Origin of the sequence: Pseudolabrys sp. (assembly GCF_050250095.1) — a bacterium.
GTDB lineage: Bacteria > Pseudomonadota > Alphaproteobacteria > Rhizobiales > Xanthobacteraceae > Pseudolabrys.
Map to the genome: position 1 here is coordinate 1 of NZ_JBFWPH010000007.1, position 57,671 is coordinate 57,671.

Below are 57,671 nucleotides of genomic sequence, written 5' to 3' on the forward strand. Positions count from 1 at the left end.
TGCCTTCGGAGGGCAGCGCTCTATCCAGCTGAGCTACGGGCGCTTGTCCGCCTGAATAAACCAAGGCCTGCGCCGGGGCAACCGAGGCCGGCTGCGGCCCTAATGAATGCCGACGACCCGGATGAGCAGGAGGCTCATCGCAATCAGCGCGGCCAGCGAAACGGTCACGGCGACGGTGATTCTGGGCCCGGCGTCCGCGATGCTTTTAAGGTCGACGCCGAGGCCCAGGGCCGCCATCGAAACGGCGGTCAGCCATTTCGAGGCGATGGTGATCGGCGCGATCGTTCCGGCCGGCAGGGCGCCGGCGGACCGCACCATGGCCAGCGCGACGAAGGCGACAATGAACCACGGCACGAACTGGTGCACCGGCAGCGTGCGCCGCGTCGCGGCGGGTGTCGGCGTTTCGCCGCCCTTGGCGGGCATGCGCCCCGCAAACACCGACAGCACGATCACCAGCGGGCCGAGCATCAGCACCCGCACCAGCTTCACCAGCGTTCCGATCTGGTTGCTCAACGCGCCGATCGGCAGCGTTGCCGCCAGCACCTGCGGCACGGCATAGACGGTGAGACCGGCGACGACGCCGTATTGCGATTGCGAGAGTTGCAGCAGCGGAACCAGCAGCGGCAGCAGCAGCACGACGACGACGCCGAGAAACGCCGTGAAGGCGATCGAGGAGGCGATATCACGCCCGCTCGCGCCAATGACAGGCGCGACCGCCGCGATGGCCGAATTGCCGCAGATTGAGTTGCCGCAGGAGACAAGAATGGCGAGCTTGCGGCTCAGTCCTAGGGCGCGGCAGATCGCGTAGCTTGCGATCAATGCCGTGACGACGATCGCCGCGATGCCGGCGATCAGCGGCCAGCCGACCGTCGCGAGCGTCGCGAAACTGACGGTCGCGCCGAGCAGCGCGACGGCGATCTCCAGCGGGAACCTGGCGCAGAAGTCGATGCCGGCCTTCCAGTCGGGCCCGGGCGTCCATGCGGTGCGGATCGCGGTGCCGACGAGGATCGCCAGCACAAGCTCCTCGATATAGAGGTGCCCGATGACGTTTTCCTCGACCCGCTGCAGCACGATGGCCGCAAGCGTGATGACGCCGCACAGAGCGATGCCGGGAATGAGGCTGGCCACGCGCATCGGTGGAAATTGCGACCGGATTGGACGGTTGAAACAATGGCGGCGGAGCAAATCGGCTTATTCGAGGCCGGCCATCGTGACAACGCCGATTTGAGGCATGGCGCCTGTGCGCGACGGTACCCCGTGCCCGGCTCTTGCGCCGGCGCGGGCGTATCCGATGCCTGTCACCGGCCGGGGCTTGCTGCGGCCGTGTGATCGCTGCAAAAGAGAGCCTGAAACATGGCCCGGAAGCCCCGGTTTTGCCCGCCTTTGCGGCGGTCTATAATGGGGCCCGTTGCCGAAGGAGCATGATCGATGTCGCAACTGGCTGAGAAGACGACCGGCAAGCCGGCGGTCTCGCTGAAGGATTCCAACTTCGTCTGGGAAGACCCGCTCGATCTCGAGCACGATCTCTCGGAAGAGGAGCGCATGGTGCGCGATACCGCGCGCGGCTTTGCGCAGGACTATCTGATGCCGCGCATCCGCGAGGCCTATGCGACCGAAACCTATGACAAGACCATTCTCCCCGAGATGGGCAAGCTCGGCCTGCTCGGTCCGACGATCCCGGAGGAATACGGCGGCGCCGGCCTCGGCTATGTCGCCTATGGCCTGATCGCCCGCGAGATCGAGCGTGTCGACTCAGGCTACCGCTCGATGATGTCGGTGCAGTCTTCGCTGGTGATGTATCCGATCTATGCCTACGGCACCGAGGCGCAGCGGCGGAAATATCTGCCCAAGCTCGCGACCTCCGAGCTGATCGGTTGCTTCGGCCTGACCGAGCCGGACCACGGCTCCGATCCCGGCTCGATGGTGACGCGCGCCGAGAAGGTGGCGGGGGGCTACAAGCTCAACGGCGCCAAGACCTGGATTTCCAATTCGCCGGTCGCCGACATCGCGGTGGTTTGGGCGAAGCTCGACGGCAAGATCCGCGGCTTCGTGGTCGAGCGCGGCGCCAAGGGTTTCTCGACCCCGAAGATCGAGGGCAAGCTGTCGCTTCGCGCCTCGATCACCGGCGAAATCGTGCTGGAAGACTGCGTGGTGGGCGAGGATGCGCTGCTGCCGAACGTGCAGGGCCTCGCCGGTCCGTTCGGCTGCCTCAACAACGCGCGCTACGGCATCGCCTGGGGCGCGATGGGCGCCGCCGAGTTCTGCTGGCACGCGGCGCGGCAATACACCCTCGATCGCAAGCAGTTCAACCGGCCGCTGGCGGCGAACCAACTCGTCCAGAAGAAGCTCGCCGACATGCAGACCGAGATCGCGCTCGGCCTCGCCGGTGCGCTGCGGCTCGGCCGCATGCTGGAGGATCATCGCGCCGCGCCGCCGTCGATTTCGCTGATGAAGCGCAACAATTGCGGCAAGGCGCTCGACATCGCGCGGGTCGCCCGTGACATGCACGGCGGCAACGGCATCTCCGACGAGTATCACGTCATGCGCGTGCTCTCGAACCTCGAGACCGTGAATACCTACGAGGGCACGCACGACATTCACGCGCTCATCCTCGGGCGCGCGCAGACCGGCATTCAGGCGTTCTTCTAGGCTCGCCTCTCGCGACAGGCCCCGCGCCGCCCGGCGCGGGGTGTGACTTTGGAATTTCATTCCCATGGACCACACCGTCATCGCCATGCTGGCCGGAGTTGGCGTATTGGGTGGCATTATTGCGACGATTGTCGGTGGCGCGGCGATCGTCGTCTATCCGGTGCTGATCGCGTTGGGTTTTTCGCCGCAGATCGCTGCGGTCACCAATCTGATCGCGCTGACGCCGGCGACCATGCTGGCGGCGCTGGCCGACCGCAAGCAATTGCCGCCGCTCAACCGCGACTTCGCCGGCCTCGTGACCGCATCGATCGCCGGCGCCGGCATCGGCGCGGCGCTGCTGGTGCTGACGCCTGAGCGCCTGTTTTCGATGATCGTGCCGCTGCTACTTGGCTTCGCCACGGTGCTGTTTGCATTTTCGGAGCGTCTCGGCCGGTGGCTGCGCGCACGGGCGGCCGAACGCGGCCGCGAACTCGCCATCAACATCGCCAGCCTGAAATTCATCCTGCCGGTATCGCTCTATGGCGGCTATTTCGGCGCCGGGGTCGGCATCATGATGCTGGCGGTGTTCTCGGTCGCGACCGGCGGCGACTACCGCTCGGCCAATGTGACGAAGAATTTCGTCATGAGCCTGAACTCTACGGTGGCCACGCTGATTTTCTGGCGGCAGGGCGTCGTGCATTGGCCGCAGACCTTCGCGCTGATGGCGGGAACGCTGGTCGGAGGCCTCGCCGGCTCGTACCTCGCGCGCATCATCCCGCGCGAAGTGATGAGGGTGCTGATCGTCGCCGTGGGGGCGCTGCTGACGATCGCGTTCGCTCGCCGCTACTGGTTCTGAGGCTGCACAGCCGTCACAGCGGCAGGCCGGCCGAGCGCTGCGCCAGCTCCACAATCCGCGCCACCATCGCGCTGTCCGGGTCTTCGAGCGGGTCGATGGCCGAGAAGTGATTGGCGCCGGGAAGCTCTTCATAGCGCGTCCACACGCCGCGGCCGCCCCAGGCGTCCGCAATGGCCTTGCTCTGGCGCAGGAACTCGGCGGATTCATCGCCGCCGACCACGCAGTCGAGCACATGGCCGGTCGGTACCTGCCAGTAGATCGGCGAGAGCTTGTAGGCCTCGTCATGGTCGAGCTTGAGCGAGTCGTTGACCGGCGTGTGCAGGACCGGCTCAAGCTCGAACACGCCGGAAATGGCGTAGCCGATATGAGCGAGGTCGGCCGGCACATCGGCGTCCAGCGCCTTGAAGTCGGTCGCCACCATGCAGGCGGTGAGGTGGCCACCTGCCGAGTTTCCAACCACGGTGATGCGCTTGCCGTGCGCCTTCCACAGCGCGATGCAGGCCGCGCGCGTCTGGTCGATGATCGCAGCAAGCGTCACTTGCGGACAGAGATCGTAGCCGAGCAGCGCGACGTCGAGGCCGCGCTCGTTCATGCCGCGCGCGACGTGGCTGAAGCTCGCCGGCTCGAAGGCGCGCCAGAAGCCGCCGTGGATGAAGACCGCAAGCGGCGCATTGGAGTCGCGGGAATTGGCGGGGAAGAAATCGTAGATCTGGCGCGGCGAGGGACCATAGGCAACGTCGATTTTCGTGCCATCCGCCTTGCGGGCTTCGCGATAGGCGGCGGCGTTGCGCTTCCAGCGCGCGAAAATCTCCGGGTGTTCCTTCACCCGTGAACGGGTGTCGTACTCTGCCTTGTAGTCAATCGCCATGCAGCCAACCTCTCGTCCGTCAAATTCGGCCGGACATTGCTGCATTGTGCCAGCCGCGGCAAGCCTGAGTTTTTGGCAAGCGGGCCGCTCCGGTTTTGTTCGCCACGCCGAAACGCGATAAGTTCCCGCCATGAGCCGGATCATTCAGCGGCCGATCGAGATTCCGGTCGACGGCCGCCAGTCGGAAACAGCATTGCTGGTCGCGCGCGGGACCGCGCGGCTGCTGCTGTCGCACGGCTTTTCGTGCGTGCAGGAGCTGCCTCTCAATTCGGGCCGCCGCGCCGATCTTGTCGCGCTCGATGCCGGCGGTGAAATCTGGATCGTCGAGGTGAAGTCGTCGATCGCCGATTTTCGCGCCGATCAGAAGTGGCAGGACTATCGGTTGCACTGCGACCGCCTGTTTTTTGCGACCGCGGCGACCGTGCCGGCCGAGATCTTTCCGGAGGATGCCGGCCTCATCGTTGCGGATGCCTATGGCGCGACGGTGTTGCGCGAGGCGCCGCATCACCGGCTCGCCGCAGCGACGCGCAAGAGCATGATGCTGTGCTTTGCCCGCGCGGCGGCGCTGCGTCTGCAGGCGCTCGCCGACCCGAACGGGCCTTATGGGGATTTCACCTAGAGCCGGCTGTCTTCGCTAGCGCGGAGCGCGCTTCGCCAGGATACGCTGCAGCGTGCGGCGGTGCATGTTGAGCCGGCGCGCGGTTTCCGAAACGTTGCGGCCGCACAGCTCGTAAATGCGCTGGATGTGTTCCCACCGCACGCGGTCGGCCGACATCGGATTTTCCGGCGGGTCGATGTCCTTGCGGTCCTGCGCAAGCAGGGCGGCGACGACGTCGTCGGCGTCGACCGGCTTCGCCAGATAGTCGACGGCGCCGAGCTTCACGGCGGTCACCGCGGTCGCGATGTTGCCGTAGCCGGTCATGATGATGCCGCGCGCCTCGGGACGCCGGCGCTTCAACGCCGAAATGACATCGAGGCCGTTGCCGTCGCCGAGCCGCATGTCGACCACGGCGAAAGCCGGCGCGTCGCGTTCGACCTGGCGCAGACCTTCCGCGACCGACTCGGCGATCGTGACCTCGAAGCCGCGGCCTTCGATCGCCTTGGCGATGCGCTGCAAAAATGACTTGTCGTCGTCGACGATCAGCAGCGTCCGCTCCTCCGGGATTGCGTCGCGGTGAACCGTGGTGCTGCTTTCGGTCAGGACATCCATCATGATTGCGTGTTCCAACGCCCTTCAGTTGTTTGTGCGAGACTGTGTGATTGTGACAGCGAGCATAATGGCTTTGCCGCGCCAATCCTATCGAAAAAATCCCGCCATCACGACACCGTGACGCCCGGATTGCCGGCGGTTCGTTCGAAAACGTCGCGGTTCCATCGCAGCGTGATGACCGCGCCACGTTGCGGCGGCTGCCGGTTGCGGAACCGCAGCGTCGCGCCGGTCCGCTCCAGCAGCGTCTTGGCGATGAAGAAACCGAGGCCGAGGCCGGCATCCTCGCTGTCGTCGCTGTCGGCGCGGCGTGGCCGCGTCGTCACGTAAGGCTCACCGACGCGGTCGAGAATATCGGGATCGAAGCCAGGGCCGTCGTCGGCCACCGTGATGATGACGTCGTCGTCGGTCCAGGTGGCATCGACCGTGACGCGCTCATTTGCGAAATCGACGGCGTTTTCGAGAATGTTGCCGACCCCGTAGAGGATCGCCGGATTGCGGGCGCCGACCGGTTCGGTGTCGGCGCCGCGGTCGAGCGTCACCGCGATTTCGACGCCGAAGTCGCGGTGCGGCGCGACCAGTTCCTCGATCAGCGTCGACAGCTTCACGCGGTCGAACGGTTCGCCGCTCGACGACAGTTCCGTCAACTTGGCGATGATCTCGCGGCAGCGCGTTGCCTGCTCGCGCAGCAGCCGCACGTCCTCGGCATGGGGCGAGCCTTGCTCGATCGAGCGTTCCAGTTCGCGCGCGATCACGGAGATGGTCGAGAGCGGCGTCGCCAGTTCGTGCGCGGCGGCGGCGGCGAGGCCGTCGAGCTGCGACAGATGCTGCTCGTGCGTCAGCGCGAGTTCGGTGGCGGCGAGCGCATTGGCGAGTTGGCGCGACTCCTCGGTGATCTGCCAGGCGTAGACGCTGATGAAGCCGAGCGCGAGCAGGATCGAAAGCCACACCGCCATCATGTAGATCGGCGGCAGAACCAGCGGCTCGTCGGCGTCCCACGGCAGCGGGTAATGGACGAACACCAGCACGGTGGCGCAGACCACCGCGAAGGCGCCGAGCACCAGCGTGTAGCGCGGCGGCAGCGCGGTCGCGGAAATCAGGACCGGCGACAGGAACAGGAAGGCGAACGGGTTCTGCAACCCGCCGGTGAGATAGAGCAGCACCGCAAGTTCGGCGATGTCGAAGGCCAAGAGCCAGGCGACCCGGTCGGGGTCGAGCCGCTGGGTCTGATGGAAGCGCAGCCGCAGCGCGACATTGAGCCAGGCCGACAGCGCGATGACGGCGAGGCAGGCCCAGAACGGGAATTCGAATTCGAGGCCGTATTCGACAGCCAGCACCGCCGTGGTCTGGCCGACGATGGCGAGCCAGCGCAGCCGCACCAGCGTTTCGAGGCGCACGGTCCGGCGCGGGCGATGTTGGGCGACGCCAAAATCGAGCATGCGGGCACTTTATCGTGCCCTTGTCGGCACTCAAAATCGCGTCCATCCGCTATGCTGCGGCGGGGCTTGCGCGACACGGCGCGCCGCGTCACATCGAAGCCTGGAACCCGGACCGTTCATGGACGCCATCGCCATATCCGCCACTGTGAATTCCGCCATCGCGGTCGAGCGGTTGCGCAAGGTCTACAACGGGGTGGTGGCGGTCGACGATATCACATTTGCCCTGTCGCCGGGGTCGATCACCGGCCTGCTTGGCGGCAACGGCGCCGGCAAAACTACCACGATCGCGATGATCATGGGGCTGGTGACGCCGACCTCGGGCGCGGTCAACGTGCTTGGCGCCGCGATGCCGCGCGAGCGCTATCGCGTGCTGCACCGGATGAATTTCGAGAGCCCCTATGTCGACATGCCGATGCGGCTCACGGTGCGGCAGAATCTCACGGTGTTCGCCGAACTGTACGGCGTCGACGACGTGCCGGCGCGGATCGCGGCGCTTGCGGCCGACCTCGATCTCACCGAGTTCATCGACCGTCCCAACGGCAAGCTGTCGGCCGGGCAGAAAACCCGCGTTGCGCTGGCGAAATCGCTGCTGAACGAGCCGGAAGTCCTGCTGCTGGACGAGCCGACCGCCTCGCTCGATCCCGACACCGCGGACTGGGTGCGTGGACGGCTTGAGACATTCTGCCGCCGGCGCGGCGCGACCGTGCTGCTCGCTTCGCACAACATGAGCGAGGTGGAGCGGCTCTGCGCGCGCGTCATCATCATGAAGCGCGGCCGCATCGAGGACGACGACACGCCGGAAAAACTGCTGGCGCGCTACGGCCGGCGCAATCTCGAGGAGGTGTTCCTCGACGTCGCCCGCGGCCGCGAGCGGGAGGCCGCACAATGAGTCCCGCCAGCGCGACACAAGCCTTTTCGGTGCGCCGGGTCAGCGCCATGGTGCGGCGTTACTGGTATCTCCTGAGCTCGTCGTGGCCGCGCATCCTCGACCTGATCTACTGGCCGACGGTGCAGATGCTGATGTGGGGCTTCCTGCAGCTTTACGTCTCGCAGCACGGTGGCTACTTCGCGCAGGCGAGCGGCGTTTTCATCGGCGCGGTGCTGTTGTGGGACATTTTGTTTCGTGGCCAGCTTGGCTTTTCGATCTCGTTCCTCGAGGAAATGTACGCGCGCAACCTCGGCAACATCATGATGTCACCGCTGCGGCCCGTGGAGCTGATCGTCTCGCTGATGATCATGAGTATCGTGCGATTGTCGATCGGCATGATCCCGGTGTCGTTCCTCGCCATCGCGTTCTTCGGCTTCAACCTGTGGGCGCTCGGCCTCGCGCTGGCGGCGTTCTTCCTCAATCTGATCCTGACGAGCTGGGCGATCGGGATATTCGTCGCCGGACTGCTGCTGCGGAACGGTCTCGGCGCGGAGAGTCTCGCCTGGACCATCATGTTCCTGTTTCTGCCGCTGACCTGCGTCTATTACCCGGTCGCGGTGTTGCCGGTCTGGCTGCAATGGGTCGCCTGGGCGCTGCCGCCGACCTATGTGTTCGAGGGCATGCGCGCGCTCATCATCGACCACACCTTCCGCGCCGATCTGATGATCGAGGCGCTGGCCTTCAATATCGTGCTGTTCGCAGCTGCATCATGGGCCTTCCTCTGGCTGCTGGAGAGCGCCCGCGAGCACGGGTCGCTTATTCAGACCGGTGAATAACTCATAAGCTACTGAAATTATTTTGATTTTCTGCCATGCGCCGGCGTAAACGCGAAATCCACCGATGCGTCCTATATTGACCCTATGGGCAAATCGGGACACCCTGCTGCGCTGCAAAACGGGTTGGGGAAGACGTCATTGCCGATCGGTGAATTCGACGGGGCCGCAAGCCTCGAAGGCGGCGGAGGTTTGCACCTCGCGACGCCGCTCTACTGGATGTACGAACTGGGCCAGGCTGCGCTGAATCCCGCGCGCGCCGTCGCCGATGCGACCCGGCTCTATTTCAAGAACCCCGCCAATCCCTTCGCACACACGACCTACGGTAAATCGGTCGCCGCCGCCGCCGAGCTGTTCGAGCGCACGACGCGCCGCTACCGGCAGCCGGGGTGGGACATCGAGGAAACCACGGTCGGCGGCGAGCATATCCCGGTGCGCATCAACAGCGTCTGGGAGCGGCCGTTCTGCAAGCTCCTGCATTTCGAGCGTGTGTTCTCGCGTCCGCCCCGACGGCCGCAGCCGAAACTGCTGATCGTCGCGCCGATGTCGGGACATTACGCCACGCTGCTGCGCGGCACGGTCGAGACGTTCCTGCCCAACCATGACGTCTACATCACCGAGTGGGTCGATGCGCGCATGGTGCCCCTGTCTGCGGGCCGTTTCGATCTCGACGATTACGTCGACTATGTGGTTTCGATCCTGCACAGGCTGGAAGGCGACTGTCACGTCATCGCCGTGTGCCAGCCGTCGGTTCCGGTGCTTGCCGCTATCGCCTCGATGGAGGCGAAGAACGACCCTTACGTCCCGCATTCGATGGTGCTGATGGGCGGGCCGATCGACACCCGCATCAATTCCAACGCGGTCAACCAGCTCGCCGAAACGCGCGGTCTCGAGTGGTTCCGCTCCCACGTCATCACCAAGGTGCCGTTCCCGCATCCGGGTTTCATGCGCGACGTCTATCCGGGGTTCCTGCAGCTGCACGGCTTCGTCAGCATGAATCTCGATCGCCATCTCGAGGCGCATCGCGACCTGTTCCTGAATCTGGTGAAGGGTGACGGCGATTCCGCGCAGAAACACCGCGAATTTTACGACGAATACCTCGCGGTGATGGATTTGACCGCGGAATTCTATCTTCAGACCGTCGATGCCGTGTTCATTCGTCATTTGCTGCCGAAGGGTGAACTGACGCATCGCGGCACGCCGATCGATCCGGGCAAGATCACGCGGGTCGCGTTGATGACGGTCGAGGGCGAAAACGACGACATTTCGGCGGTGGGACAGACCGAAGCCGCGCAGCGGTTGTGCTCGAACATCCCCGCCGACCGCAAGACGCATTATGTTCAGCCCAGCGTCGGACACTACGGCGTGTTCAACGGTTCCCGGTTCCGCGCCGAAATTGCGCCACGCATTTCGGATTTCGTCCTGAGCAACGGCGCCGCGCGCGCCAAGCCGGCGGAACGCCCTGCGCCAAAGTTCTCCGTTGTCAAGAATTGACGGGTTCGCGCGCGTCACTACAAATCGGTTGCGTTGGCCGGCGGTTTAGCTGAAACCCATTCGGGTCGGCTTCATCCGCTGCTTTGCTTGCCGGCGCACTTTCCGCGATCGGGACCGTGTCATGACCTTGCGCGCTTTGCTCAGACGCAGCGATCCGCAGCCGGAGACCGTTACGGTTTTCTTCGAACAGTCGGCGTATTTGGTTCGACTTGCGCGTAATCCGCAGGCGCGGCGTTACACGCTGCGCATCAACGCCGCGACGCGCGAGGTGCTGCTGACGCTGCCGCCGCGCGGCAATCTGCGCGACGCAAAAGAATTCGCGCAGAAGCACGGCGCCTGGATTGCCTCGCGGCTCGAACGCATGCCTGAGCCGGTCGCTTTCGCCGACGGCACCGCGATTCCGCTGCGCGGCGCGCCGCACCGCATCGTGCATCGCCGCGGCGCGCGCGGCACAGTCTGGGCCGAGATTACGGGCGGCGAGCGGCTGCTCTGCGTCGCCGGCGACACGCCGCATGTCGCGCGGCGCGTGCAGGACTTCCTCAAGCGCGAGGCGCGGCGCGACCTCGCCGCAGCGAGCGAACGGGCGGCCGCCGCGCTCGGCGTCGGCATCGCACGCATCGCGATCCGCGATCAGGTCAGCCGCTGGGGCTCGTGCTCCGCGACCGGCGTTTTATCCTATTCCTGGCGTCTTATTCTCGCGCCGCCCGTCGTGCTCGATTATCTCGCCTGCCACGAAGTGGCTCACCTGATCGAGATGAATCATTCGCGCCGGTTCTGGCGGCTGGTCGAGCGCATCTGCCCGAACTTCTCGGAGGCCAAGCATTGGCTCGACGAGAACGGCTCGGACCTGCATCGCTACGGCGCCCGCGCGCAGACGGATGCGGCCTCCACAACCGCGGTGGATTAGAGCCCTTCGTGCTTCGCCCCGGAACCTTCGCGATGACGGCGCTGCTCGCGGCGCTGACCGGCATCGGGCCGCTCACCACCGACATGTATGTGCCGTCGCTGCCGGAGATCGCGACCAATCTCGATGCCACGACCGCGCAGACGCAGCTGACGATTTCCACCTATCTCGTCGGATTTGCCGTCGGGCAGATCATCTGGGGACCGTTCGCCGACCGCCACGGCCGCAGGCCGGTGCTGCTTGTCGCGCTCGGTCTCTATATCGCGGCGACGGTGGTGGCTGCGCTCGCGCCCACGATCGAGGTGCTGGTCGCCGCGCGCGTGGTGCAGGGCATTGGCGGTTCCGGCGGCATCGTGCTGGGCCGTGCCGTGGTGCGCGACCTCTATTCCGGCGCGCGCGCCGGGCGCGAAATGTCGGTGATCAGCGCGGTGATGGCGCTCGCGCCCGTCATTGCGCCGGCGCTCGGCGGCGTGCTGGAGACCGCCTTCGGGTGGCGCTCGACGTTCTACCTGCTGGTCGTTGCCGGCGTGTTGCTTGCCGCGATGGTTTTCGCGCTGCTCCCCGAGACGCTGAGGATTCGCGCCGACGAGCCGGTGTCGCCGGGGTCGATTCTGCGATCGTTCCGGGTTCTGGTGAAAAGCCCGTCTTATCTCGCTTATGCGGCCATCGCGGTGACGACCTATGCCGGTCTGTTCGCCTGGATTTCCGGCGCGTCATTCGTGCTGCAGGGCTTGTTCGGGCTCGATGCCTTCGTGTTCGGCCTTGCCTTTGCGGCCGCCTCGGCGGGTTACATGGTGGGCGCGATGATTGCCGCGCGGATCGTCGGGCGGCTTGGGCTCGACGGCACCATCGGCATCGGCGCCGCTGCCCAGGCCTTCGGCGGGCTTTGCATGGTGGCGGCGGTGGCGAGCGGCCATGCGTCGGCCTTCACGCTCGTCGCCACAGTCGCGATCTATCTCGGCGGCATGGGGCTGGTGCTGCCGCAGGCGGCGGCCGGCGCGTTGACGCGGTTTCCGGAACGGGCGGGGGCGGCATCATCGCTCGTCGGCTTCGTGCAGCAAAGCGGCGCAGCTATCGTTGGTGCGCTGGTCGGCCTTGCGCTCGGCGCGAGCGCCTGGCCGCTTGCGCTGACGATTGCGATTGTCGGCGTGCTGGTGCTGCTGGCGTGGGTCACGACACGCGGCGTGCGGGTGCGGGGAGTTTAATCGCGCGTTTTTTATGCGCGTTTTCTTCACGCGAACCGGTTCCCACTTCGCTTGAAAACGCTATCGCCGTCCAAACAGATTGTCGAGCAGCCAGCCGTCGAGGCCGCGATTCTGCTGTTGCGGCTCCGGCGTCTGTGAGGGCGCGACGGCCGGCGGCCGGTCGCCGCCGCTTGCCGCATTGGCGAGGCTCTTGAGCGCGGAGATCAATCCGCCGCCACCGTCATTGTTCGCGGGCGCGGGAAGCTGCGCGACCGGCACGCCCTGATGCGCCGCGCGCATGTAGCGGCTCCAGATTTCCACCGGCATGCCGCCGCCGGTGGTCTTCCTGGTCGGCGAGTTGTCGTCGTTGCCGAGCCAGACCCCGGTGACAAGATGCGGTGTGTAGCCGATGAACCAGGCGTCGCGGAAATCCTGGCTGGTGCCGGTCTTGCCGGCCGCCTGCCAGCCCGGCAGGCTCGCCTTGTGCGCGGTGCCGATCTTCAGCGTCTCCATCATCATCGCGTTCATCTCGGCGTCGATCGTCGGATCGATGATGCGGCCGAGCGGCTGATCGCGGTGTTGATAGAGGACTTTGCCCTCCGGCGTCGAAATGCGCTCGACCACATGCGGCATCACGGCGAGGCCGCCATTGGCGATCGGCGCATAGGCGCCGGTCAGCTCCAGCAGCGTGACCTCCGAGGTGCCGAGGGAGATCGAGGCGTTCGGTTCGAGCCGTGAGGCGATGCCGAGCCGGTGCGCGGTGCGGATCACCGCCATCGGCGAGAATTCCAGCGTCAGCCGCACCGAAACCGTATTGAGCGACATCGCCAGCGCCTGCGTCAGCGTGACGTCGCCCAAATATTCGTGGCTGTAGTTTTCCGGGCTCCAGCCCTTGATCTTGATCGGCTTGTCGGGGCGCACGGTGTCCGGCGTCAGGCCGTGTTCCAGCGCGGTCAGGTAAACGAACGGCTTGAACGACGAGCCGGGCTGCCGCCGCGCGGCGACCGCGCGGTTGAACTGGCTTTCGCCGTAGTCGCGCCCACCGACCAGCGCGCGCACCGCGCCGTCCGGCGTCATCGAGACGAGAGCGCCCTGGCTGACGCCGCCCTTCGCGCCCTTGGCGTTGAGTTCGTCGACCAGCGCCTGCTCGGCGACGGCCTGCATGCCGGCATCGATGGTGGTGACGACGACGAGATCCTGATCGATATGACCGACCAGGTCGTTGACGGCGTCCATCACCCAGTCGGCGACGTAGTTGACGCCGCCGCCGCTCGCCTGGGCGACGATCTTCGGCGGCTTGGCGAGCGCCGTGCGCTCGGTCGCCGCGGTGATGAAGCCGCAATCCTTCATGGCGTCGAGCACGATGCGAGCGCGCTTCTCCGCGCCGTCGAAATTGCGCGTCGGCGCGAGCCGCGACGGCGATTTGACAAGGCCGGCGAGCAGGGCGGCTTCGGCGACATTGACCTGCCGCGCCGGCTTGCCGAAATAGCGCTGCGCGGCCTGTTCGATGCCGGTCGCGCCGGAGCCGAAATAAATGCGGTTGAGATAGAGTTCGAGGATCTCCGCCTTGGTGAACTTCCATTCCAGCCACAGCGCGAGCATCGCCTCCTGCAGCTTGCGGTGAATGGTGCGGTCCTGCGTCAGGAACAGGTTCTTGGCGAGTTGTTGCGTGATCGTCGAGCCGCCCTGGCTGACGCCGCGATGCAGCACGTTTGCCATCAGCGCGCGGGCGATGCCGAACGGATCGATGCCGACATGCGAATAGAACCGCCGGTCCTCGATGGCGATGAAGGCATTCGGCAGATAGGGCGGCAGTTCTTTCAGCTTCAGGATCGCGCCGGCGGTGTCGCCGCGCACCGCAAGGGGCCGCGCACGGAGATCGACGATATGAATCGAGGGCGGGCGCTTCGGGATCTCGAGCGACTGGATCGGCGGCAGATGCGCGCCGACCCAGACGACGATGCCGGCGGTCGCGACGCCGCCCCAGATGGTGAGAACGACGCACCAATAAGCGAGCCGGCCGAGCAGCGAGCGGCGCTTGCCGCTGCCGCCACCACGGCGCTTGCGGCGTTTGCGCGAAGAGGATTTGCGTGACGTGCGCGGACCCGATGGCCGGTCGGCAGGGTCGGCGCGCAGGGCAGGCCCCGAGTCCGAATCGAACACCGGTTCGCGGCGTTCGCCTTTATTCTGCCGTCCCGCCATCGCTCGTCCCGAAAACTGCCGACGGCGGCTGGCCGTCCGGTCTCCCCGCAGGCAACGCTATGCGGCGCGATTTAAGGGGCCGTTACCGGCGGCAGCGTGGCGGTAACATGCTGAAATTCAGCCGTTTTTTGCCGTTTTGGTGGCCGCCTCGGCGCTCGGGAAAAGCCCAAGCAGCGCGCGCTTGATCGCGGCCTGACGGGTCGGCGACGTGATCTGCGCGCCCAGAAGATCGGTGACATAGAAGACGTCGACCACCCGCTCGCCGAAGGTCGCGACATGCGCCGAGGCGATGTTGAGATTGAGCTTCGACAGCGTGGCGGTGAGTTCGTAAAGGAGGCCGGTGCGGTCGAGGCCGGTGACCTCGACCATCGTGTAGCGGTGCGACCACTGGTTATTGATGGTGACCGCCGGCTCGACGGCGAAGGCGCGGATGCGCCCCTTCGATGCGGAGCGCTTCGCCACCACCTCGGGAAGCCGCATATCGCCATGCAGCGCCTTCTCGATCGCTTCGGCGATGCGGCGGGCGCGGCGCTCCTCGTCCTCGTCCTGGTCGAATTCGCGCGACACCGAGATGGTGTCGAGCGCGAGCCCGTCCGTCGTCGTATAGATCTGCGCGTCGACGATATTGGCGCCGGTGGCGGCGCAGGCGCCGGCGACGATCGACAGCAGCCGCGGATGATCGGGCGTCAGGATCGTCAGCTCGGTGATGCCGCGTTCGGCATTGAATCCGATTTTCGTCGCAAGCCGCTTGCCGGCCTTTTCGGCTTCGCGGACGAAGCGCGCGTGTTCGATCTTGTGCGCCAGATCGACCTTGAGCCAGTAGGCGGGATAGAGCCGGGCCATGTAAGCATCGAGTTCGCCGGCCGGCCAATCCGACAGCGCGCCACGCAGATCCTTCTGCGCGATGGCGACGCGCTGGGCGCGGTTGACCTCGGAGAAGCCGCCGGTCAGCACTGGCTCGGTCTCATAATAAAGCGTGCGGATGAGCTGCGCCTTCCAGCCGTTCCACACGCCGGGGCCGACGCCCTTGATGTCAGCGGTGGTCAGGATCGTCAGCAGCTTCAACTGCTCGAGCGATTGCATCACGCCGGCGAAATTCTCGATGGTCCGGCGGTCCGAGAGGTCGCGCGACTGCGCGATGGTGGACATGAGAAGATGGTGCTCGATCAGCCATGCCACCGTTTCGGTTTCGCGCGCCGACAGGCCGAAACGCGGGCACAGGCGCTTGGCGATCTTCATGCCGGCGATCGAGTGGTCCTCCGGCCGTCCCTTGGCGATGTCGTGCAGGAACAGCGCTACATAGAGCACCCGCCGGTTTTGCGGCTGGATGTTCTTCATCAGTTCGTTGGCGAGCGGCGTGTCCGCGCTGTTGTCGCGCTCCATGTCGGTCAGGAAGCCGATGCAGCGCAGCAGATGCTCGTCCACCGTATAGTGGTGGTACATGTTGAATTGCATCATCGCGACGATGCGGCCGAAATCCGGCACGAACTTGCCGAGCACGCCAGCCTCGTTCATACGCCGCAGCACGGTTTCGGGATCGTTTTTCGACGTCAGAATTTCGAGGAACAGCTCGTTGGCTTCCTCGTCGTTGCGCAGGTCGGCGTCGATCAGCTTCAGCGAACGGGTGATCGCGCGCTGGGTGTCCGGGTGCAGCGCCAGATTGTGCTTCTGCGCGAGATGGAAAATTCCGATCAGGTTGATCGGCCGCCGCTTGAACACCTGCGCGTTGGCGATGGTGATGCGGTTGTGGTCGACGATGAAGTCGTCGCTCTCGGCAAGCTGGCGGCGCTTGACCGGCCGCAGCTTCGCCATCATGCGGCTCAGTACCGGGCCGCTCTTGGCGTGGCTGTCCTCCAGTTCGGCGCAGAGGATCGCGGTCAGGTCGCCGACGTCTTTCGCGATCAGAAAGTAATGCTTCATGAAGCGCTCGACGTCCTTCAGGCCCGGATGCTCGGTGTAGCCGAGCCGCACCGCGATCTCGCGCTGGATGTCGAACGACAGCCGCTCCTCGGCGCGGCCGGTGATGAAATGCATGTGGCAGCGCACCGACCACAACAGGTCTTCGCAACGGCGGAACTGGTTGTACTCGGCACGATCGAACACTCCGCGCTTGATCAGCTCGTCCGGCTCGCGCACGCGGTAGACGTACTTCGCGATCCAGAACAGCGTGTGCAGGTCGCGCAAGCCGCCCTTGCCGTCCTTGACGTTGGGTTCGACCAGATAGCGCGACTGCCCGGCGCGGCGATGCCGCTCCTCGCGCTCGGCGAGCTTGGCGGCGACGAATTCGGCGGCGGTGTTCTGCACCACGTCCTCGTCGAAGCGCGTCGCCAGCTCGTCGAACAGCTTGCGGTCGCCGAACAGGAAGCGCGCCTCGAGGATCGCGGTGCGGATCGTCATGTCCGCCTTGGCCTGACGGATGCACTCGTTGATGGAACGGGTGGCGTGGCCGACCTTCAGGCCAGCGTCCCAGAGGCAATAGAGAATGGTCTCCGCGACCGACTCGCCCCAGGCCGTCTGCTTGTAAGGCAGCAGGAACAGCAGATCGATGTCGGAGTCCGGCGCCTGCAGGCCGCGGCCATAGCCGCCGGTGGCGACGATCGCCATCCGCTCGGCCTCGGACGGGTTCTGCGACGGATAAAGATGCTTGCGAACGAAATCGAACAGCAGGCCGATCAGCTTGTCTTCGAGGCGGCAGATGCGCTCGGCACAGCGGCGGCCATGACGGTCTTGGAGCAGCAACTGCTCGGCGCGGGCGCGCCCCTCGACCAGCGCGGCTTTCATGCGCTGCGCGAGCGCGGTCCGTAGCGCCGCTTCGTCGCTGCGGTGGGTCTTGGCGGACTTCTCGAAATCCGCGGCGACGGCGCCAAAATCGACGAGATCGATGGCGGGACGTCCCGTCTGCTCGCGGCCGGCGGCATCGTTGCGATCGGTCGCGAGGGAGGACATGAGGCACCCGGATAGCGGAGGCGGCGGACGGTATCACCGCTGCCCCACAAGTTTCCGGCCGTCGCCCGTTCCGGCCGACAGCGACAATTCACCGGGAAGCCTGATTTACTGAAAGACAGCCGCCGTTTTCAAGCTGGAAAACGCCGAAATTTGGAGGATTATTGCTGGCGCCGGGCGCGCTGTCGTGCCGCAAAAAGGATGGCTTTGCCCGGCCGGCTGCTATCCTGCGCCGGAGAGGCGTGAAACGAGGGTCCGATGAGAAGCCTGCAATTGTGCCGTTGCGGTGAGCCGCTGGAATTCGCCGAAGTCGCCAATCCGAAGCCGACCGGGACCGAAGTCTTTCTCAAGGTGCTGGCCGCCGGCGTCTGCCACAGCGATCTTCATATCTGGGATGGCTACTACAATCTCGGCGGCGGCAAGACCCTGAAGCTGACCGATCGCGGCGTGAAGCTGCCGCTGACGATGGGGCACGAGAATGTCGGCGAGGTGGTCGCTGTCGGGCCGCAGGCGCGCGGCGTCAAGGTCGGTGACAAGCGGCTGGTGTTTCCCTGGATCGGCTGCGGCCAATGCGCGGTCTGCAAGCGCGGCGACGACCAGCTCTGCATGTCGCCGCGGTTCCTCGGTGTGTTCCGCGACGGCGGCTATGCAACGCACATGATGGTGCCGCATCCGCGTTATCTCGTGAACTACGGCAAGATGCGGCCGGAATTCGCCGCGCCGCTCGCCTGTTCGGGTCTCACGGCTTATGGCGCGCTGAAGAAGCTCGGCTCGCTCATCAAGACCGAACCGGTCGTGGTGATCGGCGCCGGCGGTCTCGGTCTGATCTGCATCTCGATCCTGAAAGCGATGAAGGGCAAGGGCGCCATCGTCGTCGATATCGATCTCGCCAAGCGCGAGGCCGCAAAGCGGGCCGGCGCGCTCGCGGTGATCGATGGCAAGGCGGCGGACGTGCTCGAACAGGTCAAAGCGGCGGCGGGCGGCGCGGTCTGGGGGGTGATCGATTTCGTCGGCGCCGGTAACACCACGAAAATGGCGTTCGACAGCATCGCAAAGGGCGGCAAGGTGATCGTGGTGGGCCTGTTCGGCGGCGACGTCACCATTCCGGTGCCCTATCTGCCGATGCGGGCGGCGACGCTGCAGGGCTCCTACACCGGCAGCCTCGCCGAACTGAACGAGCTGGTGAAGCTGGTGCGGCGGATTCCCCTGCCGCTGCTGCCGACCGCGACGACCAAGCTCGACAACGGCCAGAAGGTGCTCGACAACCTGAAAGCCAACAAGGTCGTCGGCCGCGTCGTGCTGACGCCCTGAGTCTGCCGTCACGGCCGCCGCAGGATTCCCCGCATGCGAGGTGTGCGCCGCGCGGCCTTGACCGCGCGGCCCTGGTTGCCGACAAAGGCCGCGACCGCCGCCCCGCCGGCCGCAAGTGATTCTCTCCATGACCGTTGAAACGTCTTTCGCCATTGTGCTCGCGATCCGCATGATCGTGACCGCGCTGTTCGTGATCGGCGCGACAGTGGGGGCGGAGCGCGCCGGGCCGCTGGTCGGCGGGTTGATCGCGACGCTGCCGCTTGGCGCCGGTCCGGTCTATGTCTTCCTCGCGATGGACCACGACACCCAGTTCATTGCCGACAGCGCGGTGACGACGCTTGCAATCAACGTCGCCAACGTCGCATTCGCAGTCGTCTACGCGCTCCTCGCGCAGCGGCGCTCGCTCGGTCTCAGCGTCAGTGTGGGGTTGATGGTCTGGCTCGCGATCGCGCTGGCGATCAATGCGATCTCGTGGAGCTGGGCAGGCGCGGCGCTGTTCAACCTCGTTGCGTTGCCCGTCGCGCTGTGGCTCGTGCGGCCGCTGCGCCTGACGGCGGTGCCGCGCACGCCGTCGCGCTGGTACGAGATGCTGTTGCGCGCCGTGCTGGCGGCGCTGCTGGTGGGCGTGACGGTGACGCTGAGCTTCCGGATCGGCCCCGCGAGCAGCGGCATTCTCGCGGTGCTTCCGATCATCCTGTTGAGCATCATGGTGATCATGCATCCCCGCGTCGGCGGGCGGCCGACCGCGGCGGTGTTGTCGAACGGCGTGCTCGGTCTCGTCGGCTTCGCATTCGCGGCGACCGCGCTGCATTTTGCGGTTCGACCGTTTGGCTCGGCCGTCGCGCTGTCGCTTGCGCTGTCGATCTCGGTGGGCTGGGGGTTGCTGGTATTTGCCGCGCGCCGCCGCGGCGTGGCGGTCTGAGGTCAAGGGCGATGCTGACCGATCCGATGTTCTGGTATGGCCTCGCGCTGAAGGTCGCGATGACGGCCGGGATCGTGGTCGCCGCCTCGCTGATCGTCGAGCGCAGCGGGCCGTTCATCGGCTCGTTGATCGCGTCGCTGCCGACCGCAGGTGGTGCGGCGATGATCATCCTAGCGATGGAACATTCGCCGGCCTTCATCGCGCACAGCACGATCGGCAGTCTGATCGCCAATGCCGCCTGCGCGGCCTTTGCGCTGTCTTATGCGGCGCTGGCGCAGCGGAACTCGCTCGTCGTGTCGCTCGGCGGCGCGCTGGCGATCTGGCTCGGCGCGGTTTTCCTCGCGCGGCTCTACGACTGGACCATCGTCAGCGCGATCGCGCTCAATGCCGCGGTCTATCCGCCGGCGATCTGGCTCGGCCGCCGCTTTCGTGTCGACAGCGGCGGCGGCAAGGTCGTGCTGTCCGGCGCGGATCTCGCCTGGCGCGCCGCCGTGGTGACTGTTGTGGTGATATCGGTGACGACGGCCAGCCACTCGATCGGCTCGGTCGCCTCCGGAATCTTCGCGTTCTTTCCGGTGGCGATGGGATCGTTTTTCATCATCCTGCACACGCGGCTCGGCGGGCCGGTGGCGGCGAGTGTCGGAGCCTATGTGCTGACCCCGATCATCGGGCTCGGCCTCGGCTTCGTGGTGGTGCACCTGATGGCGGAGCCGGTCGGCGTCTGGTGGTCCTATCTCGCCGCGCTGGCGGTCTGCCTCGGCTGGAACGCGATGCTGTGGATCGCGCGCAACCGGGCGCGGGCTACTTCGGCGGCGCGCTGAGCTTCGCCTTCAGCGCGTAGAGCGCTTCCATCGCCTCGCGCGGCGACATCTCGTCCGGATTGAGCGCGGCGAGCGCCGTCACCACCTTGTCCAGCGGATCGTTGGCCGGAGCGGCCGGCTTGCGCGGGGCGGGGGCGGCGAACAGCGGGAGGTCGTCGAAACCCTTGGGCGTTGCGCGGTCTTCCGCTTCGAGCTTCGCCAGCACGTCCTGTGCCCGCTCGATGACGCTCGGCGGCAGCCCCGCGAGCTTCGCCACCTGGATGCCGTAGGAACGGTCGGCGGCGCCGGCCACCACCTCGTGCAGGAAGACCACTTCGCCGTGCCATTCCTTCACGCGAACGGTGGCGTTGTGCAGGCGCGGCAGCCGCGCCGACAGCGCGGTCAATTCGTGATAGTGCGTGGCGAACAGCGCGCGGCAGCGGTTTGCCGCGTGCAGATGTTCGATGGTCGCCCAGGCAATCGACAGGCCGTCGAAGGTCGCGGTGCCGCGGCCGATCTCGTCGAGGATCACCAGCGCACGCTCGCCAGCCTGATTGAGGATCGCGGCGGTCTCGACCATCTCGACCATGAAGGTCGAACGGCCGCGGGCGAGATCGTCCGCCGCGCCGACGCGGGAAAACAGCCGGTCGACCACGCCGAGATGCGCCTTGCGCGCCGGCACGAAGCTGCCGGCCTGCGCCAGCACGGCGATCAATGCATTCTGCCGCAGAAAAGTGGATTTGCCGGCCATGTTCGGGCCGGTCAGCAGCCAGATACGGCCGCCGTTTGAGGCATCGTCCTTGCTGGCCGGTGCCGACAGGTCACAGTCGTTGGCGACGAACGGTGTGCCGTCGCGCGCCAGCGCCTGTTCGACCACCGGGTGGCGACCGCCTTCGATGACGAAGGCCATGCCGTCATCGACGGTCGGGCGCACGAAGTCGCGTTCGGCGGCGAGCGCCGCAAGGCCGGCGGCGACGTCGAGAATCGCCAGCGCCTCGGCGGTTTGCTTGATCTCGCCGCCTTGCGCGATCACGGCGCCGGCGAGCCGCTCGAAGATGTCGAGTTCGAGGCCGAGCGCGCGGTCGGCGGCGCTGGCGATTTTCGATTCCAGTTCGCCAAGCTCCGCCGAAGTGAAGCGCACCTGGCCGGCCAGCGTCTGGCGATGGATGAAGGTGGCGTTGAGCGGCGCGGCCATCAGCTTGTCGCCGTGCTGGGCCGTCACCTCGACGAAATAGCCGAGCACGTTGTTGTGCCGGATCTTCAGCGTTTTGATGCCGGTGTCGTCGGCATAGCGCGCCTGCAACGCGGCGATGACGCGGCGGGATTCGTCGCGCAGCCCGCGCGCTTCGTCGAGCGCCTTGTCGTAGCCGGAGCGCACGAAACCGCCGTCGCGCTTCAAGACTGGCAATTCTTCCGCGAGCGCGTGGGCGAGTTCGGCGGAAAGGCCAGGGTCCGGCCGGCGGCAGGCCGCTGCGGCATCGGCCATTTCGGCTGGTGCCTTCTTGAGAACGGCGAGCCGTTGCGCGATGGCGCCGGCGGCGATCAGGCCGTCGCGGATGCCGGCGAGATCGCGCGGTCCGTCGCGGCCGACCGCGATGCGCGCCAGCGCGCGGGCCAAGTCCGGCGCGGCGTTGAGCATGTCGCGCAATTCGCCACGCAGCGTCGCGTCCGCAACGAAAGCGGCGACCGCGTCGTGCCGCCGCGCGATGGTTTCGACGTCCGTCAAGGGAGCTGCCAGCCGTTGCGCCAGCAGCCGCGAGCCTGCGGAAGTCACGGTGCGGTCGATCGCCGCGAGCAACGAGCCGCGCCGTTCCCCGCCGAGCGTGCGCATCAGTTCGAGATTGGCGCGAGTCGCCTGGTCGATCGCCATCGAGGCGCCGTTGCCCTCGCGCTGCGGCGGCGACAGCGGCGGACGCTTGCCGATCTGGGTGCGTTCCACATAAGTGACGCAGGCGGCCGCGGCGGTGAGTTCAAGCCGTGACAAGGTGCCGAACGAATCCGCCGTGGCGATAGCGAAGAAATCGGACAGCCGCCGTTCCGCGGTCGCGCCATCAAACGCGTCTCGCGCGAGCGGCGTCACCGCCGGCAGCGCGCGCCAGAGCTGAACGAGATCGCCGTCGGCATAGAGTGCGTCCGAGACGATGATCTCGCCGGGCTCGATGCGGGCGATCTCGGCGGAGAGGCCGGTCCGGTCACATTCCGCGATGCGGAACTCGCCGGTCGAGATGTCGATCCAGGCGAGCGCGAAGCGGTTGTCGTCCTTGTCGGAGGCTTTCGCCCGCGCGACGGCCATCAGATAGTTGTTGCGGTTGGCGTCGAGCAGGGTGTCTTCGGTCAGCGTGCCGGGTGTCACCAGCCGCACCACGTCGCGGCGGACGACTGCCTTGGAACCGCGCTTCTTGGCTTCGGCGGGATCCTCGAGCTGCTCGCAGACCGCAACGCGATGGCCGAGCGCGATCAGCTTATGCAGATATTCCTCGGCGCGGATCACCGGCACGCCGCATAGCGGCACGTCGCGGCCGAGATACTTGCCGCGCTTGGTCAGCGTGATGCCGAGCGCGCGGGAGGCGACCTCGGCATCCTCGAAGAACATCTCGTAGAAGTCGCCCATCCGGTAGAACAGCAGACAGTCCGGGTTGGCGGCCTTGATCTCGATGAACTGCGCCATTGCCGGCGTAACGCGGGTGTCGTCACCAGCCGCGATGGCGCGATTGGCATCCTCCGCGGCGCTGTCGGGCGCTTCGGGCAAATCAGGCTCGGACATTCCGGCGGGCTTGGCGGCAACCATCGCCGCGCACGCTAGCAGATGGGGCCCGCGCTTTCCTACCGCGCGGGCCGCTCAACCCACAGTGAAGTCGGCCGCAAAGATCAGCGTTTTCAGCTACTTGAACGTGACGCCGGTGAGCTTTTCGAAATTGCCGCGGTCGATGGCGGCACGCTGGACCGGTGACAGCTTGAGCTCGTCGAGAATCCGGAGGGTCTCGCGAATATACATCGTGCCGCCTTCGGGATCGAACGGGCAGTCCGAGGCGAAGACGATCTTGTCGAAGTCGAAGAAGTCGAAGCCCGCGCGCATCGCCGGCGCCGCGGTGAACGTCGCGGTATCGGCGTAAAACGAGTGTTTGAAATAATCGAGCGGGCGCTTCTTCAGGCCTTTGAGCACCGCTCCGTAGTCCTCGTCCGAGGTGCGCTGGCCGAGCACGTCCCAGCCGGGGCCAAGGCGGCCTTCCAGCATCGGCATGATGCCGCCGAAGTGATGCACGATGATCTTCAGCGCCGGATATCTGTCCATGATGCCGGAGAACACGAGCCGCGCCATCGCCGCGCCGGTTTCGTAGGACCAGCCGAGCGCCCACCAGATTTCGTATTTCGACTTTTTCTCCGAAAGATAGTCGGGGAAATTGGCGGCGCGGGCCGGGTGCAGCCAGATAGGCCTGCCGCTTTTCGCCATCGCGGCAAACAGCGGCTCGAAGGCCGGCTCGTCGAGCGGGCGTCCCGCGATGTTGGTGTAGATCTGGATGCCGAGCGCGCCGTTCTTCATCGCGCGTTCGGCCTCGCGCACGCCGGCATCGGCGATGGCCGGCGAGGTCTGCGCCACCCAGCCCGGAAACTGTTTCGGATACTTCGCGCAGATCTCGGCGAAGCCGTCATTGATGACCTTGCAATAGTCCTCGATCTCGGCCGGCGATTTCGCCAGCACTTCGACCGGCGGCATCGGATAGGAGAGAATCTGCGCGTAATCCGGGAAGCTCTCGACCATGCGGCGGCGGTGATCGAGGTCGTAGATGCCTGGGATGCTGCGCATGCGCTTGCCGATGTCGCCGGCGCCGCTGGCGACCAGCTTCTCGTAGAATTTCTCCGGCATGAAGTGAGTGAAGGCGTCGATGCGCATGACAGTCTCCGGTATTTTGGTTCGTTGATCTTGGCCTAAGCCGCCAGTTTCGGCCGGGTCGGAACCCGGAAGAACTCATAGGCGATCGCCGCCGCCGCCAGCAACACGCCGAGCAGGTTGACGTAGCCCGCGCCCGTGAACAGGTCGACGGGGAACAGCAGCATGATGCCGATGACGAGATAAAGCGCGCGAGCCGGAATGGCGAGCGGCCCTCGTAAAAATCCGACGACGGCGGCCGATCCCATGAAGACGCCAAGCAGCGCCGTCGTCGCCGACGTCGCCACCTCGATCGGGTCGCCGCGCAGAATAAGCTGCGGCGACAGCGCGAACAGGAATGGCACGATATAGGCGGACCAGCCGACTCGCGCTGCGGTCCATCCTGTTTTCCAGAAATCGGCTCCGGCGATGTTGGCGGCGGCAAAGGCGGCGAAGGCGACCGGCGGCGTCACCATCGACAGCATGCCGAAATACATCACGAAGAGATGGGCCTGCATCGGGGAGATGCCGGCCTTGACCAGCGCCGGAGCGGCGAGCGTCGCCATGATGACATAGACGCCGACCGTCGGCATCCCCATGCCGAGAATGATTGCGACCGCCGCAGTCGCAATCAGCAGGATCAGGATGCTGTTGCCGCTGATGGTGAGAAGCTGGAGCGTGAGCCCGAAGGCGACGCCGGTGAGGTTCAGAACGCCGATCACGAGGCCGGCTGCTGCCGTCACGATGACGATGTCGAGCACGACGCCGGCGGTTCCGACGATGGTCTTGAACGCTTCGAGGGGATTAAGCCGCTTCCCGTTGTAGCCGAACACCATCGCGAAGAACAAAAGCGCAATGCTCGACAGCAGCGCGGCGTACTCCGCCTGCAAGTTCCAAGACACCAGGCCGAGAATGAGGATCGCGAAGGGAATCGGGAAGTGCCAGCCCTGCAGCAGAACGCGGCCCAGCGCGGGCAGGCGGTCGACCGGCGCCCCGGCGATGTTGCGCTTGGCGGCTTCGAGATCGACCTGAATGAACAGTGCAGCGTAATAAAGGATCGCGGGCAGCAGCGCCGCAATCATGACTTCGCGATAGGGGACCTGGAGATATTCCGCGACCAGGAAGGCTGCGGCGCCCATCACCGGCGGCATCAACTGGCCGCCGGTCGATCCGATCGCCTCGATGGCGCCTGCCATCGTTGGCGGAAAGCCGGAGCGCTTCATCATCGGAATGGTGATGACGCCGACACCGGCGACATTGGCGACCGCGCTGCCGGATATCGTGCCGAACAGCGCGGAGCCGACCACCGCGATCTTCGCCGAGCCGCCGCGATAGCGGCCCATCGCCGCCATGGCGAGATCGGTGAAGTAATCGCCGCCGCCGCTGCGAGTCAGGATCTGTCCCATCAGAATGAACGGCAGTACGATGACGATCGCGACGTTCAGCGACTGGCCGAGCAGCGCATTGGTGTCGATGCCGAGATAGACGACGAGGCGCGACAGGTCGACCGGTCGGCTTGCGAATTCGCCGGGCAATAGAAAGCCGAGCATCGCATAGGCGCAAAGCGCAAGAATGACGATGGTGAGCGACCAGCCGGCGGTGCGTCGCGTGGCTTCCAGAACCAGCAGCACGATGATCGTCGCGACGAGAATCCCGTCGAGCGGCCGGTAGACCATCCGGTTGATCATGTCCGGATAGTCGATGGCGATATAAAGACAGGCGGCGAGACCGGCGATGCCGGCCGCGATATCCCACCACGGAATATGCGCGTCAGCCGGCGCGCCGCCCGGCTTGCAGCCGAGATAAACCAGCGCGATCGTGAGACCCAGCACGGTGGCCAGGAACTGTTCGGTAAAAAGCGGCAGGTTGAGGATTGTCGGCAGATTGCCGACGAAGGCGATGACCGTGAGGATCAGCAGCGCTTGCAGCAGGAAATTGACGGGAGCAAGCTGTTTTCCGGACATAAAGCCTCGCGGTCAGTAAGTACAAATGACGTTCAACAATGCCTGACGCTTGTCCTTGACGACGGCGTCGCGCGCCCGCGCCAAAGCTCCCGGGAGATCGGCCGGCTTTTCGACCCGCTCGGCATAGGCGCCCTGCGCCGCCGCCATCGTATCGAAAGCGGGAGAGGGGGAAAGATCGGCGAGTGTGTTGCAATCGTTTTCGCCGGCGACGCCGTCCTTGAACATCGCCATTGTTGAGTTGCGCACGGCGCCATAGCGGCTGTTATTGAAGACGATGGTCAGGATCGGTAAGCCGTGCGCGGCGGACACCCAGTGCCCCACCGTGGGATTTGAAAACATGTAAGCGCCGTCGCCGAGCGTCGCGACGATAAGCTTGTCCGGCGCGGCGACTTTGGCGCCCAGCGCGGCGCCGAGGCCCCAGCCAAGGCCGCCCGCGGGACCAAGCGCATAAAGCGTTCCGGGTTTCTCGCGCAAACAGTGCGCGGCGCGCAGCGGGTACTCGTTGAAGATGATCGCGTCCTCGCCGATCGTCTCGCCGATGGCGCGGCTGAGGTATTCCGGCGAAATCGTCTCGCCCGGCGCAGAGGCTTTTGCAAGCTGCGCGCGGCGCTGCTGCATGCGCTCACCGAGCCTGGCGCGCCGCGCTTCGATGCGCGCTTTCGCCGGAGACAAGTGCGGAGCGACCGCGGCGTTGAGCGCCGTCAGCGCGTTGAGCGCGCTCGACCGGATCGTGAGGTCGCTCGGAAAGCTGCGCATCGGATAGCGCGCAAAAATCGGATCTTCGCCGATATGAACGATCCGGCATTCCGCCGGCGGCTGTTGCAGGCTCGGTATCCAGGGAACATCGATCTCGATCGCGACCACGAGATCGGCCTCGGCGAGCAGCGCCCCCGGCTCGAAGCCGAAATGCATGGGATGGCTCGAGGGCAGGCAAACCGTGCGCGGGTTCTGCACCACAACCGGAATCGCGCATTGCTCAGCCAGCGCCGAAAGCTCTGCGACGGCATCGGGACGAAGCGTCGAGACGACGATGAGCGGCCGCTCCGCAGCCGCGATCCATTCGGCCAGCGTGGCGGCGTCGCGCGGATCGGGATGCGGCGCCGCGGCGAGCGAGCGCGGCTTTACCGGCCCGACCGGTTCGGCAAGCGGCGCGGACAGCGGTTCGCGCGGAAGCACCAGATAGACCGGCCCGCGTGGGCTCGACATCGCGACCTCGCAGGCGCGGCTCACCATGTCGCCGATCTGGCCGGGCGTGCGCAGTTCGTAATCCCATTTGACGAATTCGCGCAGCATGCCGGCCTGGTCGAACATTTCCTGCGCCCAGTGAATCGGGCGCGAGCGCGAGCCGAACGATCCCTTTTCGGTGACCGGCGTGCGGCCGGCGGCGAGGATCAGCGGCACCTGATCGCGCGACAGGTTTGCGACATTATTGATGGTGTTGGCGGTGCCGACGTTGACGTGGACCATGACGGCTTGCGGCCGCCCGGTCATCAGATAGGCGCCGTGCGCCATCGCCACCGCGAGATTCTCGTGGGGCACCAGCACCGGCTGAGGCACCTTGGCGTTGGTCTTCTTGGCGTGATCGTAAGCCTCGACGATCGGCGGGAAATCGGTGCCGGGATTGGCGAAGAAATAGTCCGTGCCGTGATCGGACAGGGCGCGGAGAAACGCTTCGGCGGCAATCGGAGGCCGGGTGCCACGGGTGATCGGTGCATCGGCCATGCGATTGCCGCCTGTCGTTCGTCGCGCTTACTTGGTTTCCTTGATGCCCTTCTCGGCGTAGTAGCCTTTCGCGCCGTCCTGATAGGGCACTTCGATATCGGAATAGAGCAGCTTCACGTCCATGCCGCGGAACAGCGGATGCGCCGCGCCGAGCGCTTCCTTGTTGTTGGCGATCAGGTCCGTGATCTTTTTCACCACTTCGGGCTTCGTCTTCGACGAGGCGAAGATGGTGTAGTTGTACTGCATGATGTTGATCGGCTCTTTCACGCCGGCAAATCGTGGGGAGGGCTCCGCCTTGGCGATGTAGGCGGTGCGAAACTCTTTCTTCAGTCCAGCGAGCGCCTGCGGATTGTCCGGCAGCGAAATGAAGCGGATTTTCACGGCGGCGTCGGCCTCGGACACTTTGGCGGAGCCGAGCGCGAAGGTGGTGATGTCGGCGCGCCCGCCGACGAACTCGTCGACGCCGCGCACCAGGTTCGGCACCATGATGGGCTTGAGATCCTTGATGCTCAGACCCTCGGTGGCCAGCATCGCGTCGACCGTCTTCTTGATGATCTCCTGGCTGGTGAAGCCATAGGCGACCGAGTGTCCCTTCATGTCCTTGATGGTCTTGATGGGGGAGTCGTCGCGCACGAACAGGCCAACCTTGATCGGGAAAACCACCGCGATGGTGCGCAGGTTCTTGTTGGGACGGCCGTCGAACGTGCCGACGCCGTGATAGGCATCATAGAGTTCGAGCGTGTTGGCGAGGCCGAGATCGATTTCGCCGGAGTCGACCAGCGGAATGCCGGCGCCGGTGCCGCTGGAAGGCTGCACGCGCACCTGAAGGCCGCCCTTTTCGGTCAGCACTTTGGCGACCGCCGCACCCACCGCGTAAGTGAGAGTGCCCTGCGGACTGGTGCTGATGCCGATCGGCTGCGCGTGCGCCGACGCCGTCAGCAGGGCGCTGCCTGCAAGCACTGAAACGATCAATTTGTGCACGATTTCCTCCCGCTTTTTTGTTCCTCGGCGCCTTTGCGGGCTGTCACCCGCGCGCCTTGGGTGGGGACATTAGTATATGCGCCGGGATTACCCAACCCATTAAGGCGGGCTTATCGCCGCGTTACATGAGGGGTACGGCTTACTCCGCGGCGACGCGGAAATCCGGCTGCCCACCGATCGCCGCGATGCATTTGGCGAGACCCTCTCCCTCCGGGTCGAGCAGCGCCGCGGTGCGCGCGCTGGCGATGGCATCGATAGCGCGCGGCGCGGGGATACGGCCGGCCAGCGCGGGGCGGATGACATTCATTTCAATGGTATGAAAATTACCCGTGCCGCGCGCATGGGTGTCGCCGTAGCCCTTGATGAGCCGCGCGCATTCCGCGACCTCGAGCGCAAGCGCCGGAGACAGCCGTGCGGCGTCCGCGATCAGCGCTAGCCAGTTTTCGATCTGCGCCTGCTCCTGCGCAAAGCGGTAACCGCGGCGGCGCAGGCGCTTGAGCTTTGCCAGCATCAGGAAGCGCAGATAGCCGGACACCGAGGTCGAGTTGATCTCCATGCCGAAATAGACTCGGCCGAGCCAGCCCTTGCGCGTGGCGAGCGACAGGATCGGCCGCGCAAGAAACGGCGGCAACACCTGGCAAAGTTCCTCGAAGCCCGGTTTGAGGAAGTCGTGCACGGTGAAGGGCTCGCCATTGGTGGCGCGCAACTCCTGCTGGGCAATGCGTTGCATGCGCTCCGGCGCGATCTTCGCCTCGGCGACACGGATGACATCTTCATAGGACATGCGCACGGCGAGATGGCGCGCCGTCTCGGCGACAAGCTTGCCGCCGGCGTTGCCGCGCGCGTCGAGATCGTTGATCGGCGCGAGCCGGTCGAGATAGAGCCGGGCGTAGCGCGCGTCCTGGTATTTCGTCAGGCGGCGCAAGCCTTCGGCGACGATCGGCATCGCCGCGGCGGGGAAGCGTTGCGCGGCCTCCTGCTCCAATGTCTGAACATCGGCCTTGGCGTGTTTCTTTGCGACGGCCGCCGGCGCGGGTGCGGTCTTGGCACGCGCGGCCTCGAGGCCGGCGCGGAAACCGCGCAGGTTGGCGTCGACCGCCTTGCCGTCCTTGCGGATCGCTGCCTCGAAGGTTTCGGGCTGGATCGGCAGCCGGCCGCAGCCGGCGATGGCGCCGAGCATGACAGCACTGACGATCGAGCCGCTTTTCCTGGCGAGTTCCGCCATGTCGATGAGCAGCGCCTCGCGCGCGTTGGCTTCGATCGCCTCGCGCAGCCGCTGCGGGTCGACGCGGCCGTCGCCCATCGCAATTTTCTCGTCCATCGCGAAGAAGCGGCTGACCGACGCGATCGCGAAGGTGCGGTCCGGCGTCACGAAGCCGTTGGCGATGGTGCGTCCCGCCTCGAGCAACTCGCTCGCCACCGCGATGTCGATGTCGCCGACGCCGGGATTGAGCGCGAGGATCGGCAGGCGGCCGCCGAGTTCGGCGGCGGTCGCCGGCATGATCTCGATGTAATAGGTGGTTGCGCCGGTGCGCTGCGCGACGCCGGGGATCGAGGTGCTCTGTACCGGAAAGCCGGTCTGCTCCGCGGCCTCGACGATCCAGTTGGTCAGCACGCCGCCGCCTTCGCCGCCCAGCGCGGCGATCAGCAGGGTGATGGGGCGGGGGATGCTCATGCCGCCACCTCTTTCACAGGCTTTCCGTTGTAGCCGCCAAGCGCGCCGATGACGGCGCGGCGGGTGCGGAACAGCGCGCGATCCCACCAGGTCGCGTTGCGCACGATCTCGGCGCGATAGAACGATGGACAAAGCACCGCCGCGTGGGCGACCTCGCCGCACAGCCCGCAGCCGACGCAGCTGTCGATCACGCTCGCCACCGGGTCGGTGCGCAGCGGATCGGGCGACGGCTTCACGGTGAGCGACGGGCAGCCCGACAAGCGGATGCAGGAGTGATCGCCGGTGCAGATCTCGTCGTCGACGCCGTAGCGCGCACGCGTCACCCGCTCGCCACGCTTGAGCTTGTCGGCGTCTTCGGCGCGGACGCGGCGCTGGCGCGCGAGCTGGCATTCGCCGTCGGCGATGATGACCTTGAGGCCGCGCTCGGCCGAGCGCATCGCCTCTTTCAGCGTCTTCACCATGCCGGCGACGCCGTAGGTGCGCACCTTGCGCATCCATTTGACGCCCATCGTCCGCAGCGTCGTCTCGATGTCCATGCCGCCGTGGTCGTCCGAGCGCCGCAACACGCTCGATGGCATGAATTGCTGGCCGGTCGCAGAGGTGTAGCCGTTCTGCATCACGATCAGCACGCCGTCGCCCTTGTTGAACAGATTCGACGCGACGCCGGTGATGATGCCGTTATGCCAGAAGCCGCCGTCGCCCATGATGGCGATCGGCTTCTTCTCCATGTTGGGGCCGACCGCGGCGGCGCTGGCGAGCGACATGCCGTAGCCGAGGATCGAATTGCCCATCGAGAACGGCGCGAAGGTCGCGAAGGCATGGCAGCCGATATCGGCGCTGATATGCGTCGGGCCAATCTCGCGCTGCGCGAGCTTGATGGCGGAGAACACCGGCCGCTCGGGGCAGCCGGTGCAGAAGGTCGGCGGCCGCGGCGGCAGATGTCCGAGCGCCGCGGCGGACTTTACTTTCTGCGCGGCGACCGCCTCGGCTTTCGTCATCGCGGCGTCGGCATCGATGCCGGCGGGGCGGGTGTCCCTGAGAAAGCCGGCGATGCCCTTGAGCAGCACGTCGGAAGTGTATTCGCCGACGCGGGGCAGAACGTCCTTGCCGATCACGCGGGTCTGGATATCGGCACGGCGCAATTCGACATTGACCGCCTGCTCGATGTAGTCGGGAAAGCCTTCCTCGACGACCAGCACCGCGCGCTTGCTTGCGCAGAATTCGCGGATCTCCTCCGGCACCAGCGGATAGACCACGTTCAGCACCAGCATCGGCAGCTTGGCTGTGCCGAATACGTCGGCAAGCCCCAGCCGCTCCATTGCGCGAAGCACGCTACTGGTGAGGCCGCCCATGACGATGATGCCGACATCCTTCGTGTCGCCGTCGATCCGCTCGTTGAGCTTGTGCTCGCGGATGAAGGCGCGCGCGGCGGGCATGCGCTCCTCGATCTTGAGGCGCTCCTGCACATAGGTGACGGGCGGATGCGCGAGCCGGCTGTAGTTGAATTTCGCCGGGTCCTTGATGCGGTCGATGCCGGAATTGATCCCCTTGCGGTTGGTGCTGGCGACGAACGAGCCGGTGACGTGGCAGGCGCGGATGCGCAGTTCGAGCATCACCGGCGTATGGCTCGCCTCGGACAGCTCGAAGCCCTTCTCGACGGTGCGCACGATGGTCGGCAGATCCGGCCGCGGATCGAGCAGCCACATCGAGGACTTCAGCGCATAGGCATAAGAGCGTTCCTGGATGACGCTCGCGCCTTCGCCGTAATCTTCGCCGATCACGATCATCGCGCCGCCGATCACGCCGGGCGAGGCGAGGTTCGACAGCGCATCGGCCGCGACGTTGGTGCCGACGATGGACTTCCACGTCACCGCGCCGCGCAGCGGATAGTTGATCGAGGCGCCCAGCATGGCGGCGGCGGAGGCCTCGTTGGTGCAGGTCTCGACATGGACGCCGAGCTCACCGAGCAGATCCTCGGCCTCGACCATCACGTCGAGCAGGTGCGACACCGGCGCGCCCTGATAGCCGCCGACATAGCTGACGCCCGACTGCAGCAGCGCCTTGGTGACGGCGAGGATACCCTCGCCATGAAACGTCTCGCCGTCACCGAGACGGAGCGACTCCACTTCCTTTGCGAACGAGCGTTCCATTGCCTGCTTCCAGTCCGTTCGGCGGCTTTGCCCGCCTGCTGTTTGCCGAGATAGTTTGGAACCAAACTATCTTACCAGCAATCCTCTACATATGCGAGGGCAGCCACAACGCGAGGATCGGGAAGGCGATGAGGATGGCCAGCCGCAGGATGTCCGTTATGACGAAGGGCAATACGCCATAGAAAATGGTCGATAGCTTGACGTCCTTGATGACGCTCTTGATGACAAAGACGTTCATGCCCACCGGCGGGTGAATCAGGCCGAGTTCCACCGTCATTACGATGATGACGCCGAACCAGATCGGGTCGAAGCCGAGCTGCTTGACGACCGGAAACACGATCGGGATCGTCAGTATGATCATGGCCATCGCGTCCATAATGCAGCCGAGCACCAGGTACATCAGCATGATCAGAATCAGCACCCCATAGGGGCCGAGGCCGAGGCCGGTCAGGAACTCGGTGACCTTTTGCGGTGTCTGGGTGATGGTGAGGAAATAGCCGAAAATCAACGCGCCGATCAGAATAGTGAAAACGGCGGCCGTGGTGCGGACGGTGTCGATGCAGCTTTTCCAGAAATCGGCGCGGCTCAGGCGCTTGCGCAGGATGGCGATGATGAAGGCGCCGCCGGCGCCGCAGCCCGCCGCCTCGGTGGCAGTGAACACGCCGGCATAGATGCCGCCGATCACGAAGATAAAGAGCAGTATCACGGCCCAGACGTCGCGGAGCGAAGCGAGCCGCTCGGGCCACGTCGTGCGCACGCCCGTCGGCAGGAAGTTGGGCCGCGCCATGCCGATGATATTGATGGTCACGACATACATCGCGACCGCAAGAATGCCCGGCACGACGCCGGCGATGAACAGCTTTCCGATGTCCTGCTCGGTGATCAGGCCGTACACCGCGAGCACGGTCGAGGGCGGGATCATGATGCCGAGCGTGCCGCCGGCGGCGACAACGCCGGTCGAGAAGCTCTGCGGATAGCCGTAACGGCGCATTTCCGGATAGGCGACCGAGGAGAAGGTCGCCGCCGTCGCAACCGACGAGCCGCAAATCGCCGCAAAGGCGCCGCAGGCGGCGATGGTGGCGATGCCGAGCCCGCCGCGCAGATGGCCGAGAAAGCTGTTTGCCGCGCGGAACAGCTCGCGGCTCATGCCGGAGCTCGACGCAAACGCGCCCATCAGCAGAAACAGCGGAATCACGGCGAATTCCGCCGACGTCGCCGTCCGCATCGGCGATTGCGCCAGAAGTTTCAGCGCGGGCCACCAGTCTCCGACCATGTAAGCGAAGCCGGTGACGCCGACCAGGGCCATCGCGATGCCGACCGGCACGCGCAGCAGCATCAGCACGAAAAGAGAAATAAAACCGGTAATCGCTACAACGTCGCTATGCATCGCGGATTCACTCGACTGCCGTGGTCTCGGAGTGCTTCGGTTCCGGCTGGCGCAGGATGTCGACGCGGATAGCGCGGATCACCATCAGCATGATCGCGGCCGCAAGGCCGACCCATGCGATGAAGTAGTAAATCCAGACCGGCTGGCGCAGGTCGAAGGTCGCGACATTGTCGCTGTGGGTATTGATGACCTTCAGCGCCACCATCCAGGTAAAGACGACCAGAGAACCGAGCGTAACGATATCGGAAAAAAGCATCATTGCGCGCTGCGCCCAGCGCGGCGCGGCGCCGTAAAGCAGATCGACGGTGATGTGTTCGTTGCGATAGCTCGCGCTGGCGATGCCCCAGAAAATCAGGATGCCGAGGCCGAGGCTGATCAGGTCGTAGCTGTCGGGAATCGACCAGATGAAGATGTAGCGCAGAAAGACGGAAACGAACGTGAGAGCAGTGACGGCGGCGAGAAACGCCGCCGCCGTCTTCTCAATTGCGTCGATGAAGCGGTCAACGAGACCGCGCTGATCGACGTTATCCGGCATTACTGGGCCAGGGACTTGTATTTGACCAGCGTGTCATGAAGTTCCTTCATGATGGCGTCGGGGTTGCCGCCGGCCTTCTTAACGTTGTTCGCCCAGGTCTTGTGCAGCGGTTCGGCCGCCTTCTTCCATTCGGCGAGCTGCGCGCCCGAGATCGGATAGACCTCATGACCCGCCTCCGCCTTGATCTTGGCGATGCCGGCGTGCTCGAAGTCCGCCCACGGACCCGCAACCTTGCCGGCCCATTCGTTGTTGCAATGATCGTCGATCGCCTTCTTCTGGCGAGCCGACATCTGGTTGTACTTGTCCTTGTTGATCACGAAGGCGAAGGTGGTCACGTAAAGCGGCACCTCCATGTGGTACTTGGTGACCTTGTCGATGCCGAACAGCGGCACCGATCCCCACGGGAACGTCACGGCGTCAGCAACGCCCTTCTCGATCACGTCGCGGACTTCCGGTGCGGAGGCCTGCACGTTGGTGCCGCCGAGCGAGGTGACGAAAGCCGCCATCGTCGCGTGCGCCGGGCGGATCTTCATGCCCTTGATGTCGCCGGGCACCATGATCTTCTTGGTGCGTGAGTGGAACGAGCCCGGATCGTGGACGAAGGCGAGGCAGAACTTCACGTCCTTCATCTCACGCGCCGCGTATTTGCGATACCAGGCGTCGATCGCCTGCGAGCCGCCCTTGGCGTTGGCGATCAGGAACGGCAACTCACCGGCGCCGATGATCGGGAAGCGGCCGGGCTGATAGCCGGGGTTGATATAGGTGAGGTCGGCGATGCCGTCGCGCGCCATATCGTAATGGTCGAACGCTTTGCCGAGCTGCTGCGACGGGTAAACTTTGTAATGCAGCGTGCCGCCCGACGCCTTCTCGACGGCCGCGCCCCATTCCTCGAGCGCCTTCTGCAGCGGATGCGACGGCGGGACCCAGTGCGCGAGCTTCAGCTCGAACGTCTTTTCCTGCGCGCCGGCGAGGCTGGCGCTGCCCAGCACGGCCGCCGCGAGGGCGACAGCGCAGGCATAACCGGTCTTGCGGATGGTCATCTCAGTTTCCTCCCTCGTTGATTTGATTGGCCGCGAGTTTTTATTTGGGCCATTTCGTATTATTCGACCGCATGTCGCCGCCGTTGTAAAGGAAATCGTTTGGCGTCAAACTATCTGGCCGGCGCGGCGTATCAACGCTGCGGCGCGAAGAGACGAGGCAGCGTTGTCATGATGCGGTGGTTATCGTGCGCAAACGGGTGAGCGCGAGCAAGGCGGCGCGCGGCGCGGCGAAAGCTCCCGCCGCCGCGATCGATTTCGGCCCGCTCGCCGGCTGGGTCGGCTTCAACCTGCGCATGGCGCAGGAGGCGGCCTTTCAGGCGTTTTCCCGGTTGTCGCGCGAGATCGGCGAGCATCCCGGCCGGTTCGCCATCCTGACCCTGATCGCGAAGAACCCCGGCATCAGCCAGACGGCGCTGGGTGCCGCGAGCGGGCGCGACAAATCCAGCATGACGCCTGTGCTGGAGGATCTGGTGCGGCGCGGCTTGGTGCAGCGCAAACGAATCGACGGCGACCGGCGCGCCTGGCGTCTGTCGCTGACGCCGGCGGGAGAGCGCACGCTTGCCAAGATGATGGCTTGCGCGCGGCGGCACGAGAAGAACCTGGATCGCATCATCGGCGCGCGCGACCGCGACCGTTTCGTGAAGGTGCTGCGCCGTATCGGCGCGGCTATCGGGCAATAGATCAGGCATGATTCCGAAAAGTGGGGACCGGTTTTCGGACAAGATCATGCCTCTACAATCAAATTGGCGACTGGCCTGATTCAACGGAGTTGAATCAGACTCGCGCTTACACACCGAACTTCTCGCGCACCGCCGCCGGGATCGGCATCGATTTGATGCGGCTCGGATCGGCCGGGTCGCGGCCGACCCAGACGCGCTTCTCCGAACATTCGCAGCACGGCTCGCCATTGAGACTGAGCTTGTGCTCGACCGTGAAGCTCGACGTACCGAAGGCGATGGTCGATTCCACCCGGACGTCGTCGCCATAGCGCGTCGGCTTGATGAAGCGCGCGCGCGTCGTCACCACCGGAAAGCCGGCGAAGGCATAATGCCGGGTGAAGTGATATTTCGTCATGCCGAGCGCGCTCTCGAACAGTGCGGCGGTCGAGGCATCGACGATCTCGAAATAGCGCGGGTAGTAGATGATGCCGGCGGGGTCGCAGTCGCCCCACTCGATGCGCACGGTGCGGATATTCGTGATCTTGGTCATGCGGCCTTCTACCACAGCGCTCGTTGACGAAGCCAATTACCGGGGAGCCATGCGCAGCGCGCCGTCGAGGCGGATCACCTCGCCGTTGAGATAACCGTTGCTGACGATGTGCATCACCAGCGCGGCGAACTCGGCCGGGTCGCCGAGCCGCTTGGGGAAGGGCACCGAGGCGCCAAGCGAGTCCTGCGATTCCTGCGGCAGCGCCTTCAGCATTGGCGTGCCGAAAATGCCGGGCGCGATCGCGAGCACGCGAATGCCGAACTGGGAAAATTCCCGCGCGGCGGGCAACGTCAGCGCGGCGACGCCGCCCTTCGATGACGAATAGGCGGACTGGCCGATCTGGCCTTCGAACGCCGCGACCGAGGCGGTCGATACGATCACGCCGCGCTCACCGTCCGCGAGCGGCTCGGCGGCCTGCATCGCGGCGGCGGTGAGCCGCATCATGTTGAAGGTGCCGATCAGGTTGACGCGGATGACGCGCTCGTAGTCTTCGAGCGGCATCGGTCCGTCGCGGCCGACGATGCGCTTGGCCGGCCCGATACCGGCGCAGTTGACCAGAATGCGAGGGGGGCCGTGCACGGTGCTCGCCGCCGCGATGGCAGCTTTCGCGCCTTCGGACGAGGCGACGTCACAGGCAAACGCGATGCCTTTGACTTCGGCGGCGACAGCGGCCGCACCCTTCTCGTTCATGTCGAAGATCGCGACCTTCGCGCCGGCCGCGGCCAGCGCGCGCGCAGTGGCCGCGCCGAGGCCCGATGCGCCGCCGGTGACGATTGCCGCCTGGTTTTTGACGTCCATGCGCCGTGCCCCTTTAGTTCGCCTTCGCGGCTTCCGTGTTCTCGATCAGCAGCGCGATGCCCTGGCCGCCGCCGATGCAGGCCGAGGCGATTCCGTAGCGAAGCTTCTCGCGCTTCAACTCGCGCGCCAGCGTCAGAGCGAGGCGGATACCGGTGACGCCGAGCGGATGGCCGATCGCGATGGCCCCGCCGTTGACGTTGAGCTTTGCCTCGTCGATGCCGAGTTCGCGGGCGCAGGCCATCACCTGCGCAGCGAAGGCCTCATTGATCTCGAACCGGTCGATGTCGGAAAGCTTGAGGCCCGCGCGCTCCAGCACCGCCTTGATCGACGGCACCGGGCCAATGCCCATGATTTCCGGCGGCACGCCGATCACCGCGCCGGCGACAATGCGCGCGAGCGGCGCCTTGCCGTGCTTTTTCACATAATCATTGCTGCCGACCAGAATGGCCGCCGCGCCATCGACGATGGCCGAGGAATTGCCGCCAGTCTGGATGCCGCCGAAGGCCGGGCGGATCTTCGCCAGCGTCTCGAGCGGCGAGGGACGGATGTGAGTGTCGGCGGTCAGTTCGCCTTTGATCTTGATGCCGCGTGGCTGGAGGTTGCCGGCCTCGAATTTTTCCGTCTGTACGGCTGCGACCTCGCCGGCGAGAAAGCCGGACTTCTGCGCCGCGAGCGCGCGGTCGAACGAGCGCACCGCATAGGCATCCACGTCCGGCCGCGTGATTTGATACTGCTTCGCCAACGTCTCGGCGGTGTCGCCCATCGTTGCGTTCGGGCCGGGATCGAGCAGCGCTTCCCACAGGAAGTCCTTGAAGCCTGGATCGCCCATGCGGAAACCGCCGCGCGAGGTGTAGCTCGCCACCGGATTGCGGCTCATCGATTCCGCGCCGACGCACAGTGCGAGATCGGCGCGGCCGAGCGAGGTGGTGTCGGCGGCGTTCATCAGCACTTCGAGGCCGGTGCCGCAGACACGCTGCACGAGATGCGCCGGCACATCCTGCGGCACGCCGGAATAAAGGCCGATGTGACGCGGCAGCAGATAAGCGTCGAAGCTCGCCTGCGCCATCGAGCCGGTGATGACGGTGCCGATGTCGTCCGGCGACGCGCCCGACTTCTTGAAAACTTCACGCGCCGCCTTGATGCCGAGATCGATCGGCGACACCAGCGCGAGCGGTCCGTTGTAGTCCGCGAACGGCGTGCGCACGCCATCCACCATCCAGGCGTCGTCGTAGGTGTAGCTCAGTCCCTTGCTCATTTCGTCTCTCCGGTGGCGATCACGCGCGCGGAATAAGGTTTGGTGTAAAGCTCCTCGACCAGCGGCGCACGATGCGCGAGCACGGCGCGCTGGTTGATTGAGCCCTTGTCGGTCATTTCGCCCACATCCATCGACGGCGGTTCGGCAAGCAGGATGCCGCGGCCGATGCGGTTCGAGCTGCCGCTGGCCTTCTGCGCGAAGGACGCGATCAGCGTTTCGAACTTGGCGCGCACCGCGGGGCTTTCCGCGATCTGGTGCGGCGTCGCATTCGCCGGCAGCAAGGGATCGAGCGCGCGGCAGGCTTCCAGCGCCGGGAAGATCAGCACGGCGATGTCGTTGCGGTCGGCGCCGCCGATCACCACGTCGCGCGCATAGGGCGCGCAGTGGTCGATGAACTTGCCGCGCAGCGGCCCGACACTGACCCAGGTGCCGGTCGAGAGCTTGAAGTCCTCGACGATGCGGCCATCGAACAAGAGGCCCTGCTTCGGGTCGCTCGGATCGGCGAACTTCAGCGCGTCGCCGAGCTTGTAGAAACCTTCCTCGTCGAAGGCGTTGGCGGTGAAGTCGGGCTGCCGCCAGTAGCCCGGCGTGATGTTCGGTCCCTTCACGCGGGCCTCGAGCTTGCCGCCGTTCGGGATCAGCTTCAGGTCGACGCCCGCGACCGGCAGGCCCATATTGGTCGAGTCCGGCGCTTCCCAGGTGCGCGCGAAGGCGCAAGGAGCCGTTTCGGTCGAGCCGAGGCCGGTGAGGAACGGGATGCGCTCGCCGCAGGCATCGACCGCGAGTTCCTGCACTTCGTCATAGATGTGTTGCGCGAGCGCCGCGCCGGCGAACCACAGCACCTTGAGCCGGCTGAAGAACGTTTTGCGCAGCGCTGCGTCGCTGCGCAGGTAGGGCAGCATCGCCTCGTAGCCCTTCGGCACCGTGAAGTACCAGGTCGGCGCGATCTCGCGCAGATTGCGGATCGTTTCCTCGATGGCGCCGGGCACCGGCTTGCCTTCGTCGATGTAGAAGGTGCCGCCGTTGTGGAGCACGAGACCGACATCGTGATTGCCGCCGGCGGTGTGATGCCACGGCGCCCAGTCGACGATCACCGGCGGCTCTTCGAAGAAATAGGCGAGCGCCTGGCCGAGCATGATCTGGTTCGAGCACCACATGCGCTGGGTGTTGGTCACGCATTTCGGGATGCCGGTCGAACCGGAGGTGAACAGGAACTTGGTGACGGTGTCGGGTCCGACGGTGTCATGCGCCTTGTCGACGTTCGCGGTCGGTGTCTCGTTGCAGAAATCCTCGAACGATGTGGTGGCGCGGCCGTCCGGCGTATTGCGCGCGACGACGACTTCGAGATCTGCCGGCACCACGGTCTTGAGCGCGCGCGCGAAGGCTGCACCATCGGTCGCGAACACAAGGCCCGGCGTGATGAGATCGAAAATCGCGCGCAGCCGGCCGAAATCTTCCGAGACCAGCGAATAGGCCGGCGAGATCGGCGCATGCGGCACGCCGACATAGAGCGCGCCGAGCGCGATCAGCGCGTGCTCGATGTCGTTGCCGGACAGGATCGCAATGGGGCGGTCCACCGAAAGGTTGCGCTTGAGAACCGCCTGGCCGATCCGGCGCGCGTAATCGAGCGCCTGTTTGTAGGTGACGGTGCGCCAGCCGTCGCCGTCACGCTGCGCCATGTAGGCGCGATCCGGCGCAACCTTGGCCCAGTGCTCCAGCCGCTCCGTCATCTTTTTCGGATAGGGCCCGAGCGGCTGCGGCGAACGCATGCGGATGATGCCGTTCGCCTCGCGCGTCAGGATGGTGTCCTGCGGCCCGACCGTGACCGGACGCACCGGCGCGTTGGCCCAGTCCGTGGCCGAGCGTTTCGTCACGCCGCTCATGTCCGCCTCAATTGCGGATCGTCGAGCCCGATGACGCGCGACGAATAGGGCTTGTCGTAAAGTTCCTTCACCAGCGCCGCGCGGTTGCGTAGCACGGCGCGCTGGTTGATCGAGCCCTTGTCGGTCATCTCGCCGGAGTCGATCGACGGTGGCTCGGCCATCACCAGCAGCCGGCATACGCGCGTGGAGCTGCCGCGCGCGCGGTCCGCCAGCTCGTTGATGAGCGACGCGAAGGTCAGTCGCGTGCGCGGATCGGCGAAGATCGCGGCGGGCGCGGCGTCCTTCGGCAGATCGGGACAAAGCCGGCGGCAGGCCTCGATGTCGGGGATGACCAGCGCGGCGATGTCTTCTTCGTTCGAACCGGCGAACACCACGTCGCGGACGTAGGGTGCGAAGAATTCGAGGAACTGGCCGCGCAGCGGGCCGACGCTAACCCAGGTGCCGGTCGAGAGCTTGAAGTCTTCGGCGATGCGGCCATCGAACAGCAGGCCGGCATTCGGCTCGTTCGGGTCGGCGAATTTCAGCGCGTCGCCGATGCGGTAGAAGCCTTCCTCATCGAAGGCCTCGCGGGTGATGTCGGGCTGCCGCCAGTAGCCCGGTGTGATGTGCGGGCCGCGGAAGCGCGCTTCCAGCTTGCCTTCGTTCGGCGCGAGCTTGAGTTCGACCTGCGGGCAGGGCAGGCCGATATTGCCGGCGCGCTCGAACTCCCAGGTGCAAGCGGTGGCGAGCGGCGAGGTCTCGGTCGAGCCGAGCGCGGAGAGGAAGATCACGCGCTCGCCGGTCGTTTCGATCGATAGCCGTTCGAGATCGTCCCAGCACGGCTGGCTCAGCGCCGCTCCGGCGTAGAACAGGACTTTCAGCTTGCTGAAGAAGTTTTTGCGAAACGCCTCGTTGTCGCGCAGATGCGCGACCAGCGCCTCGTAGCCCTTGGGCACGTTGAAGTAGATGTTCGGCGCGACGTCGGTGAGGTTGCGCACCGTTTTCGGCACGCCGGGCGGCGTCGGGTTGCCGTCGTCGATATGCAGCGTGCCGCCATTGGTCAGCGCGAGGCCGAAGCAGTAGTTGCCGCCGAAGGTGTGGCTCCACGGCAGCCAGTCGACCAGCACCGGCGGCTCGTCGGCGAAGAACGGGTAACACGCCGCGATCATCGCCTGATTGGCGGTCAGCATGCGGTGGGTGTTGATGACGCCCTTCGGCGTGCCGGTCGAGCCTGAGGTGAACAGGAATTTGGCGATGGTGTCGGGCGCGACTTTCGCATGCGCGGCATCGACCGCCTTTTCGCTATTTGCGCCGAGATCGTCGAACATCAGCGTCTTGCGGCCGTCCGATGCGTTGCGCGCGACGACAAGTTCGGTGTCCGCCGGAATGACGGACGCGATGGCCTTGCCGAACATCGCGCCGTCGCTCGCGAACACGAGGCCCGGCGTCAGCAGTTCGACGATGCCGCGCAGCCGGCCGAAGTCGCCGGACATCAGCGAGTAAGCGGGCGAGATCGGCGCATAGGGGATACCGACATACATCGCGGCGAGCGCGAGCAGCGCGTGTTCGATGTCGTTGCCGGACAGAATGGCGATGGGGCGTTCGGCGGACAGCCCGCGCGACAGCAGCGCCGCCGCGATGGCGCGCACGCGGTCGCGCACCTGTTTGTAGGTCAGCTTGCGCCATGCGCCGTCGGCGCCGCGCTGGGCGAGATAGGTCTGGTCCGGCCGTTCTGTCGCCCAGCGGTCGAGCGACTCCGTCACGGTCGCCGGATGCTGCGGCAGGCTCTGCGCGCAGCGTAGATAAATCGTGCCGTCCGCGCGCGTCTCGACGACCGTGTTGAGGCGGCCGAGCTTGACCGGCCGCAGCGGTGCGGCCTCGCGGGTCGAGAGATTTGCGGCGCTGGTCGCCATGGCCGGAACGCTTCCTTACCCAATCGCCGGCTCAATTGTCGTGGCGCTCCCTGGTTGCCCAGTGAGCGCCCGGCCGGTCGTTATGCGGCGCCGTGCGCGGCGCCAGATTGTTGTCCAAGACAACAATCTGCCAACAATCGCTTTTGGACCTCCGGCCGTCAAGTGCGCGTTCAGGTTCGCGTCACCTTCGGCCCGCGCTTCTCCAGAAAGGCGTTGAGGCGGGCCTTGGCCTCGCCATCGGCCTGCGCAATCGAGGAGATCATCGCCTCGACGGCGTAGCCGCCGGCCGGGTCCATCTCGGCGATGCGCGGCAGCGCCTGCATCACGGCGTAATTGGTCAGCGGCGCATTGGAGGCGATGTGGGTCGCAAGCTCGAGGCCCTTGGCGAAGCCTTTGCCTTGATCGACGAGATAGGTGGAGAGGCCGACAGTGTGGCCTTCCTCGGCCGAATAGGTCCGGCCCGTGAGCATCATGTCCATCATGCGGGCGACGCCGATCAGCCGCGGGATGCGGACCGAGCCGCCGCCGCCGACATAGATGCCGCGGCTGCCCTCGGGCAGCGCGTAATAGGTCGAGCGTTCGGCGACGCGGACGTGGCAGGCGGCCGCGAGTTCGAGGCCGCCGCCCACCACCGCGCCATGCAGCACGGCGACAACGGGAACCCGTCCGAATTGCAGCTTCTCGAAAGCGCGGTGCCAGAACCGCGAATGTTCCATGCCCTCGCTGATGTTGCGCTCGCGCAGCTCGGAGAGGTCGAGGCCGGCGGAGAAGTTGTCGCCCTCGCCGCAGATCATCGCCGCGCCGATGTCGTCCGGCAGCGAGGTGACGAATTTTTCGATGCCCGACACGATGGTGTCGTTCAGCGCGTTGCGCTTTTCCACGCGGTTGAGCCTGAGCACCGCGACCGCGCCGTGGCGTTCGGCCAGCAGCGAAGGCGGCAGTTCGATCATCATTCCGACGGCAGCCATCACATCACCTCGTAAACGTCGAGCCGCACCGACTGGGCCTCGCGTGCCCCGCGCGCCAGCGCGAGGATATTGTTGAGCCAGGCATGCGCCGGGTCCGCCGTCTCGAACCGCATCACGGTCCGGAAATAATACTGCGACGGGTCGACGTTTTCGCCTCTGCCCAATTTCTCCATGACGTGCGGCGGGCCGTGACGCAAGCCTTCGCTCGAAACCAGAATGTGGCCCCCATTATCGGCCTCAATAGTGTAGCGCGCCTGGATATCGGCGGTTCCGTCGGTCCGGATGATCTGCCAGTCGGCGCCGCCGCGTAAAATCCGGCCTTTGAGCCGCGCACCGCTGACCGTCCCGCCTTCGATGTCGATCACCCGGCGTTCGCCATAGGGGGTTCGGCCGAAACGGAGAATGGCGGCCAGGTCGGCATTCACGGTGAAGATGGGCGTCGCGGACAGCATGAAAGGTAATCGCCGATGGTCTGGAATTGATTTAAGCCTATTTGACCCTGTCCATCGCGAGCCGTAAATACGGGACCGCAAAACAGGATAAAATTTACATGGCGGAACATCATGGCGCGTGAAGCCTATCTCTGCGACTACGCCCGCACGCCGATCGGCCGTTATGCCGGCTCGCTCGCCAAGGTGCGCACCGACGATCTCGGCGCCATTCCGATCAAGGCGCTGATGAAGCGCAACGCCAAGGTGGACTGGGCGGCGCTCGAGGAAGTTTATTTCGGCTGCGCCAATCAGGCCGGCGAGGACAACCGCAACGTCGCGCGCATGGCGCTGCTGCTCGCGGGCCTGCCGGCCTCCGTTCCCGGCGTGACCTTGAATCGGCTGTGTGCCTCCGGGCTTGAAGCGGTCGGTACCGCCGCCCGCGCGATCCGCGCCGGCGAGATGGACTTCGCGATTGCCGGCGGCGTCGAGTCGATGACGCGCGCCCCCTTCGTGCAGGGCAAGGCGCAGGAAGCCTTCTCGCGCAGCGCGGAAATTTTCGACACCACCATCGGCTGGCGTTTCATCAACCCGCTGATGAAGAAGCAGTACGGCGTCGATGCGATGCCGGAAACCGGCGAGAACGTCGCCGAGGACTATCAGATCAAGCGCGCCGACCAGGATGCTTTCGCGTTGCGCTCGCAGCAGAAGGCCGGCAAGGCGATCGCCGCCGGCTACTTCAAGGACGAGATCGTTGCGGTCGAGATCGCCGGCCGCAAGGGCGAGGTCGTCACCATCGACAAGGACGAGCATCCGCGCCCGGAAACCACGCTGGAGCAACTCGCCAAGCTCAAGACGCCGTTCCGCGAGCCCGGCACCGTCACCGCCGGCAATGCCTCCGGCGTCAATGACGGCGCGGCCGCGATGATCGTCGCGTCCGAGGAAGCCATCAAGAAACACGGCCTCACGCCGCGCGCCCGCATCCTCGGCATGGCGTCCGCCGCGGTGCCGCCGCGCGTGATGGGCATCGGCCCCGTGCCGTCGACGCAGAAGCTGATGGCGCGGCTCGGCCACAAGATCACCGACTACGATTTGATCGAACTCAATGAAGCCTTCGCCTCGCAGTCGCTAGCCTGCATGCGCCAGCTTGGCCTGCCGGACGACGCCGAGCATGTGAACCCGCATGGCGGGGCGATCGCGCTCGGTCATCCGCTCGGCATGTCGGGTGCGCGGCTGGCGTTGACGGCGGCGCACGGCCTGCACGCGCGCGGCGGCAAGCTCGGCCTTGCCACCATGTGCGTCGGTGTCGGGCAGGGCGTGTCGCTGGCGATTGAAAAAGTCTGAGAATTCGCGAAAGAGCGGAGAAGGAACGGAATGTCGCTCATTTATCCCAAGGAAAGCCTGAGTGCTTTCCCGAAGCACCTGAGCCCCGGCTACAAGAGCACCGTGAAGCGGTCGCCGTCGAAGCCGCTGATCATCATGCCGCACACGCTGTCGGAGTTGACCGGCCCGGTCTACGGCCATGACGCCATCCAGGACGGCGACAACGACCTGACCAAGCAGCACAAGGGCGAGCCGCTCGGCGAGCGCATCGTCGTCCATGGCCATGTGCTCGACGAGGACAAGCGCCCGATCCCGGACGCGCTGGTGGAGTTGTGGCAGGCCAATGCCTGCGGCCGCTACGTCCACATCGTCGACCAGCATCCGGCGCCGCTCGATCCGAACTTCACCGGTGCGGGCCGCACGCTCACCGACAAGCAGGGCTACTACAAGTTCATCACCGTGAAGCCCGGCGCCTATCCGTGGGGCAACCACCACAACGCCTGGCGGCCGAACCACATTCACTTCTCGATCTTCGGCCACTCGTTCCTGTCGCGGCTGGTCACCCAGATGTATTTCCCCGGCGATCCGCTGTTCCCCTACGACCCGATCTTCAATTCGGTCACCGACCCGAAGGACCGCGAGCGCATGGTCGCGAGCTTCGACATGGAAAACACCGTGCCCGACTGGGCGCTCTGCTACCGCTTCGACATCGTGCTGCGCGGCCGCGAAGCCACGCCGCTCGACGACGACAAGCACTGAGAAAGAACGAGCGAACGATGTCCGATTCCGAAATCACTCCGTCGCAAACCGTCGGTCCGTTCTTCGCCTACGGCCTCACGCCGAACAACCGCACCGAATGGGACCCGAACGGCCAGTATCACTGGAAGAACACCGTCGACGGCAATCTCATCACGCCGGATGTCACCGGCGACAAGATCCGCATCGAAGGCACCATCTATGACGGCGACGGCAAGCCGATCCCGGACGCGATGCTGGAGATCTGGCAGGCCGACGCGCAGGGCCGTTACGCCAATCCGCGCGACAACCGCGCGCTGCCGAACGCTCAGTTCAAGGGCTTCGGCCGCTCCTCGACCGACAAGCAGGGCGTGTTCGCCTTCGACACCATCAAGCCGGGCGCGGTGCCGGGGCCGGGCGGCAAGCCGCAGGCGCCGCATGTCGTGTTCTGCATCTACTCGCGCGGCATGCTGCGGCAGATTTATACGCGGATGTATTTTTCCGACGAGGCGGCGAACGCCACCGACCCCGTGCTGACCATCGTGCCCACGGATCGTCGCGGCACGCTGATCGCGACGAAGGAAAACAAGGGCGGGCAGACGCTGTACCGCTTCGACATCCGGGTGCAGGGCGACAACGAGACGGTTTTCTTCGACATCTGATCCTCGATCGTTCGGCGCAGATTTTTCAACCGCCCGAAGGCCGCCTTCGGGCGGTTTTTTCGTGCCCACTGTAGTATGGACATGATGGGCAATTGCCCCAATTTGAGTGGGCGCCGGCCATTCGGAACGAGATCGTTGCCCACAAAATCCCAGTTATCTTTGCAATGCAGCGAGGTATTATTGCCCACCTTTTCTGCCCAAGTTCCTGAGGTTGAATTTTTAAGTTGACGCCATCGGGCAGTCTTGGTTCGATCCGGCAACCTCAACCGCGCGGAAGACGCGGGGAATATCACGCGACAAAAGCTGTCCGGGAGAAACGCCGTGAACGAACAGATCCTTCAGGAGATCACCGATTTCTGCCGCCAGCGCGGCCTGGCCGAATCCACCTTCGGCCGCCGCGCCGTCAACGACGGCAAGCTCGCGAGCCGCCTGCGCAACGGCGGACGCATCACCACCGAGACGCTCGAGCGCATCCGCTCCTTCATGACGCGCTCCGGTGAAGCGATGCCGGCGAAGCGCCGCGTGATGTTCGACGCGCCCTCGCAGGTGCTGCCGGCGGTCGCGCCGCCGGCGCAGCCGAGCGCCACCGCAGATGGCGAGGCCGACCCGCAGCGCAATTTCCGCTTCTTCGACAACCGGCAGAAATATCTGCTGTTCGTGAACACCTGCAGCGAGAAGTGGGAGATCGCGAACCGCGTCAATCTCGAACTCGCCAACATCCACCCAAAGCCGCCGGCGGTGCGTGTGTTCGACGCCGGCGTCGGCGACGGCACGGTGCTCACCCGCGTGATGCGCTCGATGCACGAGCGGTTCACGACCATGCCGTTCTACATCGTCGCCAAGGAAATCAGCCTCGAGGACATTCGTCTCACGCTGCAGAAGATGGCGGACCGCTTCGTCGAGCATCCCTCGACGGTGCTGGTGCTGACCAACCTCGCTTACGCCGAGGCGCCGTGGCTGACCGCGAAGTCGGTCAGCGCCGCGACCAGCCTCGTGTGGCACGAGGTGCCGCTCGAAGGCTCGACCTCGCACAATTTCGAGCAGCAGATCACCGATCTCGAGCCGTTCCTCGCCGAGAACTGGAAAGCGAAGGTCAGCCCGAAGAGCGGCAACCCGGTCTATGAGCGGCCGGTGGTGCTGGTGATCTACCGCAACGACCACAAGTTCCTGCTCGACCAGGTGATCCCGAAGCCCGGCTCGGCCTCGGCGGAGTACGACCTCGTCATGGCCTCGCAGCCCTATCGCGCGCGCGCCTCGGTCGACTTCAAGGCCAAGCGCGTGCTGGCGCCGCTCGCCCGCGCGCTCGGTCCCGGCGGCCGCATGATCGGCATCCACTCCTACGGCCACGATCCGGGCATGGAGATCGTCAACCGGGTCTGGCCGGAGGACAATCCGTTCGCGCATGACCGCCACGAACTGCTCAAGGCGGTGAAGCAGGAGCTGGGACCGGCGGGGCGTGACCTCAACTTCAACGCCTATTCCGACCAGCGGTCGCTGTTCCGCTACGTCATGCACACGCTGCCGTCGGAAGTGTCGTCGTCGATCGGCACCTCGACGCTGCTCGCGGCGTGGAACGCGGCGATCTATGTGGCGCAGGTCGAGGACGACCGGCTGACCGACGTGACTACCGACGGCCGCTACATCGAGGCCACCCGCGACGTGCTGCAAAAACACGGCGGGCTGTGGTTCTACGACGAGTCCTTCGTCATCTCGCGCCGCTGGGAATAGCCCTCGTGGTGAGGCCCGATGTCCGTCACTGACTGCCCATCGGGCCGCGCTGCGGCGTTTGCCGGCCTCTATTCGATCGAGGCGACCCGTCCTTCGGCGGCCGACATCGCTGCGGTGGCCGAGCATGGCGGAGCGGGCCGCTGGCTCTATCTCAGCGCCGTGCCGGCCCAGCCGCTCAACGAGCTGGCCGGCGTCGCGGCGCAGGTGCGGCGCGCCGGGCTTGAGCCGGTCGTTCATCTTCCCGCGCGCCGTCTCACCTCCAAGGCCGAGCTGATCGAAATCCTCGCGCGGCTGCGCGGCGAGGCGGATGTCCGCCGTCTCCTCGTGCTGGCCGGCGAGTTCGATCCGCCGGGTCCGTTCGCCGACGCGCTCGCGGTCATCCGCGACGGCGGGTTGCGTGAGGCCGGCATCGAGGAGATCGGCATTACCGGTTATCCCGAAGGCCATCCACGCATCGGCAACGAGCAGCTCGCGGCCGCGATGGCGGACAAGATCGCCGCTGCGGAACAGCAGGGTCTGAAGCTCCATATCGTCACGCAGTTTGCGTTTTCCGCCGAGCCGGTCGCGGCCTGGGTTCGCGGCATTCGCGCCAGGGGCATCGCGCTTCCGGTGCGGATCGGCCTTGCCGGCCCGACCAGCCTGACCGCGCTGCTGCGCTACGCCAAGCGTTGCGGCGTCAACGCCTCGATGCGCGGCCTTGCCTCCGGCGCCGCTGCGAGCCTGATCGGCAATGTCGGGCCGGAAAAGATCGTCGACGAACTGTGCGCAGACAGCGCCGACCTCGGCGAAATCCGGGTTCACTATTTCTCATTCGGCGGTATCGCCGACACGGCGCGCTATGCGGAGAAGCAGGCGGCGCGACTCGCGGTCGCGAGCAAAGCCGTGCTATGACCCCACCAAATTGAAGTCCGGACTGTTCGGCCCGGCGCATTTGGTGAGGAAAAAATGCAGCGAAACAAACCGCCCTTCCGGGCCGACCATGTCGGCAGCTTTCTGCGTCCCGCGCCTCTCAAGGAAGCCCGCGCCAAGCGCGAAAAAGGCGAGATCACCGCGGCGCAGCTGAAAGAGGTCGAAGACCGCGAGATCGAGAAGGTCATCGAGCAGCAGGAAGCCGTCGGCCTGCAACTCGCCACCGACGGCGAGTTCCGCCGCGCCTGGTGGCACTACGACTTCTTCGGCATGCTCGACGGCGTCGAGATCATCGAGGGCAGGACCGGAATCCAGTTCCATGGCGTGCTGACCAAGGCGCACGTCATTCACGTCAAGAACAAGATCGACTTCTCCAATCACCCGATGCTGGAGCACTTCAAGTTTTTGAAGGCCCACACCAAGGTGATGCCGAAGATGACCATCCCGTCGCCGACGGTGATGCATTTCCGCCTCGAGCCGGATGCCGTCGAAAAGTCGGCCTATGCGAGCCGCGACGCGATCTTCGACGATCTTGCGGTCGCCTATCAGAAGGCAATCAAGGCGTTCCATGCCGCCGGCTGCCGCTACCTGCAGTTCGACGATACCGCCTGGGCCTATCTCTGCTCGCAGGATGAGCTGAAGAAGGCGCGGGATCGCGGCCTCGATGTCGATCACCTGCAGGACAGCTACACGCGCTGCATCAACAAGGCGCTGGAGGCGAAGCCCGCCGACATGACGATCACCACGCACGTCTGCCGCGGCAATTTCCGTTCGACCTGGATTTCGTCGGGCGGCTATGAGCCGGTGGCGGAAAACATGCTCGGTAAGTGCAATTACGACGGGTATTTCCTTGAATACGACAGCGAGCGGGCCGGCGGGTTCGAGCCGCTGCGCTTCCTGCCGAAAGGCAACAAGGTCGTCGTTCTCGGCGTCATCACTTCGAAGACCGGTGAGCTGGAATCGAAGGACTCGATCAAGAAGCGGATCGATGAAGCGGCCAGGATCGTGCCGCTCGACCAGCTGGCGCTGTCGACCCAGTGCGGCTTTGCCTCGACCGAGGAAGGCAACACGCTCGCCGAGCAGCAGCAGTGGGACAAGCTGAAACTTGTCGTCGATATCTCGAAGGAAGTCTGGGGCTGATTGCTCTGGCGCTTCGGGGTTATGAGTAAAAAAAATCCCCCGTGCGTTGCACGGGGGCTTCTTTTTTATCGACGTGACGGGCGAGGAATTATTCCGCCGCCTCGTGCCGCCACTTGCCTTCGTAGCCTTCGCGCACGACGGCGGAGTAGGGCGCCGGCGAGACGATGACCTTGATCTCGGTCTGCTTGTGGCGCTCGACGGTGGTCTTCTTGGTGCCGCCGTTCTCCTCGCCCCAGACGAGGGAGAGCTCGGTGCCGGGCTTCGCAAATTCCTCCTCGACCCAGCCGAGCGACAGCATCTTGCGCTCGTTGAAGCTGTAGCCGGAGAACATCGAAGCGCCGGCCATCTTGCCGCCCTTCATCACCGCGTCGTAGGACGACGAGGCGTAGTTCGACAGCGGCAGGTCGATGAACTTGTAGTTCTCGCCGGCGGGCGCGAACATCGAGGCGTTGATGCGATCGACGTCCTTGTTGTCCCAGGCAAACGTCACCTTCTTGCGCTTGTTCTTGCCTTCCATCGCCTTCAGCGCGTCGGCGCCGATGAAGTCGTGGTCGAACTTGGTGAAGGTGTTGTAGCCCAGCTCATAAGGCGTCGTGTAATAGTCCTCGATGTTCTTCGAGACGTAGCTGCCGCCGATCGAGGCGTTCGCCTCGTAGCTCGTGAGCGGCAGCCACTCGCGATAGGCTTTCAGCTTGTCGCCCGAATAGATCGCCGGCACCGGCGAGGGGATCCAGCCGGACTCCAGCGTGTTGGTCGCATAGGCGCGGGCGCCGACGGCGACGATGCCGAAATCCTTGCCGGCTTCCATGATCGCGTTCTTGATCTCGTCGACCTGCTCGTAAGGCCCCCACACTTCGAGGCCCGGTGCACCCGCCATGCCGTGACGCAGCGCACGCACCTTCTTGCCGGCGATGGTGATGTGGCCCATGCGGAAGAACTTGATGTCGGGGAAGGTGCCGCCGTTCAGCTTCTTGATGACGTCCTGCGCCTTCGGACCCTGGATCTGATAGCGATAGAACGCGCGCGTCACCGGCTTGCCCATCGGGCGCGACGGCGAACGGTCGTCATATCTGGTGGTGACGTTGAAGCCGCCGGTCTTGGCGTGGAACTCGATCCAGTTGGCGGCCGGGTTGCGGCCGACATAGCACATGCTGTTTTCGGCGAGGTAGAACAGGATGCCGTCGCCGATCACATGGCCGTAAGGCGTCACCGGCGCGAACTGCTTGGCCTGATCGACATGGAAGTTCTTGAACGAGTTGGTCGAGAGCGAGGACAACAGCTTCACGGTGTCCGGTCCCTCGACGAACAGGTTCACCATGTGATGCGACTGGTCGAACAGCACGCAGCTGTCGCGCCACGCGCGCTGCTCGTCGCGCCAGTTCGAGAATTCCGGCGCGACCACGGGATAGACGTAAGCGCCGATCTGCGAATTGCGCATCATGTCGACCGCGTTGCCGGCCGCTTTCAGTTTTTCGTCCAGGTTCTTTGCCATCGCTCATTTACTCCGACAGGGTTGTCTGAAAATCGGCTGCCGCCAGACCGGGCCGCGCGCGGTTTTCCGTGCGGCTTCCGGTCAGGGATGCGGCAGTATGTATACAGGTCCGGGCGTCCGGGCCGTATGGTCGCGAATTGAGCCTCGATTTTGCTGCCTGATCCGGCGTTATTCTTGGTCTGCCGGACGGGGCTGGCGGTTCCTCACTTCCACGTTGTATACAGCATGAATTGACCGGGGCCTCAAGAAGCCCCGGCGAAAATAGGGAGCCGCTCTTGCCCACTCAGGTCTCCGACAGCGACCGGTCCTCGTCACAGACGGTGAAGGCCCAATTGTCGCTGCGCGACCTCGTGTTGTCCGGCGAGTTGAAGGCCGGCGACCGTATTTCCGAACTGTCGATGGTCGAGCGGCTTGGCATTTCCCGGACGCCGATCCGCATGGCGCTGGTGCGGTTGCAAGAGGAGGGCTTCCTCGACGCGCTGCCCACCGGCGGCTTCGCGGTGAAGGGCTTTTCCGAGCGCGACATTCACGACGCGATCGAGATGCGCGGCACGCTGGAAGGCTTCGCCGCGCGGCTCGCCGCCGAGCGCGGCGCGGCCGCCCCGGTGCTCGCGGCGATGAAGGACCTGCTCGCCCGGATCGACGATCTCGTTGGGCAGCCGGCGCTCACCGTCGACGACTTCTCGGTCTATGTCGGGTTGAACGGTCAATTCCACGCGCTGCTGATCGACGCCGCCGACAGTCCGGTGGTGCGGCGGCAGATCGAGCGCGCGGTCAATCTGCCGTTCGCTTCGCCGAGCGGCTTCGTCATGTTGCAGGCCGTGCTGCCGGAGGCGCAGAAGATTCTCACCATCGCGCAGGATCACCACACCTGCGTCGTGCGTGCGATCGAGGAACGCGAGGGCGCGCGCGCTGAGGCGTTGATGCGCGAGCACGCGCGGCTCGCGCACCGCAATCTCCAGCTCGCCTTCCGCAATCAGGGCACCCGCGACCTCGTGCCGGGCGCGGTGCTGATCCGCCCGCCGGTCGCCGCCAACGGCTAGGTGTGCTAACGACAGTCTCAAGAAAACTTCAGAACCGGGAGTGAATGCGCCATGAGCCAACGGACCAAGCCGCCTTTCCGCGCCGATCATGTCGGCAGCCTGCTGCGTCCCGCGGCGTTAAAGGAAGCGCGCGCCAAACACGAAAAAGGCGAGATCGACGCCGCGGCGCTCAAGGCGGTCGAGGATCGCGAGATCGAACGTGCGATCAAGAAACAGGAAGAGATCGGCCTCAAGCTCGCGACCGATGGCGAGATGCGCCGCTCCTGGTGGCACTTCGATTTCTTCCGGGGTCTTGAGGGCGTCGATCTGATCGAAGCCCCGCCGATCAAGTTTCACGGCGTCGTCACCAAGAGCCAGGCCATCAAGATCAACCGCAAGGTCGATTTTGCCGGCCATCTGCACATCGAGCATTTCAAGTTCCTCAAGGCGCACTGCAACGTCACACCGAAGATGACGATCCCGGCGCCCAGCACGTTCCATTTCCGTCAAGGCCGGCAGATGGTGAGCAAAGAGGCTTATCCGGATCTCGGCCAGTTCTGGGAGGACGTCGGCGCCGCCTGGGGCAAGGCGATCCGCGCTTTCTATGACGCCGGCTGCCGCTATCTGCAGCTCGACGACACCGCCTGGGCGATGATCTGCGATCCGAACGAGCAGAAGCACTCGCGGGAGCGCGGCGACGATCCCGACAAGCTGCCGGCGATCTATGCGCGCCTCACCAATGCCGCGTTGAAGGCGAAGCCCGCCGATATGACGGTGACGATGCATTCCTGCCGCGGCAATTTCCGCTCCACCTTCATTGCCTCGGGCGGCTACGAGTTCGTCGCCGAGCAGCTGCTCGGCAACACCGATCTCGACGGCTACTTCCTGGAATACGATTCCGACCGCGCTGGCGGCTTCGAGCCGCTGCGCTACTTCCCCAAGGGCAAAAAGCAACTGGTGCTCGGTCTCGTCACCTCCAAGAGCGGCAAGCTCGAGTCGAAGGACGACATCAAGCGCCGGATCGACGAGGCGACGAAATATGTCGCGCTCGATCAGCTTTGCCTGTCGCCGCAGTGCGGCTTCGCCTCGACCGAGGAAGGCAATGTGCTGGCCGAGGAGGAGCAGTGGGCGAAGCTGCGGATGATCGTCGAGCTTGCCGACGAGGTCTGGGGCGGCAAGTAAGGTTGGGAATTACGTGATGACGAGCAAGCCTCCGTTCCGCGCCGATCATGTCGGCAGCCTGCTGCGTCCCGCCGCGCTGAAAGAGGCGCGGGCAAAACGCGAGCGAAACGAAATCTCGGCCGACGACCTGAAAGCGGTCGAGGATCGCGAGATCGCGCGCGTGATCAGGAAACAGGAAGAGATCGGCCTCAAATCGGTCACCGACGGCGAGTTCCGCCGCGCGTTCTGGAACTACGATTTCCTCGGCAATATCGACGGCGCGGAGGCCTATCTCGGCGAGCGCAAGATCAAGTTCCAGGGCGTCAATCCGAAGCCGATGATGATGCGCATCGTCGGCAAGCTCGGCGCATTCACCGGCCATCCGATGATCGAGCATTTCAGGTTCGTCGCCGCGAACACCAGGCAGACCGCCAAGATGACGATCCCGTCGCCGTCGTCGATGCATTTTCGTTACGGGCGGGAAGGGGTTCCGGCAAGCATCTATCCCGACATGGCGGAGTTTTATCGCGATCTCGGCGAGGCCTATCGCAAGGCGGTCGCGGCGTTCGGCGTGGCCGGCTGCCGCTATCTCCAACTCGACGAGGTCAACCTCGCTTATCTGTGCGACCCGAAGCTGCGGGCGCAGGTCGACGACCGCGGGGAAGACGCCGCGAAGCTGCCGGAAACCTATGCCGGCCTGATCAACGCGGCGGTGTCCGGCGCGCCGGCCGGCATGACGGTCTGCATGCATCTGTGCCGCGGCAACTTCCAGTCGACCTTCGTGGCGTCCGGCGGCTATGAGCCGGTGGCGGAGATCCTGTTCAATACGATCAATGTCCACGGCTATTTCATGGAATACGACTCCGACCGCGCCGGCGGTTTCGAGCCGCTGCGCTTCGTGCCCAAGGGCAAGACGGTCGTGCTCGGCCTCGTCACATCCAAGAGCGGCAAGCTCGAATCGAAGGAAGAGATCAAGCGGCGGATCGACGAGGCGGCAAAATACGTGCCGCTCGACCAGCTCGCGCTGTCGCCGCAATGCGGTTTCGCCTCGACCGAGGAGGGCAATATCCTAGCCGAAGACCAGCAGTGGGCAAAGCTGTCGATGATCGTCGAACTGGCCGACGAGGTGTGGGGCCGTTGATGGGCAAGGCGGACGACGGGCGCAACCGATAACGGTTTGAGTTTCGCCCTGACGCTTTTAGCATCTGTCGCGACGTGACTGCGTTCGACACGTTAGAGGTCGAAGAAGCCGCGAACAGCAGAAGAGGAAACACCGATGGCCCTGCGCACCAAGCCGCCGTTTCGCGCCGATCATGTCGGCAGTCTGTTGCGTCCTGCTGCGCTCAAGGAGGCGCGGACGAAATTCGCCAAGGGCGAGATCGACGCAGCTGCGCTAAAAGCGGTCGAGGACCGCGAGATCGAGCGCGTCATCAAGAAGCAGGAGGAGGTCGGCCTGCAGGCGATCACCGACGGCGAATTCCGCCGTTCGTGGTGGCATCTCGATTTTCTCTGGGGTCTCGACGGCGTCGACAAGCATGTGATGAACAGCGGCGTCGCCTTCGCCGCGGTGACGACGCGCAACGAGGGCGTCAAGGTGACCGGCAAGATCGGCTTCACCGGCCATCCGATGATCGAGCATTTCAAGTTCGTCGCCGCGCACACCGGGTGCACGCCGAAGATCACGGTTCCCGCGCCGTCTGCGGTCTATGGCCGTCCGGCGCGGCCGCCGATCGACGACAAGGCCTATCCGAAGCTCGATGCGATGTTCGAGGACCTGGGGCAGGCCTACAAGAAGGCCGTGCGCGCCTTCGCCGATGCCGGCTGCCGCTATCTCCAGCTCGACGAAGTCTTCATCGCCATGCTGTGCGACGACAAATACCGCCAGCAGATGACGGCGCGCGGCGACGACCCCGAAAAGCTCGGACGGCTCTACGGCGATCTCGTCAACGCCGCGATGGCGGACATTCCCGCCGACATGACGATCACGATGCATATGTGCCGCGGCAACTACAAGTCGACCTTCATGGGCGCCGGCGGCTATGAGGCGGTGCAGGAAGTGCTATTCAACCGCATCAAGGTCCACGGCTTCTTCATGGAATACGACACCACGCGGGCCGGCGGCTTTGAGCCGCTGCGCATGGTGCCGAAGGACCGGCAGGTCGTGCTCGGCGTGGTCACCACCAAGACCGGCAAGCTCGAATCGAAGGATGAGATCAAGCGGCGCATCGACGAGGCGACGAAGTACATCTCGCTCGATCAGCTCTGCCTGTCGCCGCAATGCGGCTTCGCGTCCACGGAAGAAGGCAACGCGCTTGCCGAAGACGAGCAGTGGGCCAAGCTGCGCATGATCGTCGAACTCGCCGACGAGGTCTGGGGCCGTTAGTGCTCGCCGATTGACAGCGATGCCTGCGCCACCGGCATGGCGTCGTCCTCGTCGTCGACCGGGCCGACAAACCAGTTGCGGCCGGGCAGCGGCGTAACGCGCACCGCCTGCAAGACGCCTGCCGTCATTGTCGGATCGAAGAAGCGCATCGTGCGCGCGTTGAGGTCGATGACGCGGCCGGGCCGCAGCGGCCCGACATCGTTGATCCTCACGATGACGCTTTTGCCGCCCGCCTCGACCAGCGCATAGGCCGGCTCGTAGCGCATGCGATAGCGCACACCGTTGAATCGCCCGCGCAGATCGATCTGGATCGCCGCGGTCCAGCCGTTCGGGTCGTAGTATTCGCCGGAGGCTGTTTCGGCGTCGCCGGAGTCCTTGTCGGCGGGGTCGGTCGGATCGTACATCGACGCCGCGCCGACGATCATCGCCGGCGCGAGCGCGGCGTCCGGCGCCGCGATCGAGATATTGGCGGTCACCGTCGTGGCGGGTTTCTCGATCGGCGCCGACGAAATCGGCGGCAGCCGCAGGCGCGGGATCGCGGCGGTGACCGCTTCGGCCGCGGCGCGGTCATCGAGCGCATCGAAGAGCGGACTGTCGGACGTCACCTCGAAGCGAAATGCGGTCGCGCGGGGCAAGGCGATTTCGGCGGCAGCGTGCGACAAAGGCGGGATCGGCGCGACGGCGACGGCATCGACCTGTGGCGTATCGAAACGCGCCTGCGCGAGACCGGCAAGGAGACCTTCAAAGGCCAGCGCGGCAACACACAGGCGAACCGATCCCATCGCGAAAACGCGCAGACCGGCACGATGCCGTTCGGCAAAAGCGGACTTCATGCAGCCCCCCGGCTGATAACCTTCTGGTTGCCGGAAAGCCTAGGCGGAAGCCGCACCACGCCGGCTTAA

Annotated in this window: 47 protein-coding genes; 22 read left to right on the forward strand and 25 right to left on the reverse strand. The window is 65.3% G+C overall.

The window, feature by feature from the left end; genetic code table 11:
• Positions 1–99 precede the first annotated feature (99 nt).
• On the reverse strand, positions 100–1,134 hold the full coding sequence (locus tag AB7F10_RS17845) for a YeiH family protein (protein ID WP_428563960.1): 1,035 nt from the start codon (positions 1,132–1,134) through the stop codon (positions 100–102).
• A gap of 294 nt (positions 1,135–1,428) precedes the next feature.
• Between AB7F10_RS17845 and AB7F10_RS17850 the strand changes: the two genes are divergently transcribed.
• On the forward strand, positions 1,429–2,649 hold the full coding sequence (locus AB7F10_RS17850) for an acyl-CoA dehydrogenase (RefSeq protein WP_428563963.1): 1,221 nt from the start codon (positions 1,429–1,431) through the stop codon (positions 2,647–2,649).
• 64 nt (positions 2,650–2,713) lie between these two features.
• Positions 2,714–3,484: a sulfite exporter TauE/SafE family protein gene (locus AB7F10_RS17855; RefSeq protein ID WP_428563966.1), complete on the forward strand. Its 771-nt coding sequence runs from the start codon at positions 2,714–2,716 to the stop codon at positions 3,482–3,484.
• 13 nt (positions 3,485–3,497) lie between these two features.
• Here AB7F10_RS17855 and AB7F10_RS17860 read toward each other — a convergent pair whose 3' ends face one another.
• On the reverse strand, positions 3,498–4,352 hold the full coding sequence (locus tag AB7F10_RS17860; protein ID WP_428563969.1) for an alpha/beta hydrolase: 855 nt from the start codon (positions 4,350–4,352) through the stop codon (positions 3,498–3,500).
• 130 nt (positions 4,353–4,482) lie between these two features.
• On the opposite strand from AB7F10_RS17860, the gene AB7F10_RS17865 reads away from it, so the two are divergent.
• On the forward strand, positions 4,483–4,971 hold the full coding sequence (locus tag AB7F10_RS17865; RefSeq protein ID WP_428563972.1) for an MmcB family DNA repair protein: 489 nt from the start codon (positions 4,483–4,485) through the stop codon (positions 4,969–4,971).
• Positions 4,972–4,986: 15 nt separating this feature from the next.
• Here AB7F10_RS17865 and AB7F10_RS17870 read toward each other — a convergent pair whose 3' ends face one another.
• On the reverse strand, positions 4,987–5,565 hold the full coding sequence (locus tag AB7F10_RS17870; RefSeq protein ID WP_428563975.1) for an ActR/PrrA/RegA family redox response regulator transcription factor: 579 nt from the start codon (positions 5,563–5,565) through the stop codon (positions 4,987–4,989).
• 104 nt (positions 5,566–5,669) lie between these two features.
• Positions 5,670–6,998: an ActS/PrrB/RegB family redox-sensitive histidine kinase gene (locus tag AB7F10_RS17875; protein WP_428563978.1), complete on the reverse strand. Its 1,329-nt coding sequence runs from the start codon at positions 6,996–6,998 to the stop codon at positions 5,670–5,672.
• A 118-nt stretch (positions 6,999–7,116) separates the two neighbouring features.
• On the opposite strand from AB7F10_RS17875, the gene AB7F10_RS17880 reads away from it, so the two are divergent.
• The 5 genes from AB7F10_RS17880 (at position 7,117) to AB7F10_RS17900 (ending at position 12,302) form a co-directional block, all read left to right on the forward strand.
• Entirely contained in the window at positions 7,117–7,887 is a 771-nt protein-coding gene (locus tag AB7F10_RS17880) for an ABC transporter ATP-binding protein (RefSeq protein WP_428563981.1), read from the forward strand.
• The gene (locus AB7F10_RS17885; protein WP_428563984.1) at positions 7,884–8,702 is read left to right on the forward strand and encodes an ABC transporter permease; all 819 of its coding nucleotides are present in this window, start codon (positions 7,884–7,886) and stop codon (positions 8,700–8,702) included. Before AB7F10_RS17880 ends, AB7F10_RS17885 begins: the two co-directional genes overlap by 4 nt.
• A gap of 138 nt (positions 8,703–8,840) precedes the next feature.
• Positions 8,841–10,193, forward strand: a complete 1,353-nt coding sequence (locus AB7F10_RS17890; RefSeq protein WP_428563987.1) for a polyhydroxyalkanoate depolymerase — start codon at positions 8,841–8,843, stop codon at positions 10,191–10,193.
• 121 nt (positions 10,194–10,314) lie between these two features.
• Positions 10,315–11,100, forward strand: coding sequence for a M48 family metallopeptidase (locus AB7F10_RS17895; RefSeq protein ID WP_428563990.1), 786 nt, complete (start codon positions 10,315–10,317; stop codon positions 11,098–11,100).
• A gap of 8 nt (positions 11,101–11,108) precedes the next feature.
• Positions 11,109–12,302, forward strand: a complete 1,194-nt coding sequence (locus AB7F10_RS17900; protein WP_428563993.1) for a multidrug effflux MFS transporter — start codon at positions 11,109–11,111, stop codon at positions 12,300–12,302.
• A 60-nt stretch (positions 12,303–12,362) separates the two neighbouring features.
• Here AB7F10_RS17900 and AB7F10_RS17905 read toward each other — a convergent pair whose 3' ends face one another.
• Together AB7F10_RS17905 and AB7F10_RS17910 are read right to left on the reverse strand one after the other, a co-directional pair.
• Positions 12,363–14,483 (reverse strand): transglycosylase domain-containing protein, encoded by a 2,121-nt coding sequence (locus AB7F10_RS17905; RefSeq protein WP_428563996.1) that lies wholly within the window; start codon positions 14,481–14,483, stop codon positions 12,363–12,365.
• A gap of 117 nt (positions 14,484–14,600) precedes the next feature.
• Positions 14,601–17,429, reverse strand: coding sequence for a [protein-PII] uridylyltransferase (locus AB7F10_RS17910; RefSeq protein WP_428563999.1), 2,829 nt, complete (start codon positions 17,427–17,429; stop codon positions 14,601–14,603).
• A gap of 255 nt (positions 17,430–17,684) precedes the next feature.
• Here AB7F10_RS17910 and AB7F10_RS17915 point away from each other — a divergent pair, with 255 nt between their 5' ends.
• The 3 genes from AB7F10_RS17915 (at position 17,685) to AB7F10_RS17925 (ending at position 20,480) form a co-directional block, all read left to right on the forward strand.
• Complete coding sequence (locus AB7F10_RS17915; RefSeq protein ID WP_428564002.1) at positions 17,685–18,737, forward strand: alcohol dehydrogenase; 1,053 nt, start codon at positions 17,685–17,687, stop codon at positions 18,735–18,737.
• Between the two features lie 127 nt (positions 18,738–18,864).
• Positions 18,865–19,659 carry a hypothetical protein gene (locus AB7F10_RS17920; protein ID WP_428564005.1) on the forward strand — a complete coding sequence of 265 codons (795 nt, stop codon included), beginning with the start codon at positions 18,865–18,867 and terminating at the stop codon, positions 19,657–19,659.
• An 11-nt stretch (positions 19,660–19,670) separates the two neighbouring features.
• On the forward strand, positions 19,671–20,480 hold the full coding sequence (locus AB7F10_RS17925; RefSeq protein WP_428564007.1) for a hypothetical protein: 810 nt from the start codon (positions 19,671–19,673) through the stop codon (positions 20,478–20,480).
• Here AB7F10_RS17925 and mutS read toward each other — a convergent pair.
• The 10 genes from mutS to AB7F10_RS17975 form a co-directional block, all read right to left on the reverse strand.
• Positions 20,461–23,223 carry a DNA mismatch repair protein MutS gene (gene mutS / locus AB7F10_RS17930; protein ID WP_428564010.1) on the reverse strand — a complete coding sequence of 921 codons (2,763 nt, stop codon included), beginning with the start codon at positions 23,221–23,223 and terminating at the stop codon, positions 20,461–20,463. The two genes, AB7F10_RS17925 and mutS, sit on opposite strands and share 20 nt — an antisense overlap.
• Before the next feature lie 117 nt (positions 23,224–23,340).
• Entirely contained in the window at positions 23,341–24,351 is a 1,011-nt protein-coding gene (locus AB7F10_RS17935) for an amidohydrolase family protein (protein ID WP_428564013.1), read from the reverse strand.
• A 35-nt stretch (positions 24,352–24,386) separates the two neighbouring features.
• Positions 24,387–26,291 (reverse strand): TRAP transporter permease, encoded by a 1,905-nt coding sequence (locus AB7F10_RS17940; RefSeq protein ID WP_428564016.1) that lies wholly within the window; start codon positions 26,289–26,291, stop codon positions 24,387–24,389.
• 12 nt (positions 26,292–26,303) lie between these two features.
• Positions 26,304–28,013, reverse strand: coding sequence for a thiamine pyrophosphate-requiring protein (locus tag AB7F10_RS17945; RefSeq protein ID WP_428564019.1), 1,710 nt, complete (start codon positions 28,011–28,013; stop codon positions 26,304–26,306).
• Positions 28,014–28,040: 27 nt separating this feature from the next.
• Entirely contained in the window at positions 28,041–28,994 is a 954-nt protein-coding gene (locus AB7F10_RS17950) for a TAXI family TRAP transporter solute-binding subunit (RefSeq protein WP_428564022.1), read from the reverse strand.
• Between the two features lie 139 nt (positions 28,995–29,133).
• Entirely contained in the window at positions 29,134–30,669 is a 1,536-nt protein-coding gene (locus AB7F10_RS17955; RefSeq protein ID WP_428564025.1) for an indolepyruvate oxidoreductase subunit beta family protein, read from the reverse strand.
• Complete coding sequence (locus tag AB7F10_RS17960) at positions 30,666–32,819, reverse strand: thiamine pyrophosphate-dependent enzyme (protein ID WP_428564028.1); 2,154 nt, start codon at positions 32,817–32,819, stop codon at positions 30,666–30,668. Before AB7F10_RS17960 ends, AB7F10_RS17955 begins: the two co-directional genes overlap by 4 nt.
• 85 nt (positions 32,820–32,904) lie before the next feature.
• Positions 32,905–34,206, reverse strand: a complete 1,302-nt coding sequence (locus AB7F10_RS17965; RefSeq protein ID WP_428564031.1) for a TRAP transporter large permease — start codon at positions 34,204–34,206, stop codon at positions 32,905–32,907.
• A gap of 7 nt (positions 34,207–34,213) precedes the next feature.
• The gene (locus AB7F10_RS17970; RefSeq protein ID WP_428564034.1) at positions 34,214–34,741 is read right to left on the reverse strand and encodes a TRAP transporter small permease; all 528 of its coding nucleotides are present in this window, start codon (positions 34,739–34,741) and stop codon (positions 34,214–34,216) included.
• Entirely contained in the window at positions 34,741–35,781 is a 1,041-nt protein-coding gene (locus tag AB7F10_RS17975; RefSeq protein ID WP_428564042.1) for a TRAP transporter substrate-binding protein, read from the reverse strand. Before AB7F10_RS17975 ends, AB7F10_RS17970 begins: the two co-directional genes overlap by 1 nt.
• A gap of 185 nt (positions 35,782–35,966) precedes the next feature.
• Here AB7F10_RS17975 and AB7F10_RS17980 point away from each other — a divergent pair, with 185 nt between their 5' ends.
• Positions 35,967–36,461 (forward strand): MarR family winged helix-turn-helix transcriptional regulator, encoded by a 495-nt coding sequence (locus AB7F10_RS17980; RefSeq protein ID WP_428564045.1) that lies wholly within the window; start codon positions 35,967–35,969, stop codon positions 36,459–36,461.
• Positions 36,462–36,567: 106 nt separating this feature from the next.
• Here AB7F10_RS17980 and AB7F10_RS17985 read toward each other — a convergent pair whose 3' ends face one another.
• The 7 genes from AB7F10_RS17985 to AB7F10_RS18015 form a co-directional block, all read right to left on the reverse strand.
• A complete protein-coding gene (locus AB7F10_RS17985; RefSeq protein WP_428564048.1) occupies positions 36,568–36,990 on the reverse strand; it encodes an acyl-CoA thioesterase in 423 nt (140 codons plus the stop codon).
• A gap of 36 nt (positions 36,991–37,026) precedes the next feature.
• A complete protein-coding gene (locus AB7F10_RS17990) occupies positions 37,027–37,788 on the reverse strand; it encodes an SDR family NAD(P)-dependent oxidoreductase (RefSeq protein WP_428564051.1) in 762 nt (253 codons plus the stop codon).
• Positions 37,789–37,801: 13 nt separating this feature from the next.
• Entirely contained in the window at positions 37,802–39,043 is a 1,242-nt protein-coding gene (locus tag AB7F10_RS17995) for a thiolase family protein (RefSeq protein WP_428564054.1), read from the reverse strand.
• Positions 39,040–40,926 carry a feruloyl-CoA synthase gene (locus AB7F10_RS18000; RefSeq protein WP_428564057.1) on the reverse strand — a complete coding sequence of 629 codons (1,887 nt, stop codon included), beginning with the start codon at positions 40,924–40,926 and terminating at the stop codon, positions 39,040–39,042. Before AB7F10_RS18000 ends, AB7F10_RS17995 begins: the two co-directional genes overlap by 4 nt.
• Entirely contained in the window at positions 40,923–42,818 is a 1,896-nt protein-coding gene (locus AB7F10_RS18005) for a feruloyl-CoA synthase (protein WP_428564059.1), read from the reverse strand. Before AB7F10_RS18005 ends, AB7F10_RS18000 begins: the two co-directional genes overlap by 4 nt.
• A gap of 170 nt (positions 42,819–42,988) precedes the next feature.
• On the reverse strand, positions 42,989–43,786 hold the full coding sequence (locus AB7F10_RS18010; protein WP_428564062.1) for a crotonase/enoyl-CoA hydratase family protein: 798 nt from the start codon (positions 43,784–43,786) through the stop codon (positions 42,989–42,991).
• Complete coding sequence (locus AB7F10_RS18015; RefSeq protein WP_428564065.1) at positions 43,786–44,238, reverse strand: DUF3237 domain-containing protein; 453 nt, start codon at positions 44,236–44,238, stop codon at positions 43,786–43,788. The genes AB7F10_RS18010 and AB7F10_RS18015 overlap by 1 nt, the downstream gene beginning before the upstream one ends.
• A 111-nt stretch (positions 44,239–44,349) precedes the next feature.
• Here AB7F10_RS18015 and pcaF point away from each other — a divergent pair, with 111 nt between their 5' ends.
• The 6 genes from pcaF to AB7F10_RS18045 all read left to right on the forward strand — a co-directional run bounded on the left by pcaF (position 44,350) and on the right by AB7F10_RS18045 (position 50,711).
• Positions 44,350–45,558, forward strand: a complete 1,209-nt coding sequence (pcaF, locus tag AB7F10_RS18020; RefSeq protein ID WP_428564068.1) for a 3-oxoadipyl-CoA thiolase — start codon at positions 44,350–44,352, stop codon at positions 45,556–45,558.
• Positions 45,559–45,588: 30 nt separating this feature from the next.
• Complete coding sequence (gene pcaH, locus AB7F10_RS18025) at positions 45,589–46,296, forward strand: protocatechuate 3,4-dioxygenase subunit beta (protein ID WP_428564071.1); 708 nt, start codon at positions 45,589–45,591, stop codon at positions 46,294–46,296.
• Positions 46,297–46,313: 17 nt separating this feature from the next.
• Entirely contained in the window at positions 46,314–46,934 is a 621-nt protein-coding gene (gene pcaG / locus AB7F10_RS18030) for a protocatechuate 3,4-dioxygenase subunit alpha (protein ID WP_428564074.1), read from the forward strand.
• Between the two features lie 321 nt (positions 46,935–47,255).
• Positions 47,256–48,662, forward strand: coding sequence for a hypothetical protein (locus AB7F10_RS18035; RefSeq protein ID WP_428564077.1), 1,407 nt, complete (start codon positions 47,256–47,258; stop codon positions 48,660–48,662).
• Positions 48,663–48,680: 18 nt separating this feature from the next.
• A complete protein-coding gene (locus AB7F10_RS18040) occupies positions 48,681–49,553 on the forward strand; it encodes a methylenetetrahydrofolate reductase (protein ID WP_428564080.1) in 873 nt (290 codons plus the stop codon).
• A 54-nt stretch (positions 49,554–49,607) separates the two neighbouring features.
• Positions 49,608–50,711 carry a 5-methyltetrahydropteroyltriglutamate--homocysteine S-methyltransferase gene (locus AB7F10_RS18045; RefSeq protein WP_428564083.1) on the forward strand — a complete coding sequence of 368 codons (1,104 nt, stop codon included), beginning with the start codon at positions 49,608–49,610 and terminating at the stop codon, positions 50,709–50,711.
• Positions 50,712–50,799: 88 nt separating this feature from the next.
• Here AB7F10_RS18045 and ligM read toward each other — a convergent pair whose 3' ends face one another.
• Complete coding sequence (ligM, locus tag AB7F10_RS18050; RefSeq protein ID WP_428564086.1) at positions 50,800–52,203, reverse strand: vanillate/3-O-methylgallate O-demethylase; 1,404 nt, start codon at positions 52,201–52,203, stop codon at positions 50,800–50,802.
• Between the two features lie 275 nt (positions 52,204–52,478).
• Between ligM and AB7F10_RS18055 the strand changes: the two genes are divergently transcribed.
• The 4 genes from AB7F10_RS18055 (at position 52,479) to AB7F10_RS18070 (ending at position 56,769) form a co-directional block, all read left to right on the forward strand.
• Positions 52,479–53,246 (forward strand): GntR family transcriptional regulator, encoded by a 768-nt coding sequence (locus AB7F10_RS18055; RefSeq protein ID WP_428564089.1) that lies wholly within the window; start codon positions 52,479–52,481, stop codon positions 53,244–53,246.
• A 51-nt stretch (positions 53,247–53,297) separates the two neighbouring features.
• Entirely contained in the window at positions 53,298–54,407 is a 1,110-nt protein-coding gene (locus AB7F10_RS18060; protein WP_428564092.1) for a 5-methyltetrahydropteroyltriglutamate--homocysteine S-methyltransferase, read from the forward strand.
• A 13-nt stretch (positions 54,408–54,420) separates the two neighbouring features.
• Entirely contained in the window at positions 54,421–55,527 is a 1,107-nt protein-coding gene (locus AB7F10_RS18065) for a 5-methyltetrahydropteroyltriglutamate--homocysteine S-methyltransferase (protein ID WP_428564095.1), read from the forward strand.
• Between the two features lie 135 nt (positions 55,528–55,662).
• The gene (locus AB7F10_RS18070; RefSeq protein ID WP_428564098.1) at positions 55,663–56,769 is read left to right on the forward strand and encodes a 5-methyltetrahydropteroyltriglutamate--homocysteine S-methyltransferase; all 1,107 of its coding nucleotides are present in this window, start codon (positions 55,663–55,665) and stop codon (positions 56,767–56,769) included.
• On the opposite strand, the gene AB7F10_RS18075 is transcribed toward AB7F10_RS18070, so the two are convergent.
• Positions 56,766–57,602, reverse strand: coding sequence for an RlpA-like double-psi beta-barrel domain-containing protein (locus AB7F10_RS18075; protein ID WP_428564101.1), 837 nt, complete (start codon positions 57,600–57,602; stop codon positions 56,766–56,768). The two genes, AB7F10_RS18070 and AB7F10_RS18075, sit on opposite strands and share 4 nt — an antisense overlap.
• Positions 57,603–57,671: the final 69 nt, after the last annotated feature.

Bases quoted from the DNA above. Each gene is read 5' to 3' on its own strand.
- AB7F10_RS17845 (WP_428563960.1), bottom strand. From the start codon at position 1,134: ATGCGCGTGGCCAGCCTCATTCCCGGCATCGCTCTGTGCGGCGTCATC.
- AB7F10_RS17850 (WP_428563963.1), top strand. From the start codon at position 1,429: ATGTCGCAACTGGCTGAGAAGACGACCGGCAAGCCGGCGGTCTCGCTG.
- AB7F10_RS17855 (WP_428563966.1), top strand. From the start codon at position 2,714: ATGGACCACACCGTCATCGCCATGCTGGCCGGAGTTGGCGTATTGGGT.
- AB7F10_RS17860 (WP_428563969.1), bottom strand. From the start codon at position 4,352: ATGGCGATTGACTACAAGGCAGAGTACGACACCCGTTCACGGGTGAAG.
- AB7F10_RS17865 (WP_428563972.1), top strand. From the start codon at position 4,483: ATGAGCCGGATCATTCAGCGGCCGATCGAGATTCCGGTCGACGGCCGC.
- AB7F10_RS17870 (WP_428563975.1), bottom strand. From the start codon at position 5,565: ATGATGGATGTCCTGACCGAAAGCAGCACCACGGTTCACCGCGACGCA.
- AB7F10_RS17875 (WP_428563978.1), bottom strand. From the start codon at position 6,998: ATGCTCGATTTTGGCGTCGCCCAACATCGCCCGCGCCGGACCGTGCGC.
- AB7F10_RS17880 (WP_428563981.1), top strand. From the start codon at position 7,117: ATGGACGCCATCGCCATATCCGCCACTGTGAATTCCGCCATCGCGGTC.
- AB7F10_RS17885 (WP_428563984.1), top strand. From the start codon at position 7,884: ATGAGTCCCGCCAGCGCGACACAAGCCTTTTCGGTGCGCCGGGTCAGC.
- AB7F10_RS17895 (WP_428563990.1), top strand. From the start codon at position 10,315: ATGACCTTGCGCGCTTTGCTCAGACGCAGCGATCCGCAGCCGGAGACC.
- AB7F10_RS17905 (WP_428563996.1), bottom strand. From the start codon at position 14,483: ATGGCGGGACGGCAGAATAAAGGCGAACGCCGCGAACCGGTGTTCGAT.
- AB7F10_RS17910 (WP_428563999.1), bottom strand. From the start codon at position 17,429: ATGTCCTCCCTCGCGACCGATCGCAACGATGCCGCCGGCCGCGAGCAG.
- AB7F10_RS17915 (WP_428564002.1), top strand. From the start codon at position 17,685: ATGAGAAGCCTGCAATTGTGCCGTTGCGGTGAGCCGCTGGAATTCGCC.
- AB7F10_RS17920 (WP_428564005.1), top strand. From the start codon at position 18,865: ATGACCGTTGAAACGTCTTTCGCCATTGTGCTCGCGATCCGCATGATC.
- AB7F10_RS17925 (WP_428564007.1), top strand. From the start codon at position 19,671: ATGCTGACCGATCCGATGTTCTGGTATGGCCTCGCGCTGAAGGTCGCG.
- mutS (WP_428564010.1), bottom strand. From the start codon at position 23,223: ATGTCCGAGCCTGATTTGCCCGAAGCGCCCGACAGCGCCGCGGAGGAT.
- AB7F10_RS17935 (WP_428564013.1), bottom strand. From the start codon at position 24,351: ATGCGCATCGACGCCTTCACTCACTTCATGCCGGAGAAATTCTACGAG.
- AB7F10_RS17940 (WP_428564016.1), bottom strand. From the start codon at position 26,291: ATGTCCGGAAAACAGCTTGCTCCCGTCAATTTCCTGCTGCAAGCGCTG.
- AB7F10_RS17945 (WP_428564019.1), bottom strand. From the start codon at position 28,013: ATGGCCGATGCACCGATCACCCGTGGCACCCGGCCTCCGATTGCCGCC.
- AB7F10_RS17955 (WP_428564025.1), bottom strand. From the start codon at position 30,669: ATGAGCATCCCCCGCCCCATCACCCTGCTGATCGCCGCGCTGGGCGGC.
- AB7F10_RS17960 (WP_428564028.1), bottom strand. From the start codon at position 32,819: ATGGAACGCTCGTTCGCAAAGGAAGTGGAGTCGCTCCGTCTCGGTGAC.
- AB7F10_RS17965 (WP_428564031.1), bottom strand. From the start codon at position 34,206: ATGCATAGCGACGTTGTAGCGATTACCGGTTTTATTTCTCTTTTCGTG.
- AB7F10_RS17970 (WP_428564034.1), bottom strand. From the start codon at position 34,741: ATGCCGGATAACGTCGATCAGCGCGGTCTCGTTGACCGCTTCATCGAC.
- AB7F10_RS17975 (WP_428564042.1), bottom strand. From the start codon at position 35,781: ATGACCATCCGCAAGACCGGTTATGCCTGCGCTGTCGCCCTCGCGGCG.
- AB7F10_RS17985 (WP_428564048.1), bottom strand. From the start codon at position 36,990: ATGACCAAGATCACGAATATCCGCACCGTGCGCATCGAGTGGGGCGAC.
- AB7F10_RS17990 (WP_428564051.1), bottom strand. From the start codon at position 37,788: ATGGACGTCAAAAACCAGGCGGCAATCGTCACCGGCGGCGCATCGGGC.
- AB7F10_RS17995 (WP_428564054.1), bottom strand. From the start codon at position 39,043: ATGAGCAAGGGACTGAGCTACACCTACGACGACGCCTGGATGGTGGAT.
- AB7F10_RS18000 (WP_428564057.1), bottom strand. From the start codon at position 40,926: ATGAGCGGCGTGACGAAACGCTCGGCCACGGACTGGGCCAACGCGCCG.
- AB7F10_RS18005 (WP_428564059.1), bottom strand. From the start codon at position 42,818: ATGGCGACCAGCGCCGCAAATCTCTCGACCCGCGAGGCCGCACCGCTG.
- AB7F10_RS18010 (WP_428564062.1), bottom strand. From the start codon at position 43,786: ATGGCTGCCGTCGGAATGATGATCGAACTGCCGCCTTCGCTGCTGGCC.
- AB7F10_RS18015 (WP_428564065.1), bottom strand. From the start codon at position 44,238: ATGCTGTCCGCGACGCCCATCTTCACCGTGAATGCCGACCTGGCCGCC.
- pcaF (WP_428564068.1), top strand. From the start codon at position 44,350: ATGGCGCGTGAAGCCTATCTCTGCGACTACGCCCGCACGCCGATCGGC.
- pcaH (WP_428564071.1), top strand. From the start codon at position 45,589: ATGTCGCTCATTTATCCCAAGGAAAGCCTGAGTGCTTTCCCGAAGCAC.
- pcaG (WP_428564074.1), top strand. From the start codon at position 46,314: ATGTCCGATTCCGAAATCACTCCGTCGCAAACCGTCGGTCCGTTCTTC.
- AB7F10_RS18040 (WP_428564080.1), top strand. From the start codon at position 48,681: ATGTCCGTCACTGACTGCCCATCGGGCCGCGCTGCGGCGTTTGCCGGC.
- AB7F10_RS18045 (WP_428564083.1), top strand. From the start codon at position 49,608: ATGCAGCGAAACAAACCGCCCTTCCGGGCCGACCATGTCGGCAGCTTT.
- ligM (WP_428564086.1), bottom strand. From the start codon at position 52,203: ATGGCAAAGAACCTGGACGAAAAACTGAAAGCGGCCGGCAACGCGGTC.
- AB7F10_RS18060 (WP_428564092.1), top strand. From the start codon at position 53,298: ATGAGCCAACGGACCAAGCCGCCTTTCCGCGCCGATCATGTCGGCAGC.
- AB7F10_RS18070 (WP_428564098.1), top strand. From the start codon at position 55,663: ATGGCCCTGCGCACCAAGCCGCCGTTTCGCGCCGATCATGTCGGCAGT.
- AB7F10_RS18075 (WP_428564101.1), bottom strand. From the start codon at position 57,602: ATGAAGTCCGCTTTTGCCGAACGGCATCGTGCCGGTCTGCGCGTTTTC.